Source organism: Flavobacteriaceae bacterium GSB9, from assembly GCA_022749295.1.
GTDB lineage: Bacteria > Bacteroidota > Bacteroidia > Flavobacteriales > Flavobacteriaceae > Flavisericum.
The window spans coordinates 3,067,501-3,125,171 of the sequence record CP062007.1 but is presented as its reverse complement, the minus strand read 5'-3'; the positions used below and the strand labels follow the sequence as shown (position 1 = coordinate 3,125,171).

At 34.2% G+C, this 57,671-nt stretch carries 66 protein-coding genes, 1 tRNA gene and 1 rRNA gene (1 of these 68 running past the window's edge); 50 read left to right on the top strand and 18 right to left on the bottom strand.

Features of this window, described 5'->3' with window-relative positions; all coding sequences use genetic code 11:
• Positions 1-126 carry the beginning of a S9 family peptidase gene (locus GSB9_02783; GenBank protein UKM66203.1) on the bottom strand. Its footprint begins 2,136 nt before the window's first position, so the window shows 126 of its 2,262 coding nt (coding positions 1-126); its start codon is at positions 124-126; its stop codon lies beyond the left edge, outside the window.
• A 149-nt stretch (positions 127-275) separates the two neighbouring features.
• Here GSB9_02783 and GSB9_02782 point away from each other — a divergent pair, with 149 nt between their 5' ends.
• Together GSB9_02782 and GSB9_02781 are read left to right on the top strand one after the other, a co-directional pair.
• On the top strand, positions 276-1,589 hold the full coding sequence (locus GSB9_02782) for a hydroxymethylglutaryl-CoA reductase, degradative (protein ID UKM66202.1): 1,314 nt from the start codon (positions 276-278) through the stop codon (positions 1,587-1,589).
• Positions 1,590-1,595: 6 nt separating this feature from the next.
• Positions 1,596-2,513, top strand: coding sequence for a GYDIA family GHMP kinase (locus GSB9_02781; GenBank protein ID UKM66201.1), 918 nt, complete (start codon positions 1,596-1,598; stop codon positions 2,511-2,513).
• Positions 2,514-2,611: 98 nt separating this feature from the next.
• On the opposite strand, the gene GSB9_02780 is transcribed toward GSB9_02781, so the two are convergent.
• The 7 genes from GSB9_02780 to GSB9_02774 form a co-directional block, all read right to left on the bottom strand.
• Entirely contained in the window at positions 2,612-4,741 is a 2,130-nt protein-coding gene (locus tag GSB9_02780; GenBank protein UKM66200.1) for a SurA N-terminal domain-containing protein, read from the bottom strand.
• Between the two features lie 212 nt (positions 4,742-4,953).
• Entirely contained in the window at positions 4,954-6,243 is a 1,290-nt protein-coding gene (locus GSB9_02779) for a hemolysin family protein (protein ID UKM66199.1), read from the bottom strand.
• The gene (locus GSB9_02778; GenBank protein ID UKM66198.1) at positions 6,244-6,438 is read right to left on the bottom strand and encodes a hypothetical protein; all 195 of its coding nucleotides are present in this window, start codon (positions 6,436-6,438) and stop codon (positions 6,244-6,246) included.
• A 59-nt stretch (positions 6,439-6,497) separates the two neighbouring features.
• Complete coding sequence (lptC, locus tag GSB9_02777; GenBank protein ID UKM66197.1) at positions 6,498-7,052, bottom strand: LPS export ABC transporter periplasmic protein LptC; 555 nt, start codon at positions 7,050-7,052, stop codon at positions 6,498-6,500.
• A complete protein-coding gene (locus tag GSB9_02776) occupies positions 7,052-8,431 on the bottom strand; it encodes a hypothetical protein (GenBank protein UKM66196.1) in 1,380 nt (459 codons plus the stop codon). The genes lptC and GSB9_02776 overlap by 1 nt, the downstream gene beginning before the upstream one ends.
• 16 nt (positions 8,432-8,447) lie before the next feature.
• Positions 8,448-9,761 carry a hypothetical protein gene (locus GSB9_02775; protein ID UKM66195.1) on the bottom strand — a complete coding sequence of 438 codons (1,314 nt, stop codon included), beginning with the start codon at positions 9,759-9,761 and terminating at the stop codon, positions 8,448-8,450.
• On the bottom strand, positions 9,758-10,489 hold the full coding sequence (locus GSB9_02774) for a type III pantothenate kinase (protein UKM66194.1): 732 nt from the start codon (positions 10,487-10,489) through the stop codon (positions 9,758-9,760). The genes GSB9_02775 and GSB9_02774 overlap by 4 nt, the downstream gene beginning before the upstream one ends.
• Positions 10,490-10,674: 185 nt before the next feature.
• Here GSB9_02774 and GSB9_02773 point away from each other — a divergent pair.
• Positions 10,675-10,747: transfer RNA gene (locus tag GSB9_02773), tRNA-Phe, on the top strand.
• A gap of 278 nt (positions 10,748-11,025) precedes the next feature.
• Here GSB9_02773 and GSB9_02772 read toward each other — a convergent pair.
• Positions 11,026-11,430 carry a hypothetical protein gene (locus GSB9_02772; GenBank protein UKM66193.1) on the bottom strand — a complete coding sequence of 135 codons (405 nt, stop codon included), beginning with the start codon at positions 11,428-11,430 and terminating at the stop codon, positions 11,026-11,028.
• A gap of 82 nt (positions 11,431-11,512) precedes the next feature.
• On the opposite strand from GSB9_02772, the gene GSB9_02771 reads away from it, so the two are divergent.
• The 47 genes from GSB9_02771 to GSB9_02721 all read left to right on the top strand — a co-directional run bounded on the left by GSB9_02771 (position 11,513) and on the right by GSB9_02721 (position 44,808).
• Positions 11,513-12,430: a site-specific integrase gene (locus GSB9_02771; protein UKM66192.1), complete on the top strand. Its 918-nt coding sequence runs from the start codon at positions 11,513-11,515 to the stop codon at positions 12,428-12,430.
• 108 nt (positions 12,431-12,538) lie between these two features.
• Positions 12,539-13,432: a hypothetical protein gene (locus GSB9_02770; protein ID UKM66191.2), complete on the top strand. Its 894-nt coding sequence runs from the start codon at positions 12,539-12,541 to the stop codon at positions 13,430-13,432.
• 149 nt (positions 13,433-13,581) lie between these two features.
• Positions 13,582-14,328 (top strand): cytochrome c, encoded by a 747-nt coding sequence (locus tag GSB9_02769; protein ID UKM66190.2) that lies wholly within the window; start codon positions 13,582-13,584, stop codon positions 14,326-14,328.
• Between the two features lie 148 nt (positions 14,329-14,476).
• Positions 14,477-14,983, top strand: a complete 507-nt coding sequence (locus tag GSB9_02768; protein ID UKM66189.1) for a hypothetical protein — start codon at positions 14,477-14,479, stop codon at positions 14,981-14,983.
• 133 nt (positions 14,984-15,116) lie between these two features.
• Positions 15,117-15,701: a hypothetical protein gene (locus GSB9_02767; GenBank protein ID UKM66188.1), complete on the top strand. Its 585-nt coding sequence runs from the start codon at positions 15,117-15,119 to the stop codon at positions 15,699-15,701.
• 157 nt (positions 15,702-15,858) lie between these two features.
• Positions 15,859-16,356, top strand: a complete 498-nt coding sequence (locus GSB9_02766; GenBank protein ID UKM66187.1) for a hypothetical protein — start codon at positions 15,859-15,861, stop codon at positions 16,354-16,356.
• A 172-nt stretch (positions 16,357-16,528) separates the two neighbouring features.
• A complete protein-coding gene (locus GSB9_02765) occupies positions 16,529-16,873 on the top strand; it encodes a hypothetical protein (GenBank protein ID UKM66186.1) in 345 nt (114 codons plus the stop codon).
• Between the two features lie 464 nt (positions 16,874-17,337).
• The gene (locus GSB9_02763) at positions 17,338-17,943 is read left to right on the top strand and encodes a hypothetical protein (protein UKM66184.1); all 606 of its coding nucleotides are present in this window, start codon (positions 17,338-17,340) and stop codon (positions 17,941-17,943) included.
• Positions 17,944-18,097: 154 nt separating this feature from the next.
• Complete coding sequence (locus GSB9_02762; GenBank protein UKM66183.1) at positions 18,098-18,601, top strand: hypothetical protein; 504 nt, start codon at positions 18,098-18,100, stop codon at positions 18,599-18,601.
• Between the two features lie 176 nt (positions 18,602-18,777).
• Positions 18,778-19,203: a hypothetical protein gene (locus GSB9_02761; GenBank protein UKM66182.1), complete on the top strand. Its 426-nt coding sequence runs from the start codon at positions 18,778-18,780 to the stop codon at positions 19,201-19,203.
• Positions 19,204-19,358: 155 nt separating this feature from the next.
• Positions 19,359-19,916 carry a hypothetical protein gene (locus GSB9_02760; GenBank protein UKM66181.1) on the top strand — a complete coding sequence of 186 codons (558 nt, stop codon included), beginning with the start codon at positions 19,359-19,361 and terminating at the stop codon, positions 19,914-19,916.
• 159 nt (positions 19,917-20,075) lie between these two features.
• Positions 20,076-20,546, top strand: coding sequence for a type II secretion system protein GspG (locus GSB9_02758; protein ID UKM66179.1), 471 nt, complete (start codon positions 20,076-20,078; stop codon positions 20,544-20,546).
• A 431-nt stretch (positions 20,547-20,977) separates the two neighbouring features.
• Positions 20,978-21,640, top strand: coding sequence for a hypothetical protein (locus tag GSB9_02756; GenBank protein UKM66177.2), 663 nt, complete (start codon positions 20,978-20,980; stop codon positions 21,638-21,640).
• Between the two features lie 174 nt (positions 21,641-21,814).
• Positions 21,815-22,276, top strand: a complete 462-nt coding sequence (locus tag GSB9_02755; protein ID UKM66176.2) for an RDD family protein — start codon at positions 21,815-21,817, stop codon at positions 22,274-22,276.
• A 164-nt stretch (positions 22,277-22,440) separates the two neighbouring features.
• Positions 22,441-22,812: a hypothetical protein gene (locus GSB9_02754; GenBank protein ID UKM66175.1), complete on the top strand. Its 372-nt coding sequence runs from the start codon at positions 22,441-22,443 to the stop codon at positions 22,810-22,812.
• Positions 22,794-23,252, top strand: a complete 459-nt coding sequence (locus GSB9_02753; GenBank protein ID UKM66174.1) for a hypothetical protein — start codon at positions 22,794-22,796, stop codon at positions 23,250-23,252. Before GSB9_02754 ends, GSB9_02753 begins: the two co-directional genes overlap by 19 nt.
• 122 nt (positions 23,253-23,374) lie before the next feature.
• Positions 23,375-23,917: a hypothetical protein gene (locus GSB9_02752; GenBank protein ID UKM66173.1), complete on the top strand. Its 543-nt coding sequence runs from the start codon at positions 23,375-23,377 to the stop codon at positions 23,915-23,917.
• A 206-nt stretch (positions 23,918-24,123) separates the two neighbouring features.
• Positions 24,124-24,582, top strand: a complete 459-nt coding sequence (locus GSB9_02751; GenBank protein UKM66172.1) for a DNA-binding protein — start codon at positions 24,124-24,126, stop codon at positions 24,580-24,582.
• A complete protein-coding gene (locus GSB9_02750) occupies positions 24,528-25,376 on the top strand; it encodes an IS3 family transposase (GenBank protein UKM66171.2) in 849 nt (282 codons plus the stop codon). The genes GSB9_02751 and GSB9_02750 overlap by 55 nt, the downstream gene beginning before the upstream one ends.
• A gap of 50 nt (positions 25,377-25,426) precedes the next feature.
• Entirely contained in the window at positions 25,427-25,963 is a 537-nt protein-coding gene (locus GSB9_02749; protein ID UKM66170.1) for a hypothetical protein, read from the top strand.
• 141 nt (positions 25,964-26,104) lie between these two features.
• Positions 26,105-26,524 (top strand): DUF3592 domain-containing protein, encoded by a 420-nt coding sequence (locus GSB9_02748; protein ID UKM66169.1) that lies wholly within the window; start codon positions 26,105-26,107, stop codon positions 26,522-26,524.
• Between the two features lie 168 nt (positions 26,525-26,692).
• Positions 26,693-27,133 carry a hypothetical protein gene (locus GSB9_02747; GenBank protein ID UKM66168.1) on the top strand — a complete coding sequence of 147 codons (441 nt, stop codon included), beginning with the start codon at positions 26,693-26,695 and terminating at the stop codon, positions 27,131-27,133.
• Between the two features lie 286 nt (positions 27,134-27,419).
• Positions 27,420-27,701, top strand: a complete 282-nt coding sequence (locus GSB9_02746) for a hypothetical protein (GenBank protein ID UKM66167.1) — start codon at positions 27,420-27,422, stop codon at positions 27,699-27,701.
• Between the two features lie 181 nt (positions 27,702-27,882).
• The gene (locus GSB9_02745; GenBank protein UKM66166.2) at positions 27,883-28,653 is read left to right on the top strand and encodes a hypothetical protein; all 771 of its coding nucleotides are present in this window, start codon (positions 27,883-27,885) and stop codon (positions 28,651-28,653) included.
• Between the two features lie 190 nt (positions 28,654-28,843).
• A complete protein-coding gene (locus GSB9_02744) occupies positions 28,844-29,443 on the top strand; it encodes a hypothetical protein (protein UKM66165.2) in 600 nt (199 codons plus the stop codon).
• Positions 29,444-29,963: 520 nt separating this feature from the next.
• Positions 29,964-30,488, top strand: a complete 525-nt coding sequence (locus tag GSB9_02742; GenBank protein UKM66163.1) for a hypothetical protein — start codon at positions 29,964-29,966, stop codon at positions 30,486-30,488.
• Between the two features lie 56 nt (positions 30,489-30,544).
• Positions 30,545-31,036, top strand: a complete 492-nt coding sequence (locus GSB9_02741; protein UKM66162.1) for a hypothetical protein — start codon at positions 30,545-30,547, stop codon at positions 31,034-31,036.
• 165 nt (positions 31,037-31,201) lie between these two features.
• Positions 31,202-31,900 (top strand): hypothetical protein, encoded by a 699-nt coding sequence (locus GSB9_02740; protein UKM66161.2) that lies wholly within the window; start codon positions 31,202-31,204, stop codon positions 31,898-31,900.
• 153 nt (positions 31,901-32,053) lie between these two features.
• Positions 32,054-32,800 carry a cytochrome c gene (locus GSB9_02739; protein ID UKM66160.2) on the top strand — a complete coding sequence of 249 codons (747 nt, stop codon included), beginning with the start codon at positions 32,054-32,056 and terminating at the stop codon, positions 32,798-32,800.
• Positions 32,801-32,948: 148 nt separating this feature from the next.
• The gene (locus GSB9_02738; GenBank protein ID UKM66159.1) at positions 32,949-33,455 is read left to right on the top strand and encodes a hypothetical protein; all 507 of its coding nucleotides are present in this window, start codon (positions 32,949-32,951) and stop codon (positions 33,453-33,455) included.
• A gap of 121 nt (positions 33,456-33,576) precedes the next feature.
• Entirely contained in the window at positions 33,577-33,846 is a 270-nt protein-coding gene (locus GSB9_03360) for a hypothetical protein (protein ID UOR30052.1), read from the top strand.
• A gap of 10 nt (positions 33,847-33,856) precedes the next feature.
• Positions 33,857-34,054: a hypothetical protein gene (locus GSB9_02737; GenBank protein ID UKM66158.1), complete on the top strand. Its 198-nt coding sequence runs from the start codon at positions 33,857-33,859 to the stop codon at positions 34,052-34,054.
• Between the two features lie 161 nt (positions 34,055-34,215).
• A complete protein-coding gene (locus tag GSB9_02736) occupies positions 34,216-34,455 on the top strand; it encodes a hypothetical protein (GenBank protein UKM66157.1) in 240 nt (79 codons plus the stop codon).
• A 642-nt stretch (positions 34,456-35,097) separates the two neighbouring features.
• On the top strand, positions 35,098-35,715 hold the full coding sequence (locus tag GSB9_02734; protein ID UKM66155.1) for a DUF2846 domain-containing protein: 618 nt from the start codon (positions 35,098-35,100) through the stop codon (positions 35,713-35,715).
• Positions 35,716-35,720: 5 nt separating this feature from the next.
• Positions 35,721-35,861: a hypothetical protein gene (locus tag GSB9_02733; GenBank protein ID UKM66154.1), complete on the top strand. Its 141-nt coding sequence runs from the start codon at positions 35,721-35,723 to the stop codon at positions 35,859-35,861.
• 188 nt (positions 35,862-36,049) lie between these two features.
• On the top strand, positions 36,050-36,511 hold the full coding sequence (locus tag GSB9_02732) for an RDD family protein (GenBank protein UKM66153.2): 462 nt from the start codon (positions 36,050-36,052) through the stop codon (positions 36,509-36,511).
• A 169-nt stretch (positions 36,512-36,680) separates the two neighbouring features.
• The gene (locus GSB9_02731; protein UKM66152.1) at positions 36,681-36,980 is read left to right on the top strand and encodes a hypothetical protein; all 300 of its coding nucleotides are present in this window, start codon (positions 36,681-36,683) and stop codon (positions 36,978-36,980) included.
• 5 nt (positions 36,981-36,985) lie between these two features.
• Positions 36,986-37,456, top strand: coding sequence for a hypothetical protein (locus GSB9_02730; protein UKM66151.1), 471 nt, complete (start codon positions 36,986-36,988; stop codon positions 37,454-37,456).
• Between the two features lie 136 nt (positions 37,457-37,592).
• On the top strand, positions 37,593-38,294 hold the full coding sequence (locus GSB9_02729; protein UKM66150.1) for a hypothetical protein: 702 nt from the start codon (positions 37,593-37,595) through the stop codon (positions 38,292-38,294).
• Between the two features lie 88 nt (positions 38,295-38,382).
• The gene (locus GSB9_02728; protein UKM66149.1) at positions 38,383-38,847 is read left to right on the top strand and encodes a hypothetical protein; all 465 of its coding nucleotides are present in this window, start codon (positions 38,383-38,385) and stop codon (positions 38,845-38,847) included.
• A 176-nt stretch (positions 38,848-39,023) separates the two neighbouring features.
• Positions 39,024-39,506 (top strand): hypothetical protein, encoded by a 483-nt coding sequence (locus GSB9_02727; protein ID UKM66148.1) that lies wholly within the window; start codon positions 39,024-39,026, stop codon positions 39,504-39,506.
• Positions 39,507-39,670: 164 nt separating this feature from the next.
• Positions 39,671-40,825 (top strand): hypothetical protein, encoded by a 1,155-nt coding sequence (locus tag GSB9_02726; GenBank protein UKM66147.1) that lies wholly within the window; start codon positions 39,671-39,673, stop codon positions 40,823-40,825.
• Between the two features lie 187 nt (positions 40,826-41,012).
• Entirely contained in the window at positions 41,013-41,378 is a 366-nt protein-coding gene (locus GSB9_02725) for a transposase (protein ID UKM66146.1), read from the top strand.
• Positions 41,379-41,383: 5 nt separating this feature from the next.
• Positions 41,384-42,235, top strand: a complete 852-nt coding sequence (locus GSB9_02724; GenBank protein UKM66145.2) for an IS3 family transposase — start codon at positions 41,384-41,386, stop codon at positions 42,233-42,235.
• Between the two features lie 134 nt (positions 42,236-42,369).
• Positions 42,370-43,233 carry an AraC family transcriptional regulator gene (locus GSB9_02723; protein ID UKM66144.1) on the top strand — a complete coding sequence of 288 codons (864 nt, stop codon included), beginning with the start codon at positions 42,370-42,372 and terminating at the stop codon, positions 43,231-43,233.
• Positions 43,234-43,360: 127 nt separating this feature from the next.
• The gene (locus GSB9_02722; protein ID UKM66143.1) at positions 43,361-43,918 is read left to right on the top strand and encodes an OsmC family protein; all 558 of its coding nucleotides are present in this window, start codon (positions 43,361-43,363) and stop codon (positions 43,916-43,918) included.
• 35 nt (positions 43,919-43,953) lie between these two features.
• Positions 43,954-44,808 (top strand): class I SAM-dependent methyltransferase, encoded by an 855-nt coding sequence (locus GSB9_02721; protein UKM66142.1) that lies wholly within the window; start codon positions 43,954-43,956, stop codon positions 44,806-44,808.
• Between the two features lie 663 nt (positions 44,809-45,471).
• On the opposite strand, the gene GSB9_02720 is transcribed toward GSB9_02721, so the two are convergent.
• The 9 genes from GSB9_02720 to rrf all read right to left on the bottom strand — a co-directional run bounded on the left by GSB9_02720 (position 45,472) and on the right by rrf (position 57,603).
• Positions 45,472-45,912 carry a cation transporter gene (locus GSB9_02720; protein ID UKM66141.1) on the bottom strand — a complete coding sequence of 147 codons (441 nt, stop codon included), beginning with the start codon at positions 45,910-45,912 and terminating at the stop codon, positions 45,472-45,474.
• 26 nt (positions 45,913-45,938) lie between these two features.
• On the bottom strand, positions 45,939-47,636 hold the full coding sequence (locus GSB9_02719; GenBank protein ID UKM66140.1) for an efflux RND transporter periplasmic adaptor subunit: 1,698 nt from the start codon (positions 47,634-47,636) through the stop codon (positions 45,939-45,941).
• 7 nt (positions 47,637-47,643) lie between these two features.
• Positions 47,644-48,435: a cation transporter gene (locus GSB9_02718; protein ID UKM66139.2), complete on the bottom strand. Its 792-nt coding sequence runs from the start codon at positions 48,433-48,435 to the stop codon at positions 47,644-47,646.
• Between the two features lie 3 nt (positions 48,436-48,438).
• Complete coding sequence (locus tag GSB9_02717; GenBank protein UKM66138.1) at positions 48,439-51,168, bottom strand: heavy metal translocating P-type ATPase; 2,730 nt, start codon at positions 51,166-51,168, stop codon at positions 48,439-48,441.
• Between the two features lie 74 nt (positions 51,169-51,242).
• On the bottom strand, positions 51,243-51,800 hold the full coding sequence (locus tag GSB9_02716) for an AraC family transcriptional regulator (protein ID UKM66137.1): 558 nt from the start codon (positions 51,798-51,800) through the stop codon (positions 51,243-51,245).
• A 2-nt stretch (positions 51,801-51,802) separates the two neighbouring features.
• Positions 51,803-53,038 carry a TolC family protein gene (locus GSB9_02715; GenBank protein ID UKM66136.1) on the bottom strand — a complete coding sequence of 412 codons (1,236 nt, stop codon included), beginning with the start codon at positions 53,036-53,038 and terminating at the stop codon, positions 51,803-51,805.
• A 2-nt stretch (positions 53,039-53,040) separates the two neighbouring features.
• Positions 53,041-56,775 carry an efflux RND transporter permease subunit gene (locus tag GSB9_02714; protein ID UKM66135.1) on the bottom strand — a complete coding sequence of 1,245 codons (3,735 nt, stop codon included), beginning with the start codon at positions 56,773-56,775 and terminating at the stop codon, positions 53,041-53,043.
• Positions 56,776-56,883: 108 nt separating this feature from the next.
• Positions 56,884-57,297 carry a hypothetical protein gene (locus GSB9_02713; protein UKM66134.2) on the bottom strand — a complete coding sequence of 138 codons (414 nt, stop codon included), beginning with the start codon at positions 57,295-57,297 and terminating at the stop codon, positions 56,884-56,886.
• 198 nt (positions 57,298-57,495) lie between these two features.
• Positions 57,496-57,603: ribosomal RNA gene (gene rrf, locus GSB9_02712) — 5S ribosomal RNA — on the bottom strand.
• Positions 57,604-57,671 lie beyond the last annotated feature (68 nt).

Here is a 57,671-nt window from a genome sequence, read left to right as displayed (position 1 = left end):
ATTCATGCGCTTAGTGCTAAACGTACCATATTTCCAAATGTCTTCTAGGGTAATTTCTTTGGTTTGCGCTGATAATATTGAAGTTAGGAACAAGCAAACACAAAAGGAGAATTTTAGGTGATTCATTAAAAAAAATTTATTTTTCACAAAATGATGTCAAGTTTACTAAAAATTATGCAAAAAACGTAAATATTAACACTTAAATAACGCCTTTGCAAGTGGGTGTTCTATATTAGAATGAAGAGTGGTATCTTTGCACGGCTAACTAATAAATTATGAGTAAACCCATTGCTGGATTTTCTAAACTATCGAAATCCAAAAAAATAGACTGGATTGTTAACAACTACTTCTCTGAAGCCGAAGATGCCAAAGCTGTTTTAAAGCAATATTGGAACAGTAACGAAAAACTGCAGCAATTGCACGACGAGTTTATCGAAAACACCATCACAAATTATTATTTACCGCTTGGTGTCGCCCCTAATTTTTTAATCAACAATAAGCTTTACACCATACCAATGGCTATCGAGGAGAGCTCGGTGGTAGCAGCAGCCAGTAAAGCGGCCAAGTTCTGGATGGATAGAGGCGGGTTTAAAACCAAAGTTATTTCTACAACCAAAATTGGGCAGGTCCATTTTATGTTCAACGGCACTATTGAAAAACTACAACAGTTTTTTAACCACATAAAACCGCAGCTTATTAAAGATACTGAGGCCATTACCAAAAACATGAAAAAGCGCGGTGGTGGCATTCTTGATATCGAATTGCGTGACAAGACGGATGATATACCTAATTATTATCAACTGCACGCTTCATTCGAGACGTTGAATGCCATGGGTGCCAATTTTATCAATTCGTGTTTAGAACAATTTGCAAAAACATTTAAAGCTGAAGCTCAAAAGTTTGCCCTATTTGCAAAAGAAGAAAAAGACATCGATATCGTCATGAGCATTCTATCGAACTACGTTCCAGAATGCTTAGTTAGAGCAGAAGTGAATTGCAAAGTTGAAGATTTAACCGAAGGTGCAATTTCCGGTGAAACGTTTGCTAAAAAGTTTATACAAGCCGTAAAGATAGCCGAAGTAGAGCCCTTTAGGGCCGTAACCCACAACAAAGGTGTCATGAACGGTATTGATGCCGTTGTTTTGGCTACTGGAAACGATTTTAGAGCGATTGAAGCGGGTGTTCATGCCTATGCTTCAAGAAAAGGACGCTATAGTAGCTTGACCCATGCGAAAATTGAAGATGGTATTTTCATATTTTGGATTGAAATTCCATTGGCTTTGGGTACCGTTGGCGGTTTAACAGGGCTTCATCCATTGGTAAAGTTAGCGTTGGAACTTTTGCATAAACCCTCAGCAAAAGAACTCATGGAAATTGTGGCTGTTGCCGGCTTAGCCCAAAATTTCGCAGCATTACGCTCACTAACCACAACAGGCATTCAACAGGGGCACATGAAAATGCACCTTATGAATATTTTAAATCAGTTTGAAGCAAGCCCAAGTGAAAAAGAACAATTAACAAATTATTTTAAGGATAAAACCGTTTCTCACAGTGCGGTAACAGAAGCCTTAAATAAGTTAAGAGATTAATACGATTTGAAAACCTTTTATCATCATAGCCACGGGAAACTCCTTATTACAGGCGAATATGTCGTGCTTGACGGTGCATTATCATTGGCTGTTCCCACAAAATTTGGGCAGTCATTAAAGGTAGAAGGCACCGACAGTAAAAAAATTATTTGGAAAAGTTTAGCCGAGAACGGCAACGTTTGGTTTGAAGGTGAATTTCAAATGAAAATGAACGCGATTACCACGTCGCACGCCCCTCTCAATGACGTTTTAAAAAGGCTCATTCAAATTTTGAATACTGCAAAAACCCTTAACCCTGAATTTCTTAAAACCAATGAAGGTTTAGAAATAACAACAACACTCGATTTTCCTCGAAACTGGGGCTTGGGCACCTCGTCAACACTTATAAACAATATCGCACAATGGGCCAAAATTGATGCCTTCCAACTTCTGGAACGCACTTTTGGCGGCAGTGGCTACGATATTGCTTGTGCACAAAACCAAGGCGCCATCACTTACCAAATTAAAGACTCCTCCCATATTGCCAAACCTGTAGATTTCAATCCTGATTTTAAGCAGCAATTGTACTTTGTTCATTTAAACAAAAAACAGAACAGCCGGGAGGGCATAAAGCATTACCATGCCAACAAAGGCAACGCAACGGGATTAATAAAGCACATTAATACGATTACAGAAAAGATGATTGTGGCCGAAACTCTCAAAGACTTTGAGCCTCTCGTTGAAGCGCATGAAGATTTAATTGGAAACATTACGAACCAAACACCAGTTAAAACATTATTTTTTAACGATTTTGAAGGTGCTATAAAAAGTCTAGGTGCTTGGGGTGGCGATTTTATTTTAGTAACCTCAAAAACAAATCCCACGGCTTATTTTAACAAAAAAGGCTTTGCTACAGTTATTCCATATGCCGAAATGGTTTTGTAACTTAAGCTATATAAAATCTAAATTCAATCAGAATAAATATCAAACAAAAAAAGCTCCGATAATCGGAGCTTTTTTTGTTTATGATTCTTTTAAAGTACTTACTGAATTTGAATTTTAACTCTGTTGTCTTCAATTTCGGCAGCATCCTTTAAAGCATTATATACTTTCGTGTTTACCGCACTAGCCTTTTGCGAAGCTACTCGGTTAGCCGCAGCTTGGTAGTTATCTAACTCTACTGCCGGTGTCTTTTTAGTTACTTGAATCATGTAAACCCCATTAGAACCGTCAATTAAACCAGAGGTTTCCCCTTCATCCAATCCAAAAGCAGCACCAACAACCAATGGCTCACGACCTGCTCCAGAAATAGTAGGGCTCTTCATATTAACACCATTAGCTGTTCTAACAGTTGTTTTTTCAGCAGCCGCTAAATCTTCTAAAGTTGTTGCAGAAACACGGTCTCTAATAATCTCGGCCTTCTTTTCCTTTTTAAGAATAGGCAACACTCTGGCCGTAGCATCTTCAACAGACATTAAACCTGCTTCATGCTTAGCAACCAGTTGTGCTATAACGTAACCACCAGGAATATTAAAGCGCTTAATTTCACCAACCTCAGAATCCTCATTAAAAGCCCAACGTACAATTGGTCTTTGGTTACCTACGCCAGGAATACTTTCATCTAAAGCTTTTATACCATTAACTGGTCGAACATTAAAATTACTTTCTTTAGCAACGGCTTCAAAATCACCTTCACCAGCTTCAATTTCAAAATTAGAGGCATCTCTAAACACCTTATCTGTTGTTGCTTCAGACGGCTCAATAGCTCTTGCAATAGTTCCTACCTGCACCGCTTTTTTAGGGTCTTTTTGTCCTTCGATTTCTATAATATGGAAACCAAAAACGGTTTTAACCACACCTAAATCGCCAGTTTTACCTTCAAACTCAAACTCATTAAACTCAGGAACCATAGAATTGTATGGGTGCCAATCGTAACGCCCGCCATTGCTTACACTACCTTGGTCTGATGAAAACTCAGTGACAAAATCAGGGAATTTAGAACGGTTTCCTTTTAAAACAGTCAATAAACTATCGGCTATGCTTTTGGCTTCAGCTTCTGTTTGTGTTACCTCTGGACCTGCACTCTGTGCCCCTACAAATGGAATTAATATGTGACGTACTTTTGCTGAGTCTGGTATTTGCTTAACAGCAATAACTTTTGATACTTTAAAGAACCCATTATCTTTATAAGGCCCATAAACTTCACCTTCGTTTAAACTATAAATATCATCAGCAACAGCAGTTGGCAAACTTGACTTGAACATAAAACGCTCATCAAATTTCAAATCTGATCCAGCGATAACATTAATATACTCTTCGTTGTCTTTTACTTTAGAAAATGCAACAATAGTATCTTTTCTTCCTCTTTCGTCAACCAATCTTCCATTTACATAGGTTTCCAACTCTGCTTTAATGGCAGCTTCATCTTCAACAGATGCCGTTTCTTCAAACTCCACAAAACGGATATCTCTCGAAGCCTCAACTTCAAACTGTTTTTTGTTGTCTTTGATATAACTAGAAATATCAGATTTAGATACTTGAACAGTGCTATCTGGAATGGTATTGTAAGATACTTGAACGTATTTTATGTCTACTTTATTCCCTGCTAATTTGTGCTCCAATTCACCTTCGGCTAGAGTTCCTGTTAATCCTGCTTTTACAAGGTTATAATACTTCTGGTTTAGAGCGTTTAATGCCAACTGGTTTTCGTAGTTTATCCAACCTTCGTAACCCGCTGGGTTAGTTTCTTTTAAATTGGCAATGTACTCGTTCAGCTTGCCTTCATCAAAAAGGCCAGCTTCGTTTAAAAACTCTGGACTTGTAGACAAAGCATTTTTCAATAAATCGCGCATTTGATCTTTTTCAACAGTAATACCAAGCTCTTCAAATTGCGTTTCCATAACAGCTTTTCTCACTTCTTGGTCCCAAACACGATTCATTACCTGAGTATTTGTTGCATTTGGACCTGCTTGACGTTGTGCCGCTTCAACTTTTTGCAAAAAGTCCTCACGCGTAATATCTTTTCCGTTAATGGTCGCTACCACATTTTGCGACTTCGACATTAGAGCATCGCTGTTTCTAAACAAATCTGCCAAAACAAAAGAGAATAGCGCCAAGGCTATAATTAATATTAAGAATAGTGAACGTTGTCTTATCTTATTTAAAACTGCCATTTGTAAATTAAATTTTTTAATTACCCAAAGCTGGGATTTGTTGTTAAGTTGGTGTCAATTACACAATAACCGACAAAAATATCGTGCGCGAAAATACCATTTTCTATTTAATAATAAAAGGGTTATTTGTTTATTGTGGCCTTTAAATTTTTTTGATAGTAAAACTGAAGTTGAAACGCAAAGGCTTTAGACCCAATATATAGTTTAAACTTTTAATCTTCTTCAACAAGTTTAAGCTCTACTAAATCTATTTTGGTATTGGAAACCGCCAATATTTTAAACTGAAAATTATCAATTTTAAGTACGTCGTTTTGAGCTGGAATTTCTTCGGTATGATTAACTATAAGCCCTCCTAAAGTTTCGTAATTCTCGCCTTCGGGTAAATTTATTTTATAGGTTTCGTTAAGGTAATCGACTTCCAAACGTGCCGAAAAGTGATAGGTTTCGTTATCAACTTTTTCCTCAATGGAGTCGTCAGAATCGTGTTCATCTTCAATTTCCCCAAAAAGTTCTTCAATAATATCCTCAACGGTCATAATTCCAGATGTTCCGCCGTATTCATCCAAAACCACGGCAATGCTACGTCGTTTTTTAGTGAGCACGCTAAGCACATCCTTAATGAGTACCGTTTCGGGCACGAACTCTACAGGCGTTAACATAGCCCGAATGTTTTTCGCTTTTTTAAACAATTCAAACGAATGTACGTAACCTAAAATATCGTCAATCGTATCTTTATAGACTAAAATTTTAGTACGTCCAGTTTCAGTAAATAGTGTGTTAAGAGACTTTACGGAATCATTAATTTCAACGGCGATTATTTCGGTACGCGGAATCATAACTTCTCGTGCCTTTACTTCGGAAAACTCTAAGGCATTTTGAAAAATCTGAATTTCACTATCTACCTCATCGTGCTCTTCAATCGCTTCCATTTGTTCGCTAATGTAATTTCCCAGTTCTACTTTTGTAAATGCCATTTGAATTTGGTCGCCATCAGTTTTAAAAAATGTTTTCAAAATCAAATCGGAAATCCAGATAACAAATTCTGAGATGAACGTAAACAGCATATAAAAAAAGTATGCTGGTACCGCAAGCGCTTTAACTAAGGTATTGGCATAAATCTGAAAAAAAACTTTAGGCAGAAACTCGGCCGTAATTAAAATCACAAATGTTGAAATAACCGTTTGCGACAATAAACTTAAATCGTTTAAAAGATAATTTAAAAACGCGCTTTGGGTGGGCAACATAGACTGAAACCAACTGACCAACACATCACCCATAAAAAACCCATAAACCACCAAAGCAATATTGTTACCAATAAGCATTGTGGTTATAAATTTTGATGGCCGAGCTGTAAGTTTTCTTAGGGCCTTGGCAAGTAAGCCATCTTGCTTTTTTTCAATTTCTATGTGAATCTTGTTTGAAGACACATAGGCAATCTCCATGCCCGAAAAAAAAGCAGAAAGGATAAGTGAAGCTATTATGATAATAACATAAACGCTCATTTATTTTGAATCATCTTTTTTGTCGTACTTTTTCCTAAAACGCTTTCTGAAGAAAAACATAAAAATGGCCAACCCAGACAAAGCGAAAGACACGTAAGCACCGTGGGTTCCGTCGTTCCATTTAGTAACGGCATCGTAAAGAAACAGTACCGCAAAAACCAAATAGGCGTATTGAAAAATCTTAGAAAAATTCATGCTATATTATTTTGCGTAAAGATAGTTAAATTTGAATTGCTCTGTACGTGTGGTTTTATTTATTCCTCGATAGTAATTATACCAGTAACCTCGAGGACTTGGGCATTTTCAAATTTTGAATCGGAGTCGAAACCATTACCTTTTATAAGGTCTTGTTCTGTTTGAAACTCAACAGGATGGTTTGTAAAGAGCCATTCCTTTTTTTGGTCGTAGTAAAGCTGATCGGTTTTTAAAACACTGTTATCGTGTGTAGTGATTACCACATTATCTCTCATGTCGATTAAATCGGTATTGCCATAAACAATGGCATAATCGGCCACAACAGTACTTTTTTTATTGTCTTTATCGTAAACATAAAGTGTTACGCCATCAACAAACTCGTTAAAAGGAAAATCGCGATTGGTATAATCTAACATTTTGGCACTTATAAGGTTAGCCGAAACTCTACCGGAATCGATGTACTTAACATTCATGTTATAATCGACACCTATCGGTTCGTTGTCTGAAATACCAATCTGTTGCACTTGCTTTAAACTGTCATTACATGAAAAAAACATAGCCACAATACAAATTGTGACTATGCTTAATTTATTATGTAAAAACAATGTTTTCATTAAATTTTTGGCACGGTTACCGAACGCCCTATCCAACAGCCAATGCTTAAGGTTTCACCTGATCTTCCTGAACTAAACACATCAGAGTTTGAAGGCGCTTTAGCTTCGTAATTAGCAACCGACTGTGCAGCCGCTTTTTTTAGCGTTGGGTCTACACGTGAAGCCTTTCTGGCTTCGTTAGCAGCCAACCAATATACCGCTCTTTTGTTGAACGTTGTATCGCCACAGTTGTTAGCGCTAGCCGCATACATCGCTGCAATAGCTAAGTAAGGACGCCCATTTGATGGATTAAGACTTAAAGCTTGGTTGTAATAGTTTCTTGCTTTACCATAGCTTCCTCTTGACTTTAGCTTGCTAGCAATTCTGTAGTACAGTTTAGATTTTTGGTAATCGTCTGTTTCTAAACTAATAGCCTGCTCATAAAATTTAATGGCTCCATTGGCATCACCTTCTTTATCCTTCAAGATTCCTAAATAGTAGGCTGATTTTGAAGAAGGGCTTAGATCGTGATACGCATTAACCAACTCAAAGAACAATGGGTCTTCTGTACATTCTTTTTGCGACATTTGTCCTGCAGCGCGTTGTAACCAAATTGCATTGGTTTTGTTTTCTTCAAAATCTCTTTTAAAGATTGGAATTAAGTTATCGCAGTTTGCTCTTGGACCTAATTTACCATCTACACTTTCAGCAATCTGGTCGTAAGCCTTTAAGTAACTTTCGTAATATCTTTTGTAGCTTTTTTCACGACTTGTATACGATGCTCCCGTTGAATCTTTTTCTATAAGTTTGTTTAACTTTTCTGAGTAGTTTTTTACCTCTACTTCAATTTTATCAACAACATCATCGTACTTACTAAATAATTCGGCTGCTGGTTTTTTACCGTCATCGTACAAGTCAACCATTAAAGAAAAGTAAGTGTATATACTTTTAGGGTTGGTAAAACTTTCCTTATCCAATTTGTAGGCGTTATCAAAGCATTCGTAAAGCTCTTCCTTACTTTTGTTTAATTCCTTTTGGTTATCGTACATAAGCTGGCATGCTTTTGCAGCATACTCGCCTTTTGGCGTTTTGCTTGAGAAGTGCTCTGCTCTTTGCTCCCACATTTTTAAAAGGTCGTTGATGTAAGCAACTTTTTCGGCTCCAGTTGAGTTATCAATTTTATGCTCTAAAATTTTCTCACCGTCAACATAAATAGCATTGTTAAACTTTGGACATTTGTTTCTTACTGCCATCCATGGCTCGTAAGCCGCATCGTAATTCTTTGCTTTTGTATACTCGTGGAAAATAGACAATTTGGTCATACACTCTTCATCTTGCTGTGCAAAACCCAGTCCTAATCCAATAAATAAAAAGGCTAATAAAGTAATTTTAGTTTTCATGATAATTTTTGTTCTTTTAATCATACTTTCTTTTCTGGAACCATCTATCGTTCAAAGATAAGCTTAATTGGAAATTAATAAAATTCTCTTGTATTAAATTGCTGTTGGTTGTTCCTCGTTGACCAAATTCAACACCTAAGTTAGCATTAGATAGTAGCCTGGCATCACCAACTGGTAAACCTACACCAAAAGATATGCCAAACTCTTTTATTGATTCGTTTTCGATGTTTAATCCTGTTTGTTCGTTTCTAAAACCGGCCCTGTAAACAATTCGTTTCCAGTAACTATCGAAAGAACCATAGTTGGGAATGTAAAACCCTCCTAAAGAAAAAGAAAAAGCATCTTCGTAAGTTGTTTGCTGGGTTGCGTAAAGGGCGTTGAAAAATTCACTTGTTTTTTGAAAACTTGTTTCGGCTCCAAGAAACCACTTTCTAGGTTTTCCTAAGCCCGCACCAAAAGTTAGTTTAGAAGGCATCACCAAATCGGTTTCCTTTAGCCCCATAGCTTCCAAATCAGATTCGCTAGTATTAACTATAAATTCTTGGCCTGAAGAATTTACACTAACCGTAGAAATAGACCGCTCGTTTTTAGAGGCTATGTTGCTCTGTGGCGTAAACATCACACTTGAAACAAGTTCTAAATCTTTCTTGATTATGGTTTTATACGAAACCCCCAAATTAACGTTTAGCCCGCTTAAATCTGACCGGTTTCTTTCACTAGTTTGATATTGGGTTGGCCGACCATCGTCATATTGATAGCTTAGAATACTGTTTTGGATATTTCCAAAATTATAATGTAAATCGATACCAGCTGTTAGCCCCTTTGTTATTTGGTAACCTAAACCTAAAAACACCTTATTAACGCCTCCTTCTCCTTTAAATCTGCTATCGATTTGGTCATTATCGTTTAAAGATTCAAGTTTGTAACCAACAGAAGTGTAAGGCAACATTCCAAAACCAAAACCAAATTTTCCCAAAGGAATAGATAACGCCAAATAATCAAACGTAGTAGATGAAGCCTTATCGCTACTTGAGCTCGTTTTTAAATCTCTACTAGAATAAGTTCCGCCTACGGTAAATTTAACTGGCCTACTGGTTCCGCCGTAAGGATAAATACCAACATTATCTCCTGCATAAGAGGCAGGATTACGTAAGTTAATATGAATACTATCGTTATAAATACTTAGTCCGCCCATACTCCGGTTTTCAACCGTACCTTTAAACTTAATGCTTCCTATACCATAAAAAGAGTAAGGGGAAGCGGTGCCTTCTTGTCCGTAACAGTGAACAGTAAATACTATAGCAAAAACTAATACAAGTTTTTTTATCATTCGTCCGAATTAAATTGTAAAATAAAGCTTAATCCTTCTAAAAGAAAATTAAGATTGGCAAATATGCTACTTTTTAATTGCTTAGACAAAAAATTAGCATCGCCTCCTGTTAAAATAACTGTTAAATCTGGATATTTAAGTTTATATGTTTGAATTGCACCATCTATTTCGTTAATAATTCCGTTAACTACGCCCGAGTGCATCGATTGTTCTGTAGAGCTCCCAGTAATTTGATAAGGGGTTTCTGTATTCAATAACGGTAAGTTAGCGGTTAAATTATGTAATGACTCATAGCGCATACGTAAACCAGGTGAAATGGCCCCTCCTAAATATTCATTTTGGGCGTTTATAAAATCATAGGTTATACAAGTACCCGCATCAATAATAAGCACATTGTTTTTTGGAAACTGACTCACCGCTGCACTTACCAAGGCTATTCTGTCTACCCCTAAAGTTTTGGGTGTTTTGTATAAATTTTTGAACGGCAAATTTGTTTCTGAATTTAAAACCAACACATCGAAATGTTTGGTTATTTGCTGGACATCCCTTGGGTGTAGTTTTCCAACGGACGATACAATGGCCCTTTTTATTGGCATAAAGTTAGTTTTAAGGTTTTCGATGGTGCTTAAAACTAATTCTAGCTTAACTGTATCCTTGTGTTGCAATACCAAACCATTAAAAACAGCCAATTTAGCATAAGTATTTCCAACGTCAATTATTAAGTTCATTTGTATTCCAAAAAAGGGTAAATTTACAAAAGCATAAACAATATTTGACCAATAAATACCTTATAATATTAAATATAAATGAGTTAGTGCTCCAACCGTTAAAAAAATGCAATTCATTATATTTTTTTCTATTTTTATTTTGGCGAATTACAAAAATGGACATATATTTGCAACCGCTTTGGCGAGGTACCTTAGCTCAGTTGGTAGAGCAAAGGACTGAAAATCCTTGTGTCCCTGGTTCGATTCCTGGAGGTACCACTTCTAAACCCTGTAAACGCTTGTTTTACAGGGTTTTATGTTTTTTAGGGTGATGATTAAGGTGCTAAGTTATTATTATTTTTATTCAAAAAAATGTGGCACTGACATGCCTTTCACTTTAGCAAAAAAATACGTAACTATCTTTATTTGTAGATGTTGCGGGTTTTTTGTTTTTATAAATTGTACGATTTATGTACGATTAAAAGGTTTTTTGTTTATTAAACAGACCATATTTAGCCCAAACTCATTAATATTTTTAGATCGGTAATTGGTAACATTCAAGATAAAGATTCCCAAGGATTGAATATTAGGTTATCCATATAATCCTGTTTCTGTACAATAAGCATCTTTTCTACCCCCTTATCATCTTTTATTGGGAGAAAACCATAATCATAACAGAAATAATAGATCCCATTTTTAAATGGATATATATGGGTGAACAACTCAAGGCTATAGCCAGATTGCAATAACACATCTTTCCTAACAGTACTCTTTCCACTTGGACAAAAATGGGCCAATAGGCTCCTGTTCCTTCGAAGAATACTATTGATTTTCTGGATGGTGATTTCGTGCTGTGGTCGATTTTGGTTGTGATAGGTGCTTCTACATTGGGCATCACAGAACTTCTTATCGGTTCTCCCTACCAACTCCTTGCTACAGGACAAACAGAATTTCATTTTCATAATCCTTTTTTTTAAACGTTTATATACGTATATAAACGTTTAAATATACGGTTAAATCATTATATAACATCAATTTTGTACCATGAAAATGCATTCGTTCCCAATACCAAGTCAAAATATAGCTGTTGCCAAAGCTGATTATCAATTGGCGATGGATTTGATGCATCAAAAACTTACCTTAAAAAAGTACAGCCCGAACACCATTAAGACCTATATGCACATGTTTAAGCAGTTCCTTGCATACATTCACCCAATGCCACTCCATCAGGTCACCACATCGCATATAATGCACTATCACAAAGAATTGGTAACCAAGCATACTGTATCGGCATCCTACCAAAACCAGAGCATAAACGCCATTAAATTCTATATAGAGAAGGTCCTGAACCTTCCCAAGGTATCTTATGATTTTTGTAGGCCCAGAAAGGCAAAGACCTTACCTAAAGTTCTGTCCATGGAAGAAGTGTCTTCCATATTGCATGCCACAAGAAATATTAAGCATAAAACTATACTTTCCATTATATATGGTTGTGGACTACGAATATCCGAATGCACCAACTTAAAAGTCGAGGATATAGACTCTTCCAATATGCGTGTTTGGGTCAGAAACGCCAAGGGGAAAAAGGACAGGATAACGTTGTTATCTCCCAGCTTGTTGGAACAGCTAAGGGCTTATTATAGGGTATACAGACCAAAGCAATGGTTATTTGAAGGACCAAATGGCGGTCAATATAGCGTTTCAAGCATAAGGCAAGTCTTTAATCGTTCCAAGCGTAAAGCTGGTGTTACTATGCCAGCCACGGTTCACAGTTTAAGACACTCCTTTGCGACACATCTCTTGGATGCTGGAACAAATCTCAGATACATACAAAAGCTGTTAGGCCACAACAGCTCTAAGACTACAGAAATTTACACCCATGTAAGTACAACTAATCTCATAAATATTGAAAGTCCTTTCGAAAAGATTGGGAAATTTAATACATTTACAAATAAGAAATAAACGCAATAAAATACGTTTACTAAATAGTTAGCATGCATTAAATGGACAGATAACAGATGGATTTTGGAATAATTGAAATAGTGAGTCTTCTAACCATAATCTTGACTGGTGTTTTCAGTATTTATGGTTTATGACTATAAAGACAAAGAAGGACGACTGACTAAACATGGTCGTATAGCAATTTATGGAATCATAATTTCTTTGACACTATCAGTCATAGGCTTTGGATTCAAACTTAAGTCTGATTCTGATTCAAAAACCGAAAAGCTAAAACAGATTCAAGAAGATGTTTCAAGACAGGAATTAACAATTAAAAAACTTGATAGTGCTATCAATAATATTCAGAGACTCAGTTACCCATTGACCGATTTAAATATTGAACTCATCTACACTTTTGATTCTACTTCAAAGAGCATTCTTGGTTTTCATGACAGCATTGTAAAAAAAACACTTGAGTCGATTAATAGTGGGAATTATTACGGTTTCGAAAACAATGACGAACTATATGCTTACTGGAATACTCAGGAAAGAGAAGGAAAACCAAACAGATTATTGATTTTTAATAATGATAAATCAAAGCTATTCCCAAAGTTATCAATTCCAACTTCTGCTCTTGGTCTATTTGATTTAAACAAAAATGCTGAATCAATGAGTTTTCAAAGTAAGAGCAGCTTTAATGTAGTTTTTACTACTCCAGTATATAAAAAACCTAATGAAAACATAATTGAAGAAAAATTGAATTATAACGTATCAACGGGAATTTATGAATATTCTATACAATATACTCCAACTGCTCAGTTTGCAAATCCTTCTATAATAAGTCATTTAGACCTCAAATTGGTTAATGCTGGACTAGGTGCGATAAGACCGCATGACGAAAAGAACTGGGAATTGAAATCAATTATATTTAGAAATAGCTTGGGTCTAACCAGCACTTTTGTTATTCGGAAGAAGTTCGATAAGGATTGGCCAGAACTGACTTTTGTTGGGGAAATAGAATAAAACGCATGCTAACACTGTATATAAAAAATAGGCGAAATAACACTAACATCAAGGCTTTTGGCTCGCATCAAACTTTGTATTTGCTTGAAATCTCAGAGCTACGTAATCGCCTACTTTTCATATACTAACCGTTGCCACCAATTTGAAAAATGAATAAATTGACAATATATTTTGGAATAATTTTATTGCTATCAATAAGTATTTACTTCTTATTTAGTTCAAATTCCCAAAAGTCAAATAATGATGATTTTAATTTTGGTGCTTTTCACATTAAAATTCCAGAACACTGGAAAAAAATTGAATTTGACGGAATAGACAGCTATGTTGGCGGCATCACAAATGGAAACGACTCATTGACTTTTGACTATGGCTGGTATTCTTATGACTTTAGCTATGAAGATGGTGAAAAACAGCTTTTCGCGACCGACACAATAAATGGAAAAATTGCATTGATAACCAAACCAAAAGAAACTGGAAATGGGACAATTGGAATTTATATCGAAAAAGCATACAAAGAAAACCGATTTAATTTGATTGGAAAAAACATAGCGGATGAGGACTTGATTTTGGAAATTTTTAAATCAATAAAATTTAAGGATAGTGACACAACTTTAAATTCTGAAAGTATCGGATTTTCTAATAAAATAACACCTTATTCTGGTCGGAGTTTATTTTATGCAAACTGTGCTGCTTGTCATCATAAAAACAAAAATATGACCGGACCAGCATTTGGTGGAATAAAAGAATTGGAATTTAAAAAATGGATTCTTGATTCAAAAGATTTAAATGAAATAGACAAAACTGAATTTGGTATTAGCTATCATAGAAAAGCTTTCGGGAAATTATTGACCGAAAATGAAATAGAAAAACTAATAGAATACAGTAAATCGGAATAAAAAACTGGTGGCAACACCGTGTAAAAACAATTGCTTGGTTCTAGCCTACTTGGAAAATCCTGCGGATTTTCCTCTGGTTCGTTCCATTTTTAGTAAGTTAGTTGCTTAAACACGCAACTATCCTTACACATCAACGTTGGCATTAATAATGGAAACATCAACAATTTTATATATAATCCTTGGAATTTTAGTCCTTGTCCTTCTATTACAAAAAAAGCGGATTGACAAAAATGCGGACTATGACTCTTATGCTGACCTCAAAAATGAATGGTCAATATTGACTTCATTCGCTGAATTGAAAATCTTAAGCAAATATGCTGGAGAATTAAGATTTGGACCTGCCTTCGTTCACATCAAAACGGAACCAAAAAATGCGTTCGGAAAAGAATTTTATGGAGATTGGTATTTTAGAACAGAGAAAGGTATTTATCTGCAAAAATGGAATTCAAATCCGATTAAAAGCGGAGTTCATACCAGAGCCAATAATGACTTGATTTTTTACGACCGATTAAAAAATAAAATCGAAGTTTTGGAAACTGGAATAAAGTCATTTCATTGGACTATTGAAAAGGATGAAAATAGCGGACTGACTTTAATATCTGACAATGGAAAATCAAAAAACCGAATAAAAATTACTAATGCCAACACCGTGTAAAAATAATTGCTTGGTTCTAGCCTACTCGGAAAATCCTGCGGATTTTCCTCTGGTTCGTTCCTTTTTAATAAGTTAGTTGCTCGCATACGCAACTATCCTTACACAAACCGTTACCACACATTTGACAAGACCAATGAAAAAAGGAATTTTAATAACAATAATTGGAATTATAATTATCGGAATTGCTTATTTCGGACTTGAAATGTTTGACTTCGCGAAAGGAGTTAAGAAAGACGCTCAAAAAGAAAATCTGAATGCGGAATTAAACGCACAAATCCAATTTCCTGGCTATCCGACTTCAGACAAGGTTGAATTCAATATCAAAGCGGAAAAAGAATACTATGCTGACAAACCAATTGAAATAAAACTCATTTGGAAAAACAAATCCCAAAACACCGAAAAAATAATGATTAGAGATTATTGGGAACATCCAATCGGAACCGGAGCATCAATTATGGACTTAAAAAATGTAGAACTGACAAGCCAAGTTTCAAATCATATTTTAAGTTCTCAATTATTTACACCAGAAGACTTAAAAGAATATGAAGTTCACTTAAAACCAAATGAAATAAAAGAATATTCTGTCGATTTATTAAAAATCCCGATTTTAAAGAAAACTGAATCGAACTCAAAGAATACATTGCCGAAAGGAAAATATAAAATTCAGGTGTTTTATTATTCAAGAATGTCTGACCAAATTGAAATAGAAATAAAATAAAAACGTGTGGTAACACCGTATATAATTTATTGCTAGTTCTAGCCTATTTACGAAAATCCTCGCGGATTTTCTATTCGGTTTGTATTTGCTAAATTAGGTGCTTAAAACACGCAACAAACCATATACAACAACGTTAGCCACAAGCTGAAACCAAGCGATGGGAAAAACGAGAAACTTAAATGGAATACCAGGAAATTTAGCCTTGAGTTATTTGAGCACACTTGGATACTATGATGGCGGATATATGGCAGACTGGCTGAATTTCATTGCACGTGACAAAAATGTAAAAGAAATTGAAATTGACATTCTGAATAACGGAATTTCACCCGAAGAAACTGATATCAAACCACTAAAAGCGGATTTGAAAAAATTACGTGGAATACTTGAAAGGGAACTATCAAATAACGGATTTAAAATGGACTTTATTAAAAAGGCTGTTATGAAATTTGAAATCCCAATTGACAATCCGAGATTTAAAAATACAGTTTATTGTTATCCGTTTATTGAGGACGAAAATGGAAAAATTTACAAACCAAAAAAGCGAATTATTGAAACCGCTTACGAAGTTGACTTTAATCCAATTAAGAAAATGAGAATGAAAACTGAACACGTGAAAAAGAAATGGATTGATAAAATTAAAAAAATGTGGAACTGAATAAAAGCCAGTGGCTAACAATGTATAAAAATAATTGCTCACTTTTGGGCTTAACCAATGGTCGTTGCAAGTTTACTATGTCTGATTTTCCTACGGAAAATCCTCGCACGTAAACTCGCAACTATTCTTATACTAACCGTTATGCACAAGCTGAAAAAACTCAAGTAACAATATGAAACAACTGATTAAAAAGTATACTATTTTGGTGATTTCAGCAATGATACTTTCTCGCTTATTAACTGTAATCATCTTGTCTATATGGCCAAATATATTAAAGATTGAATTACCTGACGGAGAAACACTTACACTAGGAAACCGATATTTGACATCAGCACTTGATTTCTTAATTAATATTGTATTTATCATTTTACTAGCCAAAGAAATGAATGAGAAAAGAATAAAATCAATCCCAATATTAATATTGACTTTTTTTTCTTCTTTATTAGGAGTTATATTCTTTTTCTTTATTTCAGCTTATCAAAAAATAGAAATTATTAAAACAAACAGGTATGACTAGTTTACTAAAAGTTTTAAATAAGTACATAATAATAATGATAATATCATCCTTATTTGGGATGCCTTGGTTATATGTCCGATATTTATTGTTTGATATGAGCAATGATGAAACATATGCTCTAACGAGTGAAATACCTAATTACGTAAATTATCTTAGTAGATTGATTATTCTTATCCTTCTAATAATTGATTTTAGAAAAATGAACTTGAAATATATTGTATTGAGTTGTATAGCTACTTTATTTTATCCTTTACTTGGTGTAGTGATATTATCTCTATTGATTTTAGAGAAAGAAAAAGCCAGTGCATAACACAGTATATAAAAAATTGCTAGTTTTATCCTAAACCAATGTTAGTTGCTTTGTTTGCTAGCTTCTGATTTTCCTTCGGAAAATCCTCGCACTCAAACACGCAACTTTCCATATACCAAACGTTAGGCACAATGTAAACCAAAATTGCCGTAAAATGAAAAACCTATTTCCATTTATTATATCTTTCTTTTTACCAGGAGCAGGACAGTTTATTCTAAAAGACTTTAAAAAAGGTGGAATTATTTTATTATTAGATATAGTTTCAACCTATCTTATTTTAAATATAGACTTCTTGAATTTAATTCCTTTTTGGTTTCCTCACATAATCATTATGATTTGGGCACTTTTTGATATTTTTGATAAGATTGAAAAACGAGATGGAAAAAAATCGGCAACTAGATATCTTGCATTTAGTTTACTAATTGTAGTTATTTTATTTCCTTTAACTCTAACTCTTTTGACAACTGGAATATTTAAAGGTGCTGAATTTATCACAAATGAATATATTAATGAAGACAGAACTAAAGACGAAATGAATAAAATTACGACTGAATTAAGTCTTTATAAAAATCACAATGGAGTTTTCCCAGAAAATTATGAATCATTTATTAGACGAAAACCTATTTGGGGAAGTTGGAAAGCAGATAGCTGGAAAAACCCATATAAATATGAATTAATTGACTCTGTAAATTATAAACTAATTTCTGCTGGAAAAGATGGAATTTACTATAACGAAGATGACTTAATAAGAAAAAATTGAAAAACACAGTGCCTAACACCGTATAAAAAAAATTGCTAGTTTTAGCTAAACCAAAGTTAGTTGCTCGTTTGCTAGCTTCTGATTTTCCTTCGGAAAATCCTCGCACACAAACACGCAACTTTCCTTATACCAAACGTTGGCAAACATTTGAAAAATGAAATACCCGAAAATTATATTTACTTTTTTTCTTTTAATTTGCCAGACGTCTTGCCAAAAAAAAATAATTGGAACTTGGTATAAATGCAATAAAGATGGAAGTTATAATGAGTATAAAATAACTGACCAATATACAATTATGCTTTCAAGTAAATCTGATATTGTTTGGATTCATAAAGTTAAACAAATCGACAACGGAATTATACTTTCGGATTTTGATTCTTCTGTTAATCGGCTTATGACAAATAATGACACGTTGATTGTCTTATCAAAAACTAATGATAAAATTATTTTAAAAAGTTCTTACACTTGGGACAAAATGGAACTGAATAAAGCGGATTTTGACTTTGACAAAATTGATTCCACAAATTTGGATTCTTGGAAAAACAAAACTATATCGGAATTTAAAAAAAGAACCGAATTAATAAATTGCCCTGACTTAAGAACTAAAAAAGAAAAAAACATTCCAACTATAGATTTAGACGATTTTGAGGATGAATAAATACCAATAATTGAAATAAAATAAAAAACGATTTGCCAACACCGTATAAAAAAAATTGCTAGTTTTAGCTAAACCAAAGTTAGTTGCTCGTTTGCTAGCTTCTGATTTTCCTTCGGAAAATCCTCGCACACAAACACGCAACTTTCCATATACATAAACGTTACCCAACATTTGAAATGACCGACGAGGAACTAAAAAAATTAATAACTGAACTTGAAAATCGGAACGAAAAAGACAAAGCTTATTTCGGATTTTATCAATACGGCGGAGGACCAGACGAAAGTTGCATAAAAGCTAATAGGAAAGGACTCGAACTCTATGCTGCTGAATTACTAAAAGCAGGGATTGAATCTGAAAATCTTGAATACAACGAAAATAAAATTGCGTCAGTTGGACTTGACATTGATTGGATTGACGAAGATGGCGAGTTCTTTTTTGATTATGTTGAATTAATAAATAAGGAAAAAGAACCGAAAAAAAAGTTTCCTGAATATAAAGAAACTTGGAAAGATAAAATTTTTAAAGTTGGTTGTATTGGGATTGGAATATTACTTGTCGGACTGATTTTAATTGGAATAATAACTGTTATAGCTTGGATATAAAAAAACGTTGGGTAACAATGTATAACCGCAATTACGGCGGATTCGACTGTGTCCGAATCCACTCGGAATTGCTAACGCCAGTTCTAAACCGAAAATTATTAACTTTAAATCCGTAACTGACGGTTATACGAGACCGTTGTGCGTAATTTGAGAAAATGAGTAATCTAACAGATGAAATAAAACATATTAAATTCAAAACAGGGCAGAATTTTCATTTTGACCTTGATAGAGAATTTGAACTTATTTCTTCAAATTTAAGTTTAAAGGAACAGGAATTTCTCAAAGCGGATTTTGAATTCTTTTTGGACAAAGGAAAATTTCTCGTAATAAACACTTTTGCTGGCGGAATTCTATTTTTAAAAGTACCTGAACTAATAGAAAAGATAATGGTTGAATATCGAACTGACAAAAAAGACTTTATGGCTTCTGTGGTTTTTGAATCGGATATGAGAAAAGCCGAAAACATCAGATACAAACTAGAAATTGGGAAAATAGAATCAACTAACTGGAATACAAAAGCAATATTTCCGAATTATTATCAGTATGAGAGTAAAATCCAAAAAGTCTTATTGATTGTAATTGGAAAGATTGTAAAAAGAATTTGTGAATATGGACGGACACACTTCGCCCATATGAATATAGAAAATGAGTTCGAAATCGAATTGTTAATTAATGGACTAATCGAATCTAAACTCAAAGTTGAATTGAATTAAAAACTACGCACAACAATGGCTATTAGTAATTGCTCGTTCTCGCCTACTTCTGAAAATCCTAGCGGATTTTCAGTTTGGTGTGTACTTGAAAAATTAAGTGCTAACCCACGCAACTACTCATAGCCGAGACCGTTGTAGCACATTTCCGAAAACGACCGAATGATTGAATTAATACTGTCGACTTTAGCTGAATTTGGACTTATTCGAGAAGATTTTAAACATCATAGAAAAATCTCGAAAATGGAAAAAGCTGATGGAAAAAAGAGACCTTTCCAAAGATATTTTCTACAACCAAGTTCTATTATGGTTATTTCTGTTTTAGCAATTGGAACAATAAGTGCATTTATCTTTTTTAGCTACCAGCGCACATCAATTTTCCCTAAAAAAACAAAAAAGGAAATTGTAGAGATAACCGAAAGAATGGAAAAATGGAAAGAAAAATTTGGAATTTACCCAACTGACCTAAATGAATTAATTGGAAATAACCCTATGCGACAAGAATGGAAAACTGACTCTTGGAATAGACCTTATCAATATTCATTGACTCAAAGTGGTATTGGATTTTTAATCATTTCAGCAGGTTCGGATGGAAAATTTGGAACTGATGATGATATTAAGTCTGTCAAATGAAAAAAAAGATTAATTCAGTTTTAGGTTTAATCCAAATAATATTGTCTGTTTGCTGGATTTATGAAATGATATTGCTTTATTACAAATATCATTATACAGATATACTTTTTGCTTTTATGTATCCAAATTGGGTAATATTCTTAAATATTATCTTAAGTTTTACAAACATATACTTTGGAATAAAATTAATGAACGGAAAAATATCCAACAAAAGAAGTTATTTGACAATGGGTATTTTAATAATCATTGGAGGAATGATAAATGTATTGAGTGTATAATAAATAAAAACGTGCTACAACAACGTGTAAGCGCAATAACGGCTGAATTTCCTAATGGGAAATTCAACTCGTTTTGCTAAATTAGGTGCGTCAGCGGAAAGTACTCGCGCACTTTCCCGTTACTGACGCTTACACAAAACCGTTGTACAACATTTGAAAAATGTCCTGAAAATATTATTAATTCTCGCTTCGATTGGTGCAATATTCCTAATCGGATTTTTCGTTTTGGGAATAATTGCAATTCAAGACAAATACGAACCTGAAGAGATTGAAAACAAAATTGAAATTGTCGAAAATCAGCAAGCGAAATCAACAATTAATAGCAATCTTATTGAATTTCTTGAAAATCCAATTGACCTTTTAGACTTTAAGGAAAAGAAAGAAATGCGATTCACAACAAGCGTTACAAATGGAACTGAATTCTATTTTAATCCGAAAATAAAAGACTCTATTTTTTATGTCTATTATTACCCAGCCGAAAAATTTGATGACGCAAGAAAAATAGACCAAATCATAGTTTTCAAACACGGAGAAAATAAACACAGGTACGAAGACCAAACTGAAACGCTAATCGAATTAAGAGTTTTTAATAAAGATTCGGATTTAGGAAAAGCTAATCTCATCGGACTTTCAAAAACGGAATTGCAATCAGAATTCGGAAATGACTTTCTGACTTTCGATAATGGAATTGCATACTCGAATAAAAATAAAGTGCTGATTTTGGAATTTGACAAGTCTAAAATCAAATCTTATAGATATATAAAACTAAACACTGAGAAAATCGACAATGGTTTAATTGGACAAATAATGGAATAAAAAACGTTGTACAACACCGTATAAAATTAATTGCTAGTGCAAGCCTACTTACGAAAATCCTCGCGGATTTTCTATTCGGTTTGTATTTGCTAAATTAGGTGCTTAAACCACGCAACTAATCTTATACATAACCGTTGTGAGCAAGCTTGACCAAACCAACATCTGACTTCAAAATTGGAAAATAGAATTAAAGCATTTGCAGTAGACTATTTGATTATGTGTATAATCGGATATTTAACATTTAAAATTACGGACAATATATTTTTAGGAATAATGATAATCTATCCAATAACAATGAACAAAGATTTTCTTAATGGAAAAAGCATTGGAAAAAGATTATTCAATATTCAAGTCCAAAATCTGACTGACCAAAAAGCGTCTGAATGGAAATGCTCATTCAGGAATTTTCTTTTCATCATTCCATTCGACCTAATATTTACAATTTTTAGCCCAACTAGAAGAATTGGCGACCGAATTGCAGGAACCAAAATTGGAATTAATAAAGAATGTACTCTAAAAACTATAAGGAATGAATTAAAAAATTATCGGATTAATAAAAACCTGATTTTTGGATTATTATTCGCTTTAGCCAATACTTACGCCTTGATATGGCTCTATGAAATAATATTAAGCTAAATAATGAAAAAGCCAGCTCACAACACCATATAAAAATAATGCGTAAGTTTATTCCTAAAACCAAAGTTAGTGCTTGTTTGCTTGCATCTGATTTTCCTTCGGAAAATCCTCGCACTCAAACTACGCACTATTCTTATACGAGAACGTTGTAAGCAATTTGAGAAATGACATTCTGGAAAACTAAAAATAGTATTGAACCAAAGAAAAATTTCTTCGCAGAAATTGAGGTATACTATACTGGAATTTCTAATAACAGAATTCCTACTGAATTGCTGACTGAAATAATCGAAAAAGTAACGGACAAAATTTACGCTGATTACAAACGATTTTGGAAACAATACCCAAAATCAAGAAAACGATACTCAAAACTGACATTAACGGATTTAGAGCACGATTTTGTTTATTATCTGATAACGGATTTTCTAAAACAAAAGAGACTTTCAGAATATCGCACTTTATCAAAGACTTTGCTTAAAATGAATGATATAGAATTTGAGGAATACGAAAAAAGAAAACATTGGTACGAAACAAAGTAAAACTGAATTTAGGGAATCCACAAAACGGATGGTTACCGATTGAATTTGAATCGGGAGAATTTGAGTTAAATTTTACCACTTCAAAAATTCCTGAAAATCCAACGGACAAAATGTGTGATGCTTTGATTTTGTGCCTAAAAGGTTTGGAATCTGAATTTAGATGGAATGTTGAACCTGGTATCTATTTTTTCAAATTATCACCAAGTGGAGATTTAGTAAATCTTTCGATTTCAGAAAGTGACGGTTCAGAAGTTCAAAACCTGATATATGAATTTAATGGAGATTTTAATTCTGTGATTTTGCCAATGTATCGGAGTTTGAAAAAGTTTAGTACATTGGAATTTGAAAAAACAGACTGGATAAAAATTGACCAAAGTAAACTGGATAAATTAACGGAATTGGTAACTAATAAAAAAAACTGCTTACAACACCGTGTATAATTAATTGCTACGGCTAGTGCTTCTCACGAAAATTCCTTCGGAATTTCCTCGGGCAAGTATTTGTTTACTAAATTAGTTGCTGAACCACGCAACTAACCATACACCAAACGTTGGCAATAATTATGAAAGTCCGTTTAAAAAATAAAGTTCTGTTTTTCTTTTTAGTATTTGTTTCCATAATATCATTTGGACAAACTGAACAGAAAAGTTTTGACTTTAAAATGGACGAAAAAATCGCTGATTTTCGGACTGAACTGACCGCCAAAAAAGTTGACACTTTACTTGAAGCTTACTACTTCTTTGACAATGGTCGTGGAAATAAAGCAACTTACTTGTTTTTATGGAAAGAAAATGGAAAAGAATTTTTAAAAGTTATTAAGTACAAAAAGAATAACAAATTCACAGAATTTCCAATCACTGAATGTCCTGAATTAAAAAATATTTTGGACTTCTATTTAGAAAACGAAGCGGAAATAAAAACGATAGAGCCAAAATCAAAATTATGGATGAGTCATAATTACGGATACTCCATACGACTAAATATAAATGGTTCGGAGTATAAAACTTATTTAAGAAATGAAAAAAGGTTTGACGATAAAGAAAATCTAAAATCCCAATGGATAAACTTAATCGACAAAATAGCAGAGGATTATATAAGAAAATAACTATTGCCAACAACGTGTAAAAATAATTGCTTGGTTCTAGCCTACTCGGAAAATCCTACGGATTTTCCTCTGGTTCGTTCCATTTTTAGTAAGTTAGTTGCTCGCACACGCAACTATCCTTACACAAACACGTTGGGCAACATTTGAGAATGTGAACTTTCCTGAAATAGGTTGACTAAAAATTAATCATTTAATTATAGTCACTTATGAAAACAAAAAAAGACCACTGGCGAAAAAAAAGCTACCAAAAAGTCAATCTAGAAACCAAACTTTTGGTCGTTGACCAAATCCTTACTGGACACATCTCTAACAATCAGGCTTCCAAAAAATATGATGTCCCTAGGACAACCATTGCCTATTGGTTAAGAAAATACAGTACCTTAGTACAACAAAACAATGGTATGAGCAAGAACGATGAAATTAAAAGACTAAAGGAAAAAATTGAAGAACTGGAGTTCCAAAAAGACTTCCAGCAGGACATCATCGCTGATATGGAACTTATTACTGGCGTCGATATGTCAAAAAAGTCATTGCCCAAAACATTAGCAAAAGAGATAGAGAAAAAGAAAAAAGCCCGTATAAAAGAAAATGGCTCTATGGATGTTTTGGGATTAGCAAACAAGCCTTCTACAAAAGGCTCAAAGCACAACAAAAACAAGAAATAGACCATCAGAAGCTAATAAAAATGGTCAAGGAATACCGTAAAAAAGTAGGCTCTAAAACGGGTGGGATTAAACTCTATACTGAACTAAAACAAGACTTTATTAAAGCTGATGTTAAGATAGGAAGAGACAAGTTCTATCGGTTCCTTAGACTTAACAAGCTACTCATTCCTAAAACTAAAAATTACATCACAACCACAAACTCAAACCATATGTACAGAAAATACAAAAACCTGATCAAAGACCACGTCCCTAAACGACCTGAACAGCTATGGGTAAGCGATATAACGTACATTAAAACTGAAAACGGACACAACTATTTAGCATTGGTCACAGACGCCTATTCCAAGCAAATTATGGGCTATAACCTCGATAACCATATGAGAACATCACTTTGCAGAAAAGCGCTCGATATGGCCATTAAAAACAGAAAGTATCCCAACCAAAAACTCATTCATCATTCCGATAGAGGCTTTCAGTACTGCAACCCTGAATACACAAAGTTTGCTGAAGATAACGGAATTACAATGAGTATGACTGAACAATACGATCCGTATGAAAACGCTGTTGCCGAACGCATTAACAGAACGTTAAAATATGAATACGGACTAAAACAAACCATTAAAAGCACTGAATTAGCTCAGAAAATAACCAAACAAGCAGTATATATTTACAACAATCTAAGAACACATTTTAGCTTAAAATTAAGAAAACCTGCTGATGTGCATCTCAATCCAAACATCAAATACAAATCCTATCGAAAAAATAATGTAAATTTACTTGAACTCAAGTTTTAAGAACCAGCAATAGTAACCAAAAAAGAGTCAACCTATTTCAGTATAATACAATGACCGAAATCAAATTATATAAATCGAATAAAAAAGTATTGAAACTCTTCTTACTTGCAGCACCACTAATTGCAGCAGGAATTTGGATGATATTAAAAGATGATGGAACTCAAACTGACCGAATTATGGGTTGGGTTGGAACAATATTTTTCGGATTAGCAATTCCAGTTGGACTTTTTCACTTACTTGACAAAAGACCACAAGTAATTATAAATGAAATTGGAATTTACGACAGAACAACACACGATGAATTTATAAATTGGGAAATTATTAAAGAAGCATATCCAGTAAACATTTACGGTCAACATTTTATATGTATTCTCGTACCCGAAAGTTTTAGACCCTCTAAAAGAAAAGGAAGATTTAAAAAGGCAATCGCAAAAATGAATGAGGAACTCGGATTTCAAGAATTAAACATACAACTTGGGCAATTAGATATTGATACACTAAAGCTGACTGAATTTATCATAGCAATGACACACGCTGAAAAAAGTCAGAAAGCTGAATTAATAAAAACGTTGCCCAACAATGTATAACCGCAATTACGGCGGATTCGACTACGTCCGAATCCACTCGGAATTGCTAAAGTCTGTACCAAACCGAAAATTAACGCATATTAACCCGTAACTGACGGTTATACGAAACGTTGTAGGTAATTTGACAACCCAAGAAACTGAATGGAAAACTTAATTGGAGCAATTGTATTTTTAATAGTTGGAGGCGGATTTTTATACGCGGGATTTTACATTCGGAATTCAAATCGTAGAATACAAACAAACGGAATTAAAACAAAAGCTAAAATAATTGACTTTATAGAGGAACGGAGCAAAGACGCTGAAGGAGATTCACACATCTATCACTTTCCTGTTGTTCGATTTACGGACAAAAACGGAATTGAAACAATCCAAAAGTTGGACTCAAGCGCGAATCCAAAACGGATAAATGAACCGATTGATATAATTTACTTGAAAAAGGATAACGAATACGAAATAATGATAAACAACGAGTTCTGGAAGACCTATTTTCCAATGATTTTTATAGTCGGTGGATTTTTATTCTCTGGAATCGGAATTGTATGGTTGATTAACAAAATATGAATGAAAAACTACCTACAACAATGTATAACCGCAATTACGGCGGATTCGAATACGTCCGAATCCACTCGGAATTGCTAACGCCAGTGCTAAACCGAAAATTAACGCGAATTAACCCGTAACTGACGGTTATACGAGACCGTTGTACGCAAGCTGAAAACACACTCAAAATTGATAAAAAGAGCAATAATATTAACCTTAATTCTAAACTCAATAATCCTAATTGGAGTTCCTGCTGGACATGGTTACGGAATAATGATATTAATTGAGTTTATAAGTATTCGGACGATAATAGAAAGCGGATTTGAATTCCAACAAGAATATCCTTTTGAAAGCAGTCTGATTTTAATAGCTATTGTGTCTTTAATTGGCAAACTAATTTCAATTGCTTTATTGTTTTCAAAAAACATTTTGACCAAAATAAACTGGATTTACATCGGACTGACTTTAATACTGATTTCTTTCCTCTTTATTTGTTACGGAGCTTGGAATTATGACAATTTTCTATTTGCACTAACACTTGGAAGCGGAATTCCATTTTTAATGTACTTTGGTAGAGTATTATATTTGATTAATAAAGAAAAAAAGAAATCAGAATTAGTGACTGAATGAAAAAAAGCCAGCGTACAACACTATACAACCGCAATTACGGCGGATTCGACTAGGTCCGAATCCACTCGGAATTGCTAAAGCCTGTGCCAAACCGAAAAACAAAGTAAATCAAACCGATAACTGACGGTTATACTAACCGTTGTACGCAAGTTACCAGCAAAAATTCACAAGCAGAATTGAAAATGGAAATGAAAAAAAATGGATTTGTGTATATAGCTGATTTAAAAAAACTGATAATACAAGTCTTTAACCGAAATTCAAATATTACAAATTACAATCAAAACATATGGGAATAATTTTAAAAACAAAAAATCACTATTTGACTAGATTTCCATTATGGTTGGGTGTAATTATATTTTTAGCATTTTCGCCTTTTATAATTGGATTTATTGGAGCTTACTTATCTGAATTAATAACAAATGAACCTTGTCACGAAGGAAACTGCTTTTGGGGAGTAATTCCTTGGTTAGGAATATTTATAACACTACCAATTGGTGGAATCGCACTTATAATTTATTTCATCATTATAATTATAGACTCTGTTAAATTAATAAAAAATGGAAAATAAAACCTGCGTACAACAATGTATAACCGCAATTACGGCGGATTCGACTACGTCCGAATCCACTCGGAATTGCTAACGTCAGTTCTAAACCGAAAAGTAAAGCATATTAACTCGTAACTGACGGTTATACGAGACCGTTGTGCGTCATGCGAAAAAACCAATGAATAAAGAATGGATTGACATAATGAAACAAACAAAGCGACTGAAACTAAGTCGTTGGCAGACTATTGACCACTTTTTCATTGTATTGTTCATACTATTCATTCCAGGGCTCACTCTTTTCAGCTTGTTTGAAATTTATGTGACTGAAACTTATGACGGAGTGAGAACAGCGGACGAACTCATTTCGACAGCTTGGCCATGGATAATTCCAGCTGTTGTATTTTACTTTATTCAGAAAAGTCGACTGAGATTTAGAGAAATAAAAGTTGAATACTCAGACCAAGAATTTCAAGAAGCTATTGAAAGAACTGCTAAAGAATACCAATGGCAAATTGAACTTAATAATAAGAAAATATTTCGAGCGTACAGACCTTGGAATTGGACAGGAAGTTGGGGAGAAATGATTACCATAGTTAGAGACAACGACCGACTACTACTGAACAGTATTTGCGACCCTAATAAAAAGAGTTCTGTAGCTTCCTTTGGTTGGAATAAGCGAAACATTGACACCTTTTTGAAAAACCTTATTGCCGTCAAAAAAGACATTCCTGTTCAAGAGAAAATAGAGCTACCTGAAAAGGAGTGGACTTTTAAGAAGATAATAATTCGACTGTTTGCTTATCCATTCTGTTTGTTTCTTATTGGTTTTGGCGTATACATGATTTTCAATCCCGTGAATTGGAAATCGCAAGGAGCAGGAATTGGAGCAATGGCCATAGCAGGAATCTATCTATACTCTGACTTGAAAATGATTATTAAAAGTAAAAACACGAACGCACAACAAGGTGTATAGCCAATAGGGCAATTAGTGATAAATTGAAAGTCCTGTTCTTTGAGCAGGCAACGCCAAAACAAAGTTTTGACGTTTGACAAAAGAAAATTAAAAGTAAAAACGTTTGTTTTGGCCCGGTGGTAAACCGAAAGTGAAGTGCTTCGAATCTGCCCTACTGTCCATACACAGAACGTTACCACCAATTTCAAAAATGACGATATTACTATTTACAGCCTTACTTCTTCTCATAATCTTATTGATTAATTATTTTGTTAGTACAAAACGAAAAAGCGGATTAAAAATACTCGTCGGATTCGGAATTTTAATCGGATTTCTAGCTTTAGGACTTAATTCATTATTTGACGATTCATTTGGAGCTTCAACGCCAGTTAATATTCGGACTGAAAATCTGACCGACAAAAAACTAAAAATTTATGCAATAGCTTTTTGGAATAACAACTGGAACGGAACAGGAAACTATGTCACTTTCGACAAAAAATTAAAGCCAAATAAAACGTCCGATTTTTGGTTTGAGAATGACGGAACGACAGAATTTTGGATTGTTGGAAAAAACGAAAATGGCGGAATTGATTATTTGAATGTTGTTACAGAAAAAGAAAGTCAGTTTGATTTTAAAATAACAGAAAATCAAAATACTGACCAAGACAAAATATTAATCGCGGAAGAATTAACATTCAAAACGGACAAAAGTGAGCAATTTAAACGTTTTGCTTTTTGGACAAACATTATATTAATCGGACTTTTAATTTTGAGTCTGATAAAAATAAAAACTGGTGGTAACATTGTATAAAAATAATGCGTAAGTTTATTCCTAAACCAAAAGCTAGTGCTTGTTTGCTTGCATCTGATTTTCCTTCGGAAAATCCTCGCACTCAAACTACGCACTATTCTTATACGTAACCGTTAGCTACAATATCTCACTCGGCTCTGAAAAAGTAATTTAATCGGTTTCAAAACTTATAAAACTGATTTTAAAAGCGTATAAAACTAAACTGATTTCTCACTCAACCAAACTGACCAAAGCAGAGCGCAACTGTTGCCTACGACTGACCTTCCTCACGGAAAATCTAATTCTAAAAAAAGAAAATATTACCTAAAACTGACTCGCATTAAGCGCAAAAAATAAATTAAAGCATCTGTTAAAAATAAAATACTGTAGCTAACATTGCCTATAATTCATTGCGGCGGATTTTCCTATCGGAAAATCCTTTCACTTTTATTATCTTTGTTTTACGGCGGAATAATCCTGCGGATTTTTCCGCAACGCAATCATAGCCCTAACCGTTGTGCTTCATGCAGAAAAAGACAAAATGAACATTCAAGAAGGATATAAAATTGACGAACCCAACATTTTCATTCCTTGGGACATTGACGAACAAACTTTGACCCAGAAATTGAATGGACACGACTTTAAACATGTTACGACAGGCTATTACACCATTTCTTGTAAATCCTTGAATGGACTAAGTTGTATGCTCGGATTTCACTTTGAACCCAGGAAAAACGGACATTTAAACGAATTAGAATTTTTCCGAACAGACTACAGCGACCAAAAAAAATCATTTAACGACTTTCAATCTCATTTCGAAAAAGAATTTGGAAAACCGACCTCAGAAGCAAATGGAAACGAAGGATTTAAAAACTATGTTTGGAATTTTGAGTCAGTTCAAATAGTCCATTATGTGTTCGACAGATTTGGACCAGAAGAACACATGAGAATTAAAAAAATAAAAAAGCACGAAAGCACAACAACACCTATAAGCAAGCGGGCAGACAGTGCTAAACGAAACAATAATACTTTTAAAAAACTATGGTTTCGGCTGACAGGTAAGTAGCTTTTAAAGCCCGCCTGCTCATAGCCAAACCGTTGTAAGCAAGCTATAAAAACAGAATGGCAACATTATTAGAAGATATAAAAAAGCAATCCGATTGGACAGTTAAAGCGTTCAAATCGGACGGAATTGAACTTAATTATTCAATGGGAAGTTTAATTGAAATTGACCGATTTATCCAAAAATACACTAAAGACGGACAACCGATAAAAGGTGGTCGACTTGCCAAAGGTTATGGCGGAAAAATATTTTCGATTGGCTCATATATTGGAGAAACTTTAATAAAAAATGTTCCTGATTCGAAATGGATTACTGACGACAATGACCCTCACGGAGAAGTGAATATCGAAGTGAATTTGTCAGACGGAACTCGATGTTGGCCAATTCAAAAATTAATGAAAAGGATTCAAAACGGACTTGAGGACGGGATTTATCCTTATGGAGTAAGCGTGACAAACAAAAAAGCGGATGAAAAATATGACGGAGAGTTTTGGAAAATAGAAAGTGAAGTAAAACCAATGGAACCGAAAAAACCTTGGTGGAAATTTTAAAAATAAAAAAGCCAGCTTACAACATTATATAACCGCAATTACGGCGGATTCGACTACGTCCGAATCCACTCGGAATTGCTAAAACCTGTTCTAAACCGAAAATTAACGCATACTAACTCGTAACTTACGGTTATACGAACCGTTGGCTGTAATATGAACAAAATTTTGAAAACATTAATTTTTCATCTGTTATTGGGCTTCCCAATTATAGTCATTTCCCAAGACTTAAATTATCCGAATAAAGTCTATAACGAAAAAATCGAATATAGAAATATAAAGTATAAAATTGACTTTAATACTTTTAACAATAATGAAATTGAGTTGGAAAAAGAATCGATAGAAAAAAACAAAAAAGATATTGAAGAAATAGCTGACAGTATTAAAATTAAATACGCTGAGGATATAAAAAAATGGTCTGAAAATGTAAAGTACTCAAATAACCGAAGTAAAATATTTTGGGGAAAATTAGGAGGCAAGAAAAAAGAAATTTCATTACCATGCAACTGCGTAAAAAAAAATGACACTTTGACGATAGCTTCAGGTTTTGGATTCTTTGGGGGCGCTGGAATCATAGTCCAAATTAATAATAAAAAGTTTTCTTCATACTTTTTTGAATATTTAGATGAGCCTGTTTATAAAAAAAATAAAAATGATGATGAATTTGTTCAATCCATTTATGTTAGTGCAAAATATCAAAGTTTAATACTTGAAAATGAGCCCAAACCAAATGAATTAATAATAGGTCATCTTAACTTCTTGACCAATCCTTATTATACCGAATCTACACAAGGAAAAATATTTGAAAACTATATAGATGTAGAAATGTATTTTAAATGTTTGATGGTAAGAGAATATGAAGAATAAATACTACAGCCAACACTGTGTATAAAAAATTGCTATTTTTAGCTAAACCAATGTTAGTTGCTTTGCTTGTTAGCTTCTGATTTTCCTTCGGAAAATCCTCGCACACAAACACGCAACTTTCCATACACAAACACGTTGCCACCAATTTGAAAAATGAATAAATTGACAATATATTTTGGAATAATTTTATTGCTATCAATAAGTATTTACTTCTTATTTAGTTCAAATTCCCAAAAGTCAAATAATGATGATTTTAATTTTGGTGCTTTTCACATTAAAATTCCAGAACACTGGAAAAAAATTGAATTTGACGGAATAGACAGCTATGTTGGCGGCATCACAAATGGAAACGACTCATTGACTTTTGACTATGGCTGGTATTCTTATGACTTTAGCTATGAAGATGGTGAAAAACAGCTTTTCGCGACCGACACAATAAATGGAAAAATTGCATTGATAACCAAACCAAAAGAAACTGGAAATGGGACAATTGGAATTTATATCGAAAAAGCATACAAAGAAAACCGATTTAATTTGATTGGAAAAAACATAGCGGATGAGGACTTGATTTTGGAAATTTTTAAATCAATAAAATTTAAGGATAGTGACACAACTTTAAATTCTGAAAGTATCGGATTTTCTAATAAAATAACACCTTATTCTGGTCGGAGTTTATTTTATGCAAACTGTGCTGCTTGTCATCATAAAAACAAAAATATGACCGGACCAGCATTTGGTGGAATAAAAGAATTGGAATTTAAAAAATGGATTCTTGATTCAAAAGATTTAAATGAAATAGACAAAACTGAATTTGGTATTAGCTATCATAGAAAAGCTTTCGGGAAATTATTGACCGAAAATGAAATAGAAAAACTAATAGAATACAGTAAATCGGAATAAAAAACTGGTGGCAACACCGTGTAAAAACAATTGCTTGGTTCTAGCCTACTTGGAAAATCCTGCGGATTTTCCTCTGGTTCGTTCCATTTTTAGTAAGTTAGTTGCTTAAACACGCAACTATCCTTACACATCAACGTTGGCATTAATAATGGAAACATCAACAATTTTATATATAATCCTTGGAATTTTAGTCCTTGTCCTTCTATTACAAAAAAAGCGGATTGACAAAAATGCGGACTATGACTCTTATGCTGACCTCAAAAATGAATGGTCAATATTGACTTCATTCGCTGAATTGAAAATCTTAAGCAAATATGCTGGAGAATTAAGATTTGGACCTGCCTTCGTTCACATCAAAACGGAACCAAAAAATGCGTTCGGAAAAGAATTTTATGGAGATTGGTATTTTAGAACAGAGAAAGGTATTTATCTGCAAAAATGGAATTCAAATCCGATTAAAAGCGGAGTTCATACCAGAGCCAATAATGACTTGATTTTTTACGACCGATTAAAAAATAAAATCGAAGTTTTGGAAACTGGAATAAAGTCATTTCATTGGACTATTGAAAAGGATGAAAATAGCGGACTGACTTTAATATCTGACAATGGAAAATCAAAAAACCGAATAAAAATTACTAATGCCAACACCGTGTAAAAATAATTGCTTGGTTCTAGCCTACTCGGAAAATCCTGCGGATTTTCCTCTGGTTCGTTCCTTTTTAATAAGTTAGTTGCTCGCATACGCAACTATCCTTACACAAACCGTTGTAAAACATTTGAACGAAAGAATTAAATATCATTTGGAAAGGTTTAAAAAAGGTGGTGGAAAACAATTGTTAGCGTTTTCTTCGATTTTTTTATTAAATCCGTCATCAACGATTTTTGCTATTCCATTTTATACACTTGGACTGATATTAATATGGAATACTCAAATGACAAAAAAAGTAAAATGGCGATGGACAATTTTACCAATAATTATAGCTGGAATTTTGACCATTATCATTCAAATAGTTTATGAGATAAATCCTAAAATCTTTCCATTTTAAGTTTCATCTGATGAATAAGAATAATCCTGAACTGATTAAAGAAGCTAAAAATAATCCGAATGGTTGGGTTTATGTTTTGGACAAAGAATTTGAAGGGAAACAAGAAGTTCCGCCTGAATTCATAAAAGGAGCTTGGAAAGTGGACGAAAAAGGAGAAATCGTTGGAGAATTTATGCCGAATCCGAATTATCGAGAAAATGGAAAATAAAAAACGTTTTACAACAATGTATAACCGCAATTACGGCGGATTCGACTACGTCCGAATCCACTCGGAATTGCTAACGTCAGTGTCAAACCGAAAATTAACGCATATTAACCCATAACTTACGGTTATACGAGACCGTTACCCAACATTAAAAAACTCAAACATTGGCATTTAAAATTAAACTTTCATTATTTTTTCTTTTAGGCTTTTTCTTTATTAGGATAACTGGACCAATAATTACAGGAAAATTAAAAAGCTTTCACGAAAAAAATAATCCTAAAATGATTGAAAAAGCACCTTGGATTTTTACAATTTTTAACTACTTTTTCAAAGTTGGAGCTATGATGTGTCTAATATATATAGTTATGATTTGGACTGGATTTGTAACTATACCTAATGAATAAATGTTAAGTAAAAAGAAAATAATATTAATTCATTTAACAGTATTTATAGTTCTGACTTTATTACTATTAATCACATCTGAGCTAATATTAAATAAATTTGCAGCAGGAATACACAACGTCGGAATGTGGATAGATTTAATGGTTTTTGGCACAATTGCAATTCTGATTTTGACAACTATTTCGTATCTGATTTTCCTTAAACAATCTAAGTTAATTGGACTTTTAATAATCATTATGAATTTATTCTGGATTTGGTTTAGTTTTAAACTTTTGTACAGATATCATTTCACTGATTTTCATCCGACTTTTTATATTCCCAATTGGATTTTAATAACAAATGCAATTTTTGCAGTCATCGGAATTATAATTGGTTTTAAATTAATCAACAAAAAAATAGGCATAAAACAAGCGTTACTGACTGACTTTACTCTGGTTTTAATTGGACTGATAATTCAACTAATCTGAATAAAAAAAACGTTGGGTAACACCGTATAAAAATAATGCGTATTTTAGTACAAATACAAAAGTTAGTGCGTCTTTGGTCACTCTGATTTTCCTACGGAAAATCCTCGGACTCAAAACCGCACTATTCTTATACATAAACGTTACAAAACATTTGAACTAACATAATAACTTTAAACAATGAAAAAAACATTTGCTCTTACCCTAATTTTATTTACTACTTTGATTTACTCTCAATCAAATAATTCTGATTATTTGGTAACTGTTGAAAATGATACCATTCATTGTAAAATTATTGAATTAAAAAATAAAAAAGTTACATACATCATAAATGGTGAAAAAGGAAAAAAGAAAAAGAACATATTCAAATTTGCAGATGTACATTTTACTGACAAATCAATAATTAAAAACCCTTTAAATATTAAAATTGAAAAACCTGAATCTGGCTATGCTCACGTTTATTTTTATAGACCTTATGTCTATACAGGTTCAGCACTTGCCTGTAAAGTTGAATATAACGGAAATTCATTCATTAATATTAAAACTCACAGTTACTATTTGCATAAAGTAAAAGCTGGAGAAGTTCATAAATATAACCAGAAAAACCTAAAAAAAGATATTATCGAAATTGACGCAAAAGATGGAGAAATTTATTTTATTCGAGGTTCATTTGGAGGAACAGGAGAGGCTTTTATAAATAATATGAATATGTCAAATTCATTACACATTTTTAAAGATAATCCCAAAGTTGCGGAATATGTTATTTTGACAATGAAAAAAGAAAGTCCTAAATATTAAATCATATGAATTATAAAAAAATAATTGCTTGCTTTTACATAATCGGAGCAATTTCTTTTGCTTCTTGTACGGAAGATGATGAGCCTTGTACTGAAACAGTTTGTCCTGATGGATTTAATAATTGTTTTGAAAAGCCTTGTGAATAAAGGAACAGAAACAAAAAACGTTTTGTAACACCGTATATAATTTATTGCTAGTTCGAGCCTACTTACGAAAATCCTCGCGGATTTTCTATTCGGTTTGTATTTGCTAAATTAGGTGCTTAAAACACGCAACAAACCATATACAAACACGTTGTGAGCAAGCTTGACCAAACCAACATCTGACTTCAAAATTGGAAAATAGAATTAAAGCATTTGCAGTAGACTATTTGATTATGTGTATAATCGGATATTTAACATTTAAAATTACGGACAATATATTTTTAGGAATAATGATAATCTATCCAATAACAATGAACAAAGATTTTCTTAATGGAAAAAGCATTGGAAAAAGATTATTCAATATTCAAGTCCAAAATCTGACTGACCAAAAAGCGTCTGAATGGAAATGCTCATTCAGGAATTTTCTTTTCATCATTCCATTCGACCTAATATTTACAATTTTTAGCCCAACTAGAAGAATTGGCGACCGAATTGCAGGAACCAAAATTGGAATTAATAAAGAATGTACTCTAAAAACTATAAGGAATGAATTAAAAAATTATCGGATTAATAAAAACCTGATTTTTGGATTATTATTCGCTTTAGCCAATACTTACGCCTTGATATGGCTCTATGAAATAATATTAAGCTAAATAATGAAAAAGCCAGCTCACAACACCATATAAAAATAATGCGTAAGTTTATTCCTAAAACCAAAGTTAGTGCTTGTTTGCTTGCATCTGATTTTCCTTCGGAAAATCCTCGCACTCAAACTACGCACTATTCTTATACGAGAACGTTACCTGCAAGCTAAACCAACCAATGAAAATTTGCAATATAATTACATCAGTTATCCTTACAATTCTGGTTTTGTGCATTGCATATTTAATTCCAGAATTTGAAAGTATTCAGGTTGACCCAATGGGAGATGGGCAATCTGGTATTGGAAAAGGAATTATTGGACTAATGATATTGGGATTGGGAGTTTTGAGCTTAATTTTTGCAATAATTTTTATTCTTATAATAATAATTCGAGCTTCAAACCGAACTAATTGGAGTTATGTAAATTTATTGGCATCATTCCTAATTTCGGCTTTTACTTTTATATACTTTTTTGGATAAAAGAAATGAAAAAAATAATTGGACTAATATTATTATTTACTTTAACAAGTTGCTCTTACAACACGGATTTCTTTATTTTCAATACAACTGGCAAACCGATAATTGTCACATATGAATCTGGACCAAATGGAAAAGCTTTTGTTGCTGACCCAAGAATTGTGGAATTTGACTCAAATTTTGAAACTCGTGAAATAAAAAAAGCATACGAATACAAAACTGAACCTAAAGCTGATTCAGAAAATCAAATCATTACGTGTGAATTGAAAAGCGGACAAGCACTTTGGATTGGACACGATTTGAATTTTACTCTAACGAATCCAAACGAGGCTCTGATTTTAAAAGAAAATCTTGTTGAATTAAAAGTCGAACAAAACGGAGAAAAATTATTTCGAGTAGATGATAGATATGTAGTTGACTTTTTTTCGACAATTGACAGACATACTGTTGGAATAAAAGTAAAAAAAGCCAGCAGGTAACAACGTGTATAGCTCATTGCGGCTGAATTCCTCATCGGAATTCATTGCAATTTGCTATCTTTCGGTTTCGGCGGAAAATCCTCGCGGATTTTCCGCAACGAGCCATACACAAAACCGTTAGCGGTCAGCTGAAGAAATGACAGAAGAATTCAAAATAGCGATTGAAGAACTTTATAAGACGTTCGAAATATATCCTTTCAAATCAACCATTGAGGGGTGTCCGTGCTGTGTTTCTGACAATGACAAATCGACTTTACACTCCAAGCAATTAAGAGAATTAGAAGACGATGACATTTCAAGATATGCATTCAAAGCAATGACCACTTGGGGAGATGTGAATGATTTCAAACACTACTTACCGCGAATTTTTGAGCTCGCTGCAACAAGAAAACTGATTGTCGACACTTTTGTAATTTTGGGTAAGCTTGATTATGGAAATTGGAAAGAGTGGGAATCTGATGAACAAAACTCGATTCAAAAATTTCTTAAAGCGTGGTGGAAGCATGACATTAATAATGCGACTTATTTTGACTCAGAAGTTTTAATTGAAATCAATAAGAGAATACAAGACTTACCAACCATGTTGAATGATTGGAATGTAAGTGTCGATTCCCAGGGCTTCAAGAATTATGTCGACTTTGTTGAAAGACACTATCCTGAATTAAAGGGGAAAAATAAATCCTTCAAGGAATTTAGTCAGGACGAGATTAAAACCATGATCAATTGGATTGAATCAAATTCGGGACAATTAGAAAAAGGATTTTTTAAATATGATGGCGAAGATGATGAGTTTAGTAAAACAATATCGGACACACTTTATATGTTTGAACGAGTATGAAAATAAAAAGCCGAACCGCTAACAAGATGTATAGTGCATAGCACCCTGCGGGATGCTACGACACCATACACAGATCGTTGTAAGTAATTTGAGAAAAACGCTAACCATACTATTAATTCTGTCATTCGGACTTTTTTCTTGCAAGTCTGAAAAGAAATACTCGGACTATAACGAAACCGATTTTTATGAAGTTCAAGGAATTATAAATTATGCAAATCCGACAAGTGACCCTTTCGACAGTACAATCGAAAAAAATGTGAGTTTCACCTATTTTTTAGACCGACCAAATCCAAAAACGGGAATTGAGAATAACTTGAAAATGTTTGAAGCTCAAAATGGATATCCATTAATAGTTCTTGTGCATAAAGAAGACGAAAACATAAGTTTTTATGGTCGAGTTGGGATTCTTGAAAATTTGAACGTGAAGGAAAAAGAATTTCTATCTAAGCACATCGAAAAAGAAATGTCAAAGCTAAAGAAAAAGACACCTGAATATATTTATAACGCACTAATAAAAGACTCTATTAAAGAAAATAAAACGGACAAAAAATAAAAAACTACTTACAACATTGTATAAAAATAATGCGTAAGTTTATTCCTTAATCTAAAGTTAGTGCTTGTTTGCTTGCATCTGATTTTCCTTCGGAAAATCCTCGCACTCAAACTACGCACTATTCTTATACGTAACCGTTGTGCATAATGTCCGAAAAACGAAATCCGAATTAAAATTTGAGAAAAAAAGAAACATTTTGGCTAATAGGAACAATAACTTTCCTTCTGATTTTAATAATCGGACTTTTTGGAATTGACGGACTGAAATCTGACGCAGTTACTGACATAAATGTTCACGGCACTTATTATGTAATTGCAAATATTCATCTGATTGTTCTGATTATAACGCTTATTTTATTTGGTGTTTACCTAATCCGAATGTTACGTCGGAATTTTAAAAACTTGACCGCAAATCTGATTTTTATGATTTCGGACATAAGCCTGATTTTGATTTTTACATTTCTAATCTCATTGGTAAATTCTATCCGAGAAATTCCTGGCTCAACCGAATATCCACCTTTGAGTGGTGGAATTATGGAAAATGCTGGAAATGGATGGAATAATGTTTATTACATTTTATTAATAATCCAACTGATTTTAATAATTCTGCTGACAATAAGCGGAATAAAAACTGGACTGAATTACAAACGAACTGAATAAAAAAACACTATGCACAACACCGGCTATAGTTCATTGCTTCTGACTTTCCTCTCGGAAAGTCCTCGCAAATTTGTTATCTTGAGTTTACGGTGGAAAATCCTCGCGGATTTTCACGCAACGAAACCATAGCCAAACACGTTGGCAACAAGCTGAAAAAAATAAGAATGAAAAACAAAATACTGATTTTACTACTGACTCTTTTACCAATTATTGGATATAGTCAAAACCAAAATGAAAACGTTTTATACGTTGTAGATTCAATTCCTGTAATCGAAGAACCCAAAGAAGGATTTGGAACGCTGACTGAAAACGAAATTGACAGAGTTGAAGTAGTAAAGAACAAAGAAGTAATTAAGAAAACTGGATATAAAGACTTGGACGGAATTATTTATGTTTTTACAAAAGAATATGTAAAAAGACCTGACAGCATAAAAGCAATTCCAACTACCAAATTGATGTCCAAAAAAAATGGTACTTGGTATTTAAAAGGTAGCTCAACGCCTTATTCGGGCAGATTTATCGATTATTATCTAACTGGAAAAAAACAAGGTGAAGGAATTTTGTTCAACGGAAAGCTTAAAGGCAAGCGTCTAATGTATCATTTAAATGGAAACGTATCAGATGAAATCGATTACGAAAATGGAATCTCAAATGGAACAGAAAAAAGATTTTATGAAGATGGAACTTTAATGCAAAAAGGTAACTTCAAAAACGGTAAAGAAATCGGAATTTGGGAAATGTATCATCCAAATGGACAATTGAAACAACGCACAAACTTTGTCAATGGAAAAATGGACGGAGAATCTATCTCTTACTATTCGACTGGAGAAATAAAAGGAAAGAACGTTTACAAAAATGGTATTTACCAAAAGGATAAAACAAACGACAAACTTTTTAAACTATACAACGAATCCCAAGAATTATATAAACAAGTAAACTATAAAGGAGCAATTAAGAAATTAGATAAAGCACTGGAATTAGAACCGAATTGGGCTGATGGATATTTTGCAAGAGCCACAATGAAATTAAATGATTTCCAATTTGATGAAGCAATAATAGATTTTAATAAAACTCTTGAGATTGAGCCATATTTTACTAACGCTTATTCCAATCGAGCTTTTGCCATTTTGAGAAAATACGAACTTGGAAATGGAAGAACACTATCCAAGTCAAAAGACATTAAGGTAATTGCTTCAAAAGAAACTGAAATTCCAGAATCCGAAAGAACTAAAATCTGTGCGGATTTAAAAAAAGCTGTTTCTCTTGGAGATGATAATTGGATGGTTTTAGAAGCATTAGAAAAACACTGTAAGGAATAAAAAAGCCAGTTGCCAACATTGTATAAGCGTAATGAGGGCGAAAATGCTAAAAATAAACGAATTGAATATTAACAAACATAGTGGTAAACCGAAAGTGAAGTGCTTATAATCCCGCACTACGCTTATACGTTACCGTTGTACACAATACTGACCCGTCCTGAATAAAGGCTACATAATTTTAAACATTATGTACAAAAATGACAAAGTAATTAGACGGTATTCAGAACCTTTTAAATTAAAAATTTTAGACGAACTTACCACCGGAAAGTTAAACAAGTATCAACTGGGTAAACTCTATGGTATTGCTCCTACGACCATTAATGAATGGATTAGAAAGTACAACCGTAAAGACCTTATGAACACTAGAATTAAAGTGGAAACTAAAGACGAAATAACACGTATTAAAGCGCTTCAAAAGGAAATCAAGCAGCTAAAACAACTCTTGCTTAAAAAGGATTTAGATGCTCTAGTGTTAGATTCTTATCTTGAAGTAGCAGCTGAACAGTTAGGTTATAAATCCGTAACCGAACTAAAAAAAAAGCTAAATATCTAGCCTTAATTAAAGCTAAAGGAAAATCTAAGGGGTTTGCTTCTTTAACGACTATAACTCATTGTTTTGGACTAAAACGTGATGCCTACTACAAGTATAAAAATAGAGCTGATGAGCGTTTAATACTAGAACAGAAGATTGTTGAAATAGTACAAAAAAGACGCAGGTCCCTTCCCAGGGAAGGCGTACGTAAACTTATAAAATCATTAGATAATGAGTTTATTAAAGATAACCTTAAAGTGGGTAGAGATACTTTGTTTAATGTCCTTAGAAAACACAATATGCTTACTCTTAGAAAGAAATATAGTTCTAGAACAACCTATTCTTTGCACAGGTTCTACAAGTACAAAAACATCATTAAAGATGTAGAAGCAACAAGGCCTAATCAAGTTTGGGTATCTGACATCACCTACATCAGAACCGTGAAAGGTTTTTGCTATCTGGCGCTTATTACTGATATGCATTCCCGGAAGATTATCGGTTACGACCTGAGTGACAGCCTAGAACTCAGCGGTTGTACCAGAGCTCTTAAAAAGGCTTTGTATCAAGCTAAAAGTACAGAGGATCTCATACATCACTCGGACAGGGGCATACAATATTGCAGCAATGTATACACGCATATATTAAAAAGGAACAACATCAGAATTAGCATGACCGAAGAGAACCATTGCTATGAAAACGCCATTGCTGAACGTGTTAACGGCATCCTGAAAGACGAGTTTTATCTAGACCAGACCTTTGATAGCGTGGCTCATGCCAAAAGAGCTACAAAAAATGCAATCAATTTATACAATGAGATAAGATTACACTTATCTTTAGACTTCAAAACACCCAATATGGTATATTTAAAAACAGCGTAAATCAATTATTAACCTGTAGCCATATTTCAGGACTAGACATTAGTTTATTGAAACTTCTAATAATATAGATTCTTAATATATAGTTATTTCAATTTATTAATTAAATCATATTTTTAGGTGATTAAAATAAGTAGATGTTACAATTACACGGATATCTTAAAGAAAGTAATGATTTCAAGAAATTGCAGATTAACGATTTGCTTTTTATTGAATATAAATGTCTGGTGCAGGAGGTAAAGGCAGGTATTTGGTCGGATGCTAATTACTTTGTATTTGTAACATCTGGTAAAAAGATGTGGCGCAGCATTTACAATGATTATGTAGTCGAAGCTGGCGATTCTTTATTCGTAAAAAAAGGGGCAAACCTTGTTCATCAGTTTTTCGATGAGGATTATTGCGCACTTATGGTTTTTATTCCTGATGATTTTATTCGAAAATTCATTCAGCGTTTTTCTTCAATTATCAATACAGATAATTTAAGATCAGAACAAACAGATGCTATTATAAGAATTGAGCTAGATGCTTACCTCGAGGGTTACATCAATTCGTTAGCCGCATTTTTAAGTTCTCCATCCTATCCTGATAAACATCTACTTAATTTAAAATTTGAAGAACTACTATTAAATATCTTTACAAGACCTAATCATAAAAAACTTGCGTCCTATTTACTATCATTAAACAAAAACCAAAGCACTATTTTAAAAGACATTATGGAAGCTAATTTTGCTTACTGCCTCAACCTTGATCAATATGCCGAATTATGTAACATGAGTCTAAGTACTTTCAAAAGATGCTTTCAGCAAGAGTTTAATACATCTCCTGGAAAATGGTTGGCCGAAAAACGTCTCAATTTTTCTTGTCACTTACTTAAAACTACTGATAAAGCTATAAATCAAATAGGATTTGAATGTGGTTTTGAAGAATCCTCCAGCTATATTCGCGCATTTAAAAACAAGTTTACTAGCACCCCTTTGCAATACCGAGAACTCAACACATAAATACTTCTAAGTACAAAAACTGTAATTCTGGACTAAATTGTTGATTTAATGAACTTTTCTGGCTATCTGCTTAGGCAGTTCAGACAATACATTTGCATTGTAATTATTAACCAAAAAATATAAAACAATGGAAGTATTAAACAAAACAGTAAACGGATTTAGTCAGAATTCAATTGGCGCAACAGTAAAAGCCATACAAGAAAATCCTGCAATTGCACAATTTGAGCTAAGAGCTAAAAACACTTGGATGGGTGGGGCACATAACCGCAGTTTCGTTCAAGGATTTTATGGGGCATGTCAAGAAGATACTAGCCGCACAGAACCATTTATTTTTGATCATGATGAGCCGCCAGTATTAATGGGACATAATAAAGGTGCTAATCCTGGTGAAGTTTTGATGTATGGCTTATTAAGTTGTATGACCACAGCTATGGTATTACTAGCGGCTGCTCGTGGTATTGAAGTTGAATCGGTTTCATCGAAAATTGAAGGAGATGTGAATTTACAAGGATTTATGGGACTTGACGCTAGCATAAAAAAGGAATTTTCTCAAATAAGGGTGTCATTTGATATTAAGGGGGTAGATGAAGAAACCAAATTGGAGTTACTTACACTAGCTAAACAATCACCTGTGTTTAATTCTCTTATTAACCCAACCGATGTACAAGTCAATCTTGCATCTTAAATCATTAAGCTTTTAATTATTAATAATTTACTATTATGAATTCAAATCTTATTCAAATTAGAGAACACCAGAAAAACTCTTGGAATTCATTTTCTGAAGGGTGGAGAAAATGGGACGATTTTACCATGGAATTTCTTGATGAACAAGGACAATACATGATTAGCGAACTGAACTTAAAACCGACCGATAAAGTTCTTGATATAGCATCAGGTACTGGAGAACCAGGTTTAACTATAGCTGCAAGTGTAAACCAAGGTGGTTTAGTAATTGCTACAGATTTATCAGAAAACATGTTGAAGATGGCCGAAATAAAAGCTCAAACCACGTCATTAAACAACTTTAAAGTACAAGTAGCAGATGCCTGTAATTTGCCTTTTGAAGATAACACCTTTGATGCCATAAGTTGTAGACTAGGATTCATGTTTTTCCCAGATATGCAATTGGCAGCAGAGGAAATGTTACGTGTATTAAAACCAGGTGGAAAATTAGTCACTACTGTTTGGGCAGAACCAGTCAAAAACAATTGGATAACATCTATATTAGGTGTTTTAAAAAATCACTCATTAGAGTTACCAATTCCAGACCCAAAAGGTCCAAGCTTATTTAGATGTGCAACTCCTGGAATTTTAAAAGGAATATTTGAAAAATTAGGTGCTACTAAATTTAAAGAAACAGAAATTAATGGTACTATGAATTGCAAAACAGCAGAGGACTATTGGGAATTTATGAATGATGTAGTTCCGCCTGTTGTAGCAGCATTAAGAACTGCTGACAATAACATACTTTTAAAAGTAAAACAAGATGTTTTTAAAAGTTACGAACAAAGTATGATTAATTGTGAGCCATTTAACTATTCTGCCAGATTATTTGCTATTAATAAATCCGTATAAAAACTCACTAAGTTTTTTAAAATCACAAGTTGCTCAACCAGACAGCTTGTGATTTATTGTTTTTAATACTTATAAACCAGCCTAAGCACTGCAACCAAAATTTAAAATAGAATGGATAATTGACTTGATTAAGGAACAGGAACCTGAACGGACTGACCCAATCAACCTGGTTCTGAATGGCAGTTCGAAGAATCAATTGAACTGGAGCATCCGACAGAAGGAACAATTGTTTTGGACATTTTAAAAGACGGAAGAATTGGCGGTCGCTTTTGCTATAAATTAGTTTTTTTAATCACAAAGGCACTACACTATACTTAATTATAGCTAATAAAATGTAATCTATTTGTTCAACAGACTCTCAAAAAACATGAATAAAAAGGCTAGCAAAAACAATCAAAGAAGTACTTTCGACACAAAAAAACCCCGAAACAGCAATGTTTACGGGGTTTTTTGTTTTTTATAATAGTTCCAAAATGAAAATAACACTGCCTTCCTTTATACCTTCCCTATAGCTCCCCTATGGATACTCTATAGATAGTGCATGGATAGCGTATGAAAAAAGAATTTTTCCTACAAAAAGAAACCCTTGAAAAACTAATTTTCAAGGGTTTTACTTTTAACTCACTTAAATGGATAACAACCTATGTTTTCAGGCAATAAGCTCTAGTGTCCGTGACCTGAATAATCATCAGCTTTTACTTCACCAGACTGATTCATCATCATTTCATGATCATACTGGCAACAACTTGGTAAATTTTTGTAAGCTTCCTCACTTCCAGCTACTTTTTCGGTGTCGTAACCTGAGGCAGCAATAGCATTTTGAATAGCCATTTCATTTGTCTTGGCACCGTCAAAAGACACATCAATCTTCTTTTTATCCACATCCCAATTAGCCCTTGTCACACCATCTACACTGTTAGCCGCTTTTTCAATAGTATTTTTGCACATACCACAATTACCTCTTACACCAAAAGAAATATCTGTCATTGAGATTTGTTTTGAAACTTCAGTAGTTGTTGTCTCTGTCTCTTTTTTTGTATCGTTTTTACAACTTGTAAAACCTATAGCAGCTATTACGACTGCGCTTAAAATTACTTTCTTCATTTTTAAATTTTAACTGTTATTACTAATTATTCTATTACTTGTTTGACTTCGCCACAGGTTAGCATTGAATTTCCAAAATAGGGGTTTCTGATCTCTTTTTTTAGGCTAAGCCATACTGCTCCATTATCATTATTTGCCATAGGACATTTTTGAACAAACAAAGGATTGTCCAGATGTTTAAGGTTTTGGACGATGCTTACTATGTTTTCGTTTAAGGTTACAAAAGCGGCTCTTTGATTTTCTAAATCATTTGTTTGAGATATTGTTTTTATCATTTCAATACTCTTGTATAGATGTGCTTGGAGCATTTTCGACAGCTGTTTTTGGTCGATATTTTGAAATTGCTGAAGCATTTTTTTAGCTTCAGCTGATGCTTGCTTGGCCTGACTGTCTACAAAGGCATCCTTTAATTTTAAATACGAAGGAATTATGGTTTGAAATTGCTTATTGAAGTCTTCTGAGAGTTCCATTGGCATAGGCAAATCCCCTTGTTTTGTTTCGCTAGGACTCATCATACTTTTTTTACCTTGCAACTGTGCTGCTGCATCAACAGTGAAGGTTCCGTTGGTGACGATTTCATTTCCTCCAAATAAACCATCCATCACTTCATAATTATCACCTATTTTGTTTCCTAAAACCACTTCTTTCATTTCAAAAATAGGTGCATTGGGATTGGTTTTAATGTATACTACAGAACGTTCGCCTGTCCATAAAACTGCAGAAGCTGGAATGGTCAATACTTCTTTTGAATTGGCTTTAACTACATTAATTTCTGCAGTTACAAACATTCCAGGTTTAAAAATAGCTTTCCTGTTGTTTAAAACCACACGAAGGTTAACGGTGCGTGTTTTGGTATTTAATACCGGGTCTATAAAATCGACAGCTCCATTAAATTCTTGATTGGGGTAGGCATTTGTCGTTACTTTTACTTCTTGTCCTTTTTTGAATAAGTCTATTTGATTTTCATACACATCAAAATTAGCCCAAACTGTGTTTAGGTTAGCGATTTTGAGCAACGGTTGCCCTTGTTTGATGTAATCGCCTTGTTCCACTAATTTTTCGGTAACCGTTCCTGATACCGTTGCATAAACCGGGAAATTTTCTATAACCTTTTTTGAATTTTCAATTTGGTTGATTTGCTTATCAGATAATTTCCACAACTTTAATTTATTTCGAACAGCATTGTACAATTCCAGTTTTGATGCTTTTAAAGAAGCCGCTGTAATCAATTCCTGTTGTGCAGCGTATAATTCAGGTGAATAGATGGTTGCCAATAACTGTCCTTTTCGAACGTCCTCTCCCGTAAAACTGATATTCAATCTCTCAATTCTCCCAGAGAAATAACTCACTTGCACGGCATTGGCATCTTCATTTTCGGTTATTTTACCAGAAAGTTTAACGGCTTTTGCTTGTGTATTTCCATTGCCTACAATTGTAGTTTGAATATTGGCCAAAGCCATAGCATTAGGCGTTAGCTTAAACTGGTCTGTCCTCAACCCGTCAGCGCCAGTTTCTGCAGGAATTAAATCCATACCACAAATTGGACAATCGCCAGGCTCGGGCTGCATAATCTGCGGATGCATGGAGCAGGTCCAAAGTTGCTTTTCTTTGGTTACGTCACTGCTATTATGGTTTATTTCTTCTTTTGATTTGTCTCCAAAAAGCAACCAACCTAGCAGTACTCCTGCCAATAACATCCCTAAATAAATTATATTTTTTTTCATATCGCTATTATTTACTCAGCTTTAATATTCTAAATGCGCCTTGCATTACTAAAGAAAACACAACAATGCCAATTATTAAATCTGGCAATCCAGAGTTTAACCAATTCACCAAAATCCCTGCTGTTATTACCCCCAGATTTATGATGACATCATTAGACGTAAAAATCATGCTAGCACGCATATGCGCTTCTTCACTTCTCGATTTTTGCAGCAGGTATAAACAAATACCATTAGCAATTAATGCGAAAACAGAAACAATAATCATGGTTGAAAATACAGGAAGCTTGTCGTAGCCTAAAAAACGCCGAAACACTTCAACTATACCAATAAACGCAAGGATTATTTGAAAAATACCGGCATATTTTGCTATCTGTTTCTTTCTTAAAGCCGTACCGCCAACCGCAATTAAACTTAAGCCATAAACAAATGAATCTGCCAACATATCTAAACTATCTGCCACTAATCCCATTGATTTTGAAATAAGACCTGTACTCATTTCAATGATGAAAAATGCAAAATTGATGATTAAAACTATCCATAAAAGTTTTGACTGACTCTTTGAGGAATCAGCAATAGATTCCTCTGTTTTTTCTGAAGAGATGAGATGCTCGTCTAAATTTAATCCCTTGATAGAGTCAACAATTAAACCCACATCATTAGTATGGTAAAGGGTTAGGGTTCTTGCGTTTAAATCAAAATCAAGCTTTTTGACACCATCAAAATCAGCAAGTTTCATTTTAATTAGATTCTCTTCAGAGGGACAATCCATTTTTGATATTTTGAAAACTGATTTTTTCATACATTAAATCTTCTTTGTTCGTAATCGTAAGGCATTAGTTATTACAGAAACCGAACTAAAACTCATGGCTAAAGCCGCTATCATTGGGGATAATAAAATCCCAAAAAATGGAAACAAAACACCTGCAGCTATAGGCACTCCTATGGTGTTATAAATCAATGCAAAAAACAGATTTTGTTTGATATTCTTCATAACGGCATCACTTAAGTTTCTTGCTTTTACAATACCATGCAAATCGCCTTTCACCAAAGTAATCATGGCGCTTTCAATGGCGACATCGGTTCCTGTGCCCATAGCGATTCCTACATTACTTTTTGCCAAGGCGGGCGCATCGTTAATGCCATCGCCTGCCATCGCAACTACTTTACCTTTTTTCTGAAGTTGCTCAACTTCTTTTAATTTGTCTTCGGGTAGCATACCTGCCTTAAAATCTGCCAGATTTAATTCTGAAGCTACTGCTTGGGCGGTATCGTGATTATCTCCTGTAAGCATAACCACGTCAATACCCTTACTTTGCAATTCTTGTATAGCTTTGACACTGGTATCTTTGATTTTATCGCCAATAACCACATAGCCTACAACAAGTTTATCGATTGCCAAATAAGACACCGTTTTACTTTGTTTTTGATAGGTGTTCGCTTCTTCTTTCATTTTAGAAGTAATTTCAGCATTGGCGTATTCCATTATTTTAGTATTTCCCAAAGCCACTGTTTTACCTTCAATTTGAGCTTCAACACCTTTTCCTGTGACCGCGATAAAACTGTCTGTTTTTAGTATTTCTGCATTATGCGCTTTACCGTATTTAACCGTTGCTTCTGCTAAAGGGTGTTCGCTATTGGTGTTTAATGAAACAATGTAGTTCAATACTTCTTTTTCATTAAATGAATCACCAAATACTCCTATCTTCTCTACCGTTGGTTTTCCCTCGGTAATGGTTCCCGTTTTATCAACAATTAAGACATCTACTTGGTTCATAGATTCAAGAGCTTCGGCGTTTTTTATAAGAACTCCTTGTTGTGCACCACGACCTACTCCAACCATCACCGACATTGGTGTTGCTAATCCAAGAGCACAAGGACAAGCAATAATTAACACGGCAATGGCATTTACCAAGGCATAAACATAGGCTGGTTCTGGTCCCCAAATAACCCAAACTACAAACGTGAGAACTGAAATAAGTACTACGGCAGGTACAAAATATGCTGAAACCTTATCGGCTAAATTTTGAATGGGTGCACGACTTCTACTGGCATCGTTTACCATATGGATGATTTGAGATAACAGCGTATCGCTTCCTACTTTTTCGGCTTTCATTAAAAACGACCTATTGCCGTTTATGGTGCCGCTACTGACGTTGTCGTCTTCCTTTTTATCAACTGGCACGGGTTCACCAGTAATCATCGATTCGTCAATACTGGTTTCGCCTTCGGTAATAATTCCATCTACAGGAATTTTGTCTCCAGGTTTTACTTTAAGAATATCACCAAGCGCTATCTTGTCTATACTGACTTCCACTTCTTCCCCATCAACTATTTTTATGGCCTTATTCGGGGCTAATTTTAGTAATTCTTTTACGGCCGAATTGGTTTTGCTGTGCGCTCTGGCTTCAAGTAATTGCCCCAACAATACCAATGTTAAGATAACTGTTGCTGCCTCGAAATATACATGCACGGCACCTAATTCGGTTTTAAACTGTTCTGGGAAAAAACCGGGAAAAAGCAAGCCGAAAACACTAAAAGTCCATGCGACTCCAGCACCAATACCTATAAGCGTAAACATATTGAGGTTCCAGGTTTTAATGCTTTTATAAGCCCGTTCAAAAAACATCCAAGTGGCATAAAACACCACAGGAATAGATAGGGCGAATTGCACCCAGTTCCAATATTTTTGCTCCATAACGTCATACAAGGGATTATGATTGAGCATCTCGCTCATAGCTATCAGGAAAATGGGTAACGTAAACGCCAAAGCCAGCCAAAATTTCTTCAGCAAGGCTTTATAAGTCTTCTCTTCTGCTGATAATTCAGGTTGCATAGGTACTAAATCCATTCCACAAATAGGGCATGAACCCGCTTCGTCTTTCACGACTTCTGGATGCATCGGGCACGTCCATTGCTGCGTTGATGCCCCTACCAACAGGTTTTGCTCTTCCACTAAATCCATACCACAAACTGGGCAGTCGCCTGGTTTATCGTAAGTTTTATCGCCTTCACAATGCATAGGGCAATAAAACGTGCCTGTAGGTTTACCTTGGGGTTCTTTTTCTTTTTTATAGGCTGTCATATCAGGTCTTTGCCCAGCTTTATAAATACTATAGGCACCACCGTTGTTTTTCAAGACATTTTGAAACGCCTCAATTGGAATTTCCGAAGTCATATCGATCGTGGCTTCCTCTTTTTCCAAATCAACTGCAACATACTTTACGCCATCTACTTTTGACAGCATGGTTTCTACGTGAGACTTACAACCATTACAGGTCATGCCATTAACTGGAAAAGTACGTGTAACGGTTTCGTTGTTTTTGTAAGTATGAATATGATATTTTGCTTTCTTCTCTTGCAATGCATCTTCAAACGTAGCTAACGATATATGCGTTTCCATTGTTATTTCTGCCGTTGAAGCATCAAAATCTATGTCAACATTGGTAACACCGGGCACTTCCGATAATGCTGTTATTACTGTTCGCATACACCCTTTACAGGTCATGCCTTGAATTTGATATGTATGTGTCATTTTCTACCTGTTTTTAGTTTATTACAAAACTATTTACTACCCTTAAAACTGATTTTCCGAATATTGAAAAATCTTTATACAATTTCATCCAAAGGCTTTCTGCTGCCATCTTGTAAATTTTTAAACGCCGTCATAGACATTCCTGTTACTTGTTTAAACTGTTTTGCTAAATGACTGCTGTTTTTGTAATTGAGGCTATATGCTATTTCTGAAAAATTCAGTTCCTGTAATTGGATATACTCTTTTACTTTTTCAATTTTTAATTGAATCAGGTACTTTTCTAACGTTATTCCTTCTAATTTACTGAAAGTCTTACTTAAAACAGCATAACTTTTACCGGTTTCATGTTCTAACTCCGACCAAATAACATCGGTGCTATTTTTATCAAGATGTTGAATTAAGGTTACTTTTATTTTTTCAACCAATACTTTTGAAGGCTCTTTAATAAGTTCGAAACCAATATTCTTTAATAATTCATCTAGTTTGTCGTAATCGTAATTGGGCTGTTCATGCACAGTAATTTTGCCTAAGTGTATCGTGTCAACCTCAAAACCTTCATCATTTAACAGGTTAAGAATAACCATTTTACAACGGTTACAAACCATATTTTTAATATACAATGAATGTAGCATGACTATCGAATTAAGTAATTAATAATGGTACTTTGAATATAATACACTTTTACTGCTTCAATCTCATTGATTTGAAACTTTAATTGCAATTCCTGAATATCCAACACATCATTAAAATCTATCGTTCCTGTTTCGTAGCTTTTAATGAGAATTTGCTCTGCATCTTTAGCCTGCTTTAGATTTTTTAAAGCAGTTTTATGACTTATTCTTGCTGAAATACGGTCGTTTATAGCTTTATCCAAAAAGGTTTTTAAACGGTTTAACCGCTCTTGCTTTTGATAGTTTATTTCCTGTTGCTGCAAGTTGTTTTGTCTGGAAACCGATTTGTGTTTTTTGCTAAAAATAGGAATGGATACCGATACCATTGGCATAACAATGTCTTTTCCGTTATCTAAAAAATCCATATCGGGTCGTGGTTCCACATTAATATAATCCAACCCAAAACCAATCATAGGGCTACTTTCTTTCTGATTTAATAATTCTGATTTTTCAATGGATTGATAGCGTTTATCATACTTCACTAATTCAGGATGTACTGATAAATTTTCTGTATTTATTTCAAAATCTTCTGAAGGAATTTTTAAGCTATCTATCGTACTTACATCAACATTGTTTCCCCTATTCAGAAGGTTATTAAAATGGGTTTGCTCTGCTAAATATTGTTGTTGAAACACGTCTTTTAATTGCTGCAAATCATTTTGACGCATTTGTAAACGCAACACATCGACTGCACTTGCTTTCCCAACTTCAACCGAGGTCAATGCCATAGTTTCGTAGGTTTTTAATAGTCTAATATTTTCAGTTAAAACACTTTGTTTTGCCTGATTTGCATACAAATTGTAATACGATTGCGACACCGAAGCCATCAATTTTCGTTTGGCTATAACAATCTCTTCGTACTGCGCATCGGCCAACGCCTCTACATAATTTTCACGAGCCGAAATGTTTCCGAACCAGGGCAACATTTGCTTGACCGAAACTTTAAACCGCTGTGCTCCGGTTCGGGTTTCAGGTTCGCTTACAAAATAACCTGCAGCAAATTCGGTGTTAGGAATAGTATTGACCTCGTTCACTTTTTCGGAAACTCGTTTATATTGTAATTCGAATTTTTGAATTTCAGGATTGTTTTCTAAAGCTTCATCAATTAATGTTTCCAATTGTTGTGCATTTGAAAAAAGACTAAAAAAACAAGAGCCAAGAGCGAAGACCAATTTTATATGTATTATTCTATGTTTCATTTTTATGCGCTTTTAAGTTGAACTTCCGCTTTCCAGCTATATAAAACAGGCACAACAAACAAGGTTATTAAAGCGATAAGCATACCGCCAAAACTAGGAATAGCCATTGGAATCATAATATCGCTGCCGCGCCCTGTTGATGTTAAAACCGGTAATAAAGCAAGAATTGTAGTTGCCGTAGTCATTAAACACGGTCTGATACGTTTTTCACCTGCTTCTACAATTGAAGCCCTAATGTCCTTTTTTGTTTCTGGTGAATTTCTATCAAAGGTTTGGGTTAAGTAGGTCGCCATCACCACACCATCGTCGGTTGCAATACCAAAGAGCGCAATGAAGCCTACCCAAACAGCCACACTTAAATTAATGGGATGCATTTGGAATAAATCCCGAAGGTTTTCTCCAAAGACATTAAAATTTAAAAACCACGATTGTCCATAGAGCCAAATCATTAAAAACCCACCAGCAAAGGCCACTGCAATCCCTGTAAACACCATTAACGAAGTTCCCACGGAACGGAATTGGAAATACAAAATCAAAAAGATGATAAGCAATGCTAAAGGTACCACGACAGATAAGGTTTTTTCGGCACGCAACTGGTTTTCATAACTTCCAGTAAATTGGTAATTGATGCCTTTTGGCACAACCAATTCACCAGAATCTATTTTACTTTGAATCATTACCTGTGCATTTTCAACCACGTTAACTTCGGCATAGCCATCCTTTTTATCAAACAAGACATAGCCAACTAAAAAAGTATCTTCACTTTTTATCGCTTGTGGACCTTGCTCGTAACGAATAGTTGCCAATTCGCTTAAAGGCACAGGACTTTGGTTTTCTACTGGTACATAAATTTGTTTTAAATCGGTTGGGTTTGCTCGTAATTCCCGCGGATATCTTACCCGCACACCATAACGCTCACGACCTTCAACTGTTTGGGTTAATGACATACCACCAACAGCCACTTTTAACACATTTTGTACATCTTCGATGCTTACACCATAACGTGCAATTTTTTCTCTATCGATATCTATAAGTAAATATGGTTTACCTACAATGCGGTCTGCAAACACAGCTTCTTCTTTAACACCGTCAGCCTCTTTTAAAATGCTTTCCAATTGCATACCGAAGGCTTCAATTTGTTTTAAATCTTGCCCTTTAATTTTTATGCCCATTGTTGCTCGCATTCCTGTTTGCAACATAACCAATCGGGTTTCGATAGGCTGCAATTTTGGTGCTGAAGTCACACCTGGTAGTTTGGTGACTTTCACGATTTCGTTCCAAATTTCATCTGGTGATTGTATCTCTGGTCGCCAATTCCGATAAAACTTGCCATTGTTGTCTTCTATTAATTGATATCTTTCGATTGCGTTGAAGGTGACATTTTCTGAGTTATTAGGATTTGCAATAAATTGTCCGTTTCTCAATTCAAACAATCCTTTATCATTAACTTTATAACGTTGACGCTCGCCGTTTTCATTCAGCATATACTCAGGTTTGTACTGAATAATATTTTCATACATTGACAACGGTGCTGGATCTAAAGCCGATTCTGTTCTACCGGCTTTACCTACTACGGTTTCAATCTCGGGAATACTTGCTACAGCCATATCCAATTGCTGTAAAACCCGTTTGTTTTCTTCAATTCCCGAATGTGGCATTGAGGTTGGCATTAACAGAAAAGAGCCTTCGTTTAACGATGGCATAAACTCTTTACCTGTGTTTTTCATTATGAAAAATCCTGCGACCACGATTAGAGTCGGAACTGAAAGAAATAATACTTTGTTATCTAAACACCATCTTAAAATTCGTGTATAGTATTTAATAAACAATGAAAAAACACCCAACAAACCAAAACAAATAACAGCAACGAAAATGAGATTTAAGAAGATGCTCTTGTTTACACCTAAGGGGCGCCAGTATTCAGCTAATAAGAATATAATGGTAAAAGCAGAAATGATGATGTTGGCTAGGTTAGTTGTAAGTGAAAAGTAAAAAGTGAACAATGAAACGTTAATAGTTTCCTGTTTATAGTATAAACTTACGATTGCAATCACACTAAAAGCTATTAATATCAATCCTAACCAATACCCATAAATTATCGCAGCTATTCCCAATACTATTAAAACACCGTTTAAAGCATACTTAAAATGCGTTTTAATGCGCTTTTTTCGGAATAAAAACGCCGCAAACGGAGGTATTAAAAATAATGCTACTATTATGGAAGCCGTTAACGCAAAGGTTTTGGTAAACGCCAACGGGCGGAACAATTTACCTTCAGCTCCAATCATTGTAAACACCGGTATAAAACTAATAATGGTTGTCATTACTGCGGTTACAATGGCGCCAGATACTTCGGCTGCAGCATTATATACAATGGTATTAATTGGTAGTTTATTTTTGTTTTCATCTAAATGACGAATAATGTTTTCTGAAAGGATAACTCCAACATCGACCATAGTACCAATCGCAATCGCAATACCAGACAATGCTACAATATTAGCATCAACACCAAAGAGTTTCATCGCTATAAACACCATTAAAACGGCTACAGGCAATAACCCAGAAATCAACACCGAAGCACGAAGGTTAAATACCATAATAACAATAACTAGAATGGTAATCAGGATTTCTAAAGTCAACGCTTCATTGAGTGTGCCAAGAGTTTCTTGAATGAGCTCTGTTCGGTCGTAAAACGGCACTATAGTGACATGCGATGTTCTACCATCTGCAAGTGCTTTTGTTGGTAATCCAGCACTTAATTCATTGATTTTAGCTTTTACATTGTTGATGACTTCCATTGGGTTGGCACCATAACGCGCCACTACAACGCCACCAACAACTTCAGCGCCTTCTTTGTCCAATATACCACGTCTTGCTGCTGGGCCTAAAGACACTTTGGCAATATCTTTTATTTTGATAGCGGTAAAATCTTTTGAAGTAACCACAGCATTTTCGATATCTGCAATAGATTTTATATAGCCCAAACCTCTTACCAAATATTCGGCTTGATTGATTTCTAAAGTCTGCGCACCAATATCTTTGTTACTTTCCTTAACAGCTTTTACAATTTGACTTAAACCAATGTTGTATTGACGCATTAATTCTGGGTTTACATCAACTTGATATTCCTGAACATATCCGCCAATGGACGCCACTTCAGACACGCCACTTGCAGAAGACAAGGCATACTTCACATAGTAATCTTGAATGCTTCGTAATTCATGCAAATCCCAACCGCCCGTCACGTTACCGTTTTCATCACGTCCTTCGATTGTGTACCAAAATATTTGCCCCAACCCTGTGGCATCAGGTCCTAAAGCAGGATTAACACCTTCTGGTAATAAGCCACTTGGCAAGGAATTGAGTTTTTCGAGAATTCGACTTCGGCTCCAGTAAAACTCAATATCTTCTTCAAAAATGATATAGATACTTGAAAACCCAAACATAGACGAGCTTCGAATTGTTTTCACACCCGGAATACCAAGTAATGAAGTCGTTAAAGGATACGTAATTTGGTCTTCAATATCCTGTGGTGAGCGTCCATCCCATTTTGTAAAGACAATTTGTTGGTTTTCACCAATATCAGGAATGGCATCAACCGCGACAGGGTTCCTTGGTAAAAAACCTATATCCCAATTAAAAGGAGCATTAACGGTCCCCCATCCTATAAAAAGGACAAGTAACAATACTGCTACTAGTTTATTTTCTATTAAGAATTTGATGCTTTTATTGAGCATTGATTTTGATAATTAAACAGTTAGACATTGGCGCTAGGACAACACCGTATACAGCACATTATCCATGTGGCATAAAGCCATAGGATAACAACTAATACTATTTAAAAATCAAATTAAATAAGTTTCGTCAAGTTTGAAGATTTGCTTGACGACAAGAGGTGGTTTATACGCTTTAAATGAAGCGTTGCTTTCATCTAAACCTTCAAAAAGATTTATGTAGGCATAAATAAACGAGGTAATGAAAAGTTGCTGTTCAAAAGCAATTTTATCAACAGATAATTGTAACTCATCTTGACCTTCTATGACAACTTGTTTGTCATCACAACAGTTTTTCTTGGTGAGTTCACACTCGTTTGTTGCTGGTTGTTGCATTTCCATACCACAACCTTTGGCTTTTTGAAAAATGGCCGTTTCTACAAGTGTATCGCCACAATAGTGCATATCGATAGTGAATGACAATGTAGAGAATAACACTACAAAAGCCATTAATAAGGACATTGTTTTGTGGAACTGTTGCTTCATGATAGTAACAAAAGTAGTAAAATTTGCGTACTAAAAACTAACCTTAACAGAATTTTAAAGCGTTATGCACTCTAAATAAGTTCTTTAACCGTTTAAAATAAGCGCCACTTCCCTAATAATTTTCTGCCTTATTCCGCTTTTGCTTAGGTAAATATCCAAAAACAAAAAGCCCTTCATCACATGATGAAGGGCTTCCAAGAAAGGCAACGACCTACTCTCCCACAAATGTAGTACCATCGGCGCTAACGGGCTTAACTTCTCTGTTCGGAATGGTAAGAGGTGAGCCCCGTCGCTATAACCACCTTAAGTCATAGCTATCCGCTATCGGCACGTGGCCTTTAGCGTCCAGCGTCCATCGTTTCGACGGACAAATA

Coding starts and splice junctions, on each gene's coding strand:
- GSB9_02779 (UKM66199.1), bottom strand. CDS start 6,243: ATGAGCGTTTATGTTATTATCATAATAGCTTCACTTATCCTTTCTGCT.
- GSB9_02725 (UKM66146.1), top strand. CDS start 41,013: ATGTACAAAAATGACAAAGTAATTAGACGGTATTCAGAACCTTTTAAA.
- GSB9_02718 (UKM66139.2), bottom strand. CDS start 48,435: ATGAAAAAATCAGTTTTCAAAATATCAAAAATGGATTGTCCCTCTGAA.
- GSB9_02751 (UKM66172.1), top strand. CDS start 24,124: ATGAAAACAAAAAAAGACCACTGGCGAAAAAAAAGCTACCAAAAAGTC.
- GSB9_02763 (UKM66184.1), top strand. CDS start 17,338: ATGAAAAACCTATTTCCATTTATTATATCTTTCTTTTTACCAGGAGCA.
- GSB9_02714 (UKM66135.1), bottom strand. CDS start 56,775: ATGCTCAATAAAAGCATCAAATTCTTAATAGAAAATAAACTAGTAGCA.
- GSB9_02717 (UKM66138.1), bottom strand. CDS start 51,168: ATGACACATACATATCAAATTCAAGGCATGACCTGTAAAGGGTGTATG.
- GSB9_02721 (UKM66142.1), top strand. CDS start 43,954: ATGAATTCAAATCTTATTCAAATTAGAGAACACCAGAAAAACTCTTGG.
- GSB9_02775 (UKM66195.1), bottom strand. CDS start 9,761: ATGATAAAAAAACTTGTATTAGTTTTTGCTATAGTATTTACTGTTCAC.
- GSB9_02761 (UKM66182.1), top strand. CDS start 18,778: ATGACCGACGAGGAACTAAAAAAATTAATAACTGAACTTGAAAATCGG.
- GSB9_02746 (UKM66167.1), top strand. CDS start 27,420: ATGGGAATAATTTTAAAAACAAAAAATCACTATTTGACTAGATTTCCA.
- GSB9_02767 (UKM66188.1), top strand. CDS start 15,117: ATGAAAAAAGGAATTTTAATAACAATAATTGGAATTATAATTATCGGA.
- GSB9_02715 (UKM66136.1), bottom strand. CDS start 53,038: ATGAAACATAGAATAATACATATAAAATTGGTCTTCGCTCTTGGCTCT.
- GSB9_02738 (UKM66159.1), top strand. CDS start 32,949: ATGGAAACATCAACAATTTTATATATAATCCTTGGAATTTTAGTCCTT.
- GSB9_02762 (UKM66183.1), top strand. CDS start 18,098: ATGAAATACCCGAAAATTATATTTACTTTTTTTCTTTTAATTTGCCAG.
- GSB9_02754 (UKM66175.1), top strand. CDS start 22,441: ATGACATTCTGGAAAACTAAAAATAGTATTGAACCAAAGAAAAATTTC.
- GSB9_02752 (UKM66173.1), top strand. CDS start 23,375: ATGAAAGTCCGTTTAAAAAATAAAGTTCTGTTTTTCTTTTTAGTATTT.
- GSB9_02758 (UKM66179.1), top strand. CDS start 20,076: ATGATTGAATTAATACTGTCGACTTTAGCTGAATTTGGACTTATTCGA.
- GSB9_02782 (UKM66202.1), top strand. CDS start 276: ATGAGTAAACCCATTGCTGGATTTTCTAAACTATCGAAATCCAAAAAA.
- GSB9_02745 (UKM66166.2), top strand. CDS start 27,883: ATGAAACAAACAAAGCGACTGAAACTAAGTCGTTGGCAGACTATTGAC.
- GSB9_02774 (UKM66194.1), bottom strand. CDS start 10,489: ATGAACTTAATAATTGACGTTGGAAATACTTATGCTAAATTGGCTGTT.
- GSB9_02733 (UKM66154.1), top strand. CDS start 35,721: ATGAATTATAAAAAAATAATTGCTTGCTTTTACATAATCGGAGCAATT.
- GSB9_02742 (UKM66163.1), top strand. CDS start 29,964: ATGAACATTCAAGAAGGATATAAAATTGACGAACCCAACATTTTCATT.
- GSB9_02716 (UKM66137.1), bottom strand. CDS start 51,800: ATGCTACATTCATTGTATATTAAAAATATGGTTTGTAACCGTTGTAAA.
- GSB9_02768 (UKM66189.1), top strand. CDS start 14,477: ATGGAAACATCAACAATTTTATATATAATCCTTGGAATTTTAGTCCTT.
- GSB9_02744 (UKM66165.2), top strand. CDS start 28,844: ATGACGATATTACTATTTACAGCCTTACTTCTTCTCATAATCTTATTG.
- GSB9_02771 (UKM66192.1), top strand. CDS start 11,513: ATGAAAATGCATTCGTTCCCAATACCAAGTCAAAATATAGCTGTTGCC.
- GSB9_02749 (UKM66170.1), top strand. CDS start 25,427: ATGACCGAAATCAAATTATATAAATCGAATAAAAAAGTATTGAAACTC.
- GSB9_02731 (UKM66152.1), top strand. CDS start 36,681: ATGAAAATTTGCAATATAATTACATCAGTTATCCTTACAATTCTGGTT.
- GSB9_02741 (UKM66162.1), top strand. CDS start 30,545: ATGGCAACATTATTAGAAGATATAAAAAAGCAATCCGATTGGACAGTT.
- GSB9_02734 (UKM66155.1), top strand. CDS start 35,098: ATGAAAAAAACATTTGCTCTTACCCTAATTTTATTTACTACTTTGATT.
- GSB9_02760 (UKM66181.1), top strand. CDS start 19,359: ATGAGTAATCTAACAGATGAAATAAAACATATTAAATTCAAAACAGGG.
- GSB9_02726 (UKM66147.1), top strand. CDS start 39,671: ATGAAAAACAAAATACTGATTTTACTACTGACTCTTTTACCAATTATT.
- GSB9_02778 (UKM66198.1), bottom strand. CDS start 6,438: ATGAATTTTTCTAAGATTTTTCAATACGCCTATTTGGTTTTTGCGGTA.
- GSB9_02769 (UKM66190.2), top strand. CDS start 13,582: ATGAATAAATTGACAATATATTTTGGAATAATTTTATTGCTATCAATA.
- GSB9_02722 (UKM66143.1), top strand. CDS start 43,361: ATGGAAGTATTAAACAAAACAGTAAACGGATTTAGTCAGAATTCAATT.
- GSB9_02766 (UKM66187.1), top strand. CDS start 15,859: ATGGGAAAAACGAGAAACTTAAATGGAATACCAGGAAATTTAGCCTTG.
- GSB9_02772 (UKM66193.1), bottom strand. CDS start 11,430: ATGAAAATGAAATTCTGTTTGTCCTGTAGCAAGGAGTTGGTAGGGAGA.
- lptC (UKM66197.1), bottom strand. CDS start 7,052: ATGAAAACATTGTTTTTACATAATAAATTAAGCATAGTCACAATTTGT.
- GSB9_02780 (UKM66200.1), bottom strand. CDS start 4,741: ATGGCAGTTTTAAATAAGATAAGACAACGTTCACTATTCTTAATATTA.
- GSB9_02719 (UKM66140.1), bottom strand. CDS start 47,636: ATGAAAAAAAATATAATTTATTTAGGGATGTTATTGGCAGGAGTACTG.
- GSB9_02729 (UKM66150.1), top strand. CDS start 37,593: ATGACAGAAGAATTCAAAATAGCGATTGAAGAACTTTATAAGACGTTC.
- GSB9_02723 (UKM66144.1), top strand. CDS start 42,370: ATGTTACAATTACACGGATATCTTAAAGAAAGTAATGATTTCAAGAAA.
- GSB9_02730 (UKM66151.1), top strand. CDS start 36,986: ATGAAAAAAATAATTGGACTAATATTATTATTTACTTTAACAAGTTGC.
- GSB9_02776 (UKM66196.1), bottom strand. CDS start 8,431: ATGAAAACTAAAATTACTTTATTAGCCTTTTTATTTATTGGATTAGGA.
- GSB9_02765 (UKM66186.1), top strand. CDS start 16,529: ATGAAACAACTGATTAAAAAGTATACTATTTTGGTGATTTCAGCAATG.
- GSB9_02720 (UKM66141.1), bottom strand. CDS start 45,912: ATGAAGAAAGTAATTTTAAGCGCAGTCGTAATAGCTGCTATAGGTTTT.
- GSB9_02737 (UKM66158.1), top strand. CDS start 33,857: ATGAATAAGAATAATCCTGAACTGATTAAAGAAGCTAAAAATAATCCG.
- GSB9_02748 (UKM66169.1), top strand. CDS start 26,105: ATGGAAAACTTAATTGGAGCAATTGTATTTTTAATAGTTGGAGGCGGA.
- GSB9_02713 (UKM66134.2), bottom strand. CDS start 57,297: ATGAAGCAACAGTTCCACAAAACAATGTCCTTATTAATGGCTTTTGTA.
- GSB9_02739 (UKM66160.2), top strand. CDS start 32,054: ATGAATAAATTGACAATATATTTTGGAATAATTTTATTGCTATCAATA.